Raw genomic sequence first — 44,371 nt, 5'->3', positions numbered from 1 at the left:
CTGGGGACTCGATCCCCCTGAAGGGTCGTTCTAGACCAGGACGTTGATAGGCTGGGTGTGGAAGCGCAGTAATGCGTTAAGCTAACCAGTACTAATTGCCCGTGAGGCTTGACCCTATAACTTTGCATGACAAGCAGCGCTTGATCCGCAACGTTGTTCGGTGCAACTCACAACTCTCTTGCGTGTACCCGCACGCAAATCAAGCCGATCGTCACCCACGATCGCTCCGCCTGCCCCAAAACGCAGGCGGCCCAGACAGCAAGACTGTCTCGATAGCTTCTCTCCGAATTGGCACTCGCGTGGCCCCGGGCAACCGGACCACGAGAGCGCAACCAGCCATGCCTGATGACCATAGCGCGGTGGAACCACCCCTTCCCATCCCGAACAGGACCGTGAAACGCCGCAGCGCCGATGATAGTGAGCACCTCGCTCGTGAAAGTAGGACATCGTCAGGCACTCTCAACGCAAAAAAGCCACCCCTCGGGGTGGCTTTTTTGTTTCAACAGCGCGATCGCGCGAACGGCCCTCGCTCGCGCGACTCGGGTCCGGGGCCGGCGGATGGCGCCGGAGACGCGGGCTACTTCGATCTCTTCGCCGGCTTTGACGTCTCGACGCGCCGTGCGACCGTGGAGGCCGGTTCGTCGCCGGCATCGGTCCCGGGCTTGACTGCTGCATAGGGGGGCGTCGTGCCGCGCGCCGCGGCGCGTCGGACGGTTTCGCGCAGCCAGGCATGCCCGGGGCGGGTGGCTCGGCGCCCATGCCAGATGCTGTCGACGTTGACCTTCGGGAGCTGGAAGGGCATCGGCCGAGTCTCGAAGGCGTAGCCCATGCCGGTGGATGCCAGGAAATGTGCGGGCAACACGGTGAGGAGGTTGGAGTTGGCCACCACCATGCCGGCGGTGAAGAACTGATTGACGGTCAGCAGCACGCGCCGACGGCGATTGAGTGCGGCGAGCGCCTCGTCGATGAAACCGAAGGGCCGGCCGGAGAAGCTGACCAGCAGGTGATGGGCGCCGCAATAGGCGTCGAGCGTGAGCTCGCCGGCGGCCAAAGGGTGGTTGCGCCGCATCACGCAGATGTAGTCGCTGCTGTACAGCTGCTCGTTGCCGAACAACCCGACCGTGTCCTCGTGCTCCTCGGCGGCGCCGATCGCGGCGATCGCGGCGGGAAAGTAGCCAATGGCCAGATCGATGTCCTGGGTTTCGAGCAGTTGGCGCGGGTCGCGTGTCGTGAGCGGGAGCACACGCAGGGAGACGCCGGCCGCCTCGCTCTCGATGATGGAGACCATCGACGGCACGAGCAGGGCGGCGGTGGCGTCTGCCATCGCAATGGTGAAGCTGGCGCGGGACTCCGCCGGCACGAACTCGCCGGGGGCGAAGGTGCTTCGCAATTGCGCCAGGGCGTCTCGCACCGCGGGCCACCACTGGCGCGCCGCCGGCGTGGGCTCGACGCCGTGTCCGGCGCGGACCACCAGCTCGTCGTCCAGGGCGTCGCGCAGGCGGCGCAAGGCGTTGCTGACCGCGGGCTGGGTCATCGAGAGCTTGTGGGCGGCGCGGGTCAGGTTGCGCTCCGCCATGATCTCGTCGAAGACCCGGAGCAGGTTCAGGTCGAGCGTTCGGAAGTTCATCGTAATTCCAGCAGGATATTCACAGTGTCAATGAATATCATGCAAAACATCAATTGGAAATATGGCGCCAGATGTCGATAATAGCGTCATACCGCAGCGCAGCATTTCGATCCCCGAAGCGGCCAGACCCACGGACCGATCGAAGCGCAGCCCAGGAATTCGAACGGCGGCCGAGCCGACGTTCACCCAGTGTCTCCTCCTCCACCTCCTTGGTGGATTAAGCCCGGACCCCTCAAACGGTTCGGGCTTTCTTTTTGTGCGCCCGGAATCGGCGCGAGTCGCCTGGTCCGGTCGGCCATGTCCGGTCCGATCGGCTCTTTCCTGTCCGGTCGGCTATAGTCTGCGCTTTCACCGAGGCCAGCAGTCCGAAGGAGACATTCGCGATGACCGCACCCGCGGCGATGAGCCCGCCGGCGCCGCTGTGGCGGCCCACGGCCGACCGGATCGACAAGGCCGGCATCACCCGTTACCTGAAGTGGCTGAAGATCGAGCGTGGACTCGAGTTTCCCGATTACGAGTCGCTGTGGCGCTGGTCGGTCACCGAGATCGAGGCCTTTTGGGACTCGATCCGCGAATTTAGCGGGATGATCCTGCACAGTCCGGCGCGCTGCGTGCTGGCCGAGCGCAGGATGCCCGGCGCGGACTGGTTCCCGGGCGCCACGCTGAACTATGCCGAGCATGCGCTGCTCACCGCCCGCAGCCCCGATGCCGCCGAGCGCGTGGCGATCGTCTTCGAGTCGGAGCTGCGACCGCGCACCGAGATCACCTGGGCGCGACTGGCGGGCGAAGTCGGCGCGCTGACCGAAGCCCTGCGCGAACTCGGGATCCGGCCCGGAGAGCGCTGCGTGGCCTATCTGCCGAACATTCCGCAGGCTGCGGTGGCGGCGCTCGCCACGATCAGCCTGGGCGGCGTCTGGTCGAGTTCCTCGCCCGAGATGGGTCCGGTCAGCGTGCTCGACCGTTTCCGCCAGATCGCGCCAAGGGTGCTCTTCGCGGTCGATGGTTATCGTTACGGCGGCAAGGACTTCGACCGCCGCGACATCGTCCGCGAGCTGGTGGCGCAGCTTCCCAGCGTCGAAGCGGTAGTCTTCGTGCCCTACCTTGATCCCGAGGCACAACTCGATCTCGGGCCGCTTGCCGCCGAAGATGGCGCTCCGCGCACGTTGAGCCTGCGCCGCTACGACGACATCGTGGCCGAGCCGCGCGAGCCGCACTTCGAAGCGGTGCCCTTCTCGCATCCGCTGTGGATCGTCTACTCCTCGGGCACCACCGGCATGCCGAAGCCGATCGTGCACGGGCATGGCGGCACGGTCATCGAATCGCTGAAGGCGGCCGCGCTTCACACCGACATTGGCCCCGACGACCGCTTCTTCTGGTTCACGTCGACGAACTGGATCATGTGGAACTTCTGGTTGTCCACGTTGATGACCGGCGCCACGATGCTGCAGTTCGACGGCAACCCCGGCTATCCGGACCCCACCACGCTGTGGCGGCTCGCGTCGCGCGAGAAGCTGAGCTTCATGGGGATCAGCCCGGCCTTCATCGGCCTGTGCATGAAGGCAGGGCTGAAGCCGCGCGAGCAGTTCGACCTGTCGGCCTTGCGCACGATCGGTTCCACCGGCTCGCCGCTGACCGAGGACGCTTATCGCTGGCTCTACCGGAACGTGGGCGACGACCTGCTGATCGCGTCGATCTCGGGCGGCACCGATCCGGGCACGGCCTTCCTGACCGCCTGCCCGACGCTGCCGATCTATGCCGGCGAGATGCAGTGCCGCTGCCTGGGCTCGGCCGTCTACGCCTGGAGCGACGACGGCAAGCCGCTGCTGGGAGAGGTGGGCGAGCTGGTCTGCACCGAGCCGATGCCCTCGATGCCGCTGTTCTTCTGGGGCGACGATGACGGCCGCCGCTATTTCGAGAGCTACTTCGACACCTTCCCCGGGCCGCCCAACGTCTGGCGGCACGGCGACTGGCTGAAGCTGCTCGAGCGGCCCGAGTCGGTCACCGGTGTGATCTTCGGCCGCTCCGACTCCACGATCAACCGCCACGGCATCCGGATGGGCACCAGCGAGCTGTACCGGGTGGTCGAGGAGTTCGACGAGGTCGCGGACTCGATCGTCATCGACCTCGAGTACCTCGGGCGCGAGTCCTTCCTGGCACTGTTCGTGGTGCTGCGCGAACCCGGCAGCGGCGTGGCCGGGCCCGGTTCGAAGGGGCCGGCGCCGGACGGCGCCACCGCTGCCAGCCGCGATACTGGCGTCTCGGCCGATCTGCGCAAGCGCCTGCTCGACGCGATCCGGACCAAGCTCTCCGCCCGGCACGTGCCCAACGAGGTCTACGCGATTCCCGAGGTGCCGCGCACGATGTCGGGCAAGAAGCTCGAGGTGCCGGTCAAGAAGATCCTGCTCGGCCAGCCGGTGGAGAGGTCGGTCAACAGGGATTCGATGGCGAATCCAGGATCGATCGACTGGTTCGTCGCATTCGGGCAGGCCCGCGCCGGCTGATGGCTGGTTCCGCGGCGGCTCGCGCTTCGCACGCGAGCGTCGGTCATCGCCCGCTCAATGCGCGGGCCGCGGGCGCAGTGCCGGGCCCGCGGCTTCGTGCGATCCGCGGCCGTAGCGCTCGGGTCCCAGCCCCTCCGGGCTGATCTCCGGCCGCTTGCCGGCGATCTGGTCGGCCAGCAGGCTGCCCGAGCCGCAGGCCATGGTCCAGCCCAGGGTGCCGTGGCCGGTGTTCAGCCACAGGTTGCGCTGGGGCGCCCGGCCGACGATCGGCGTGCCGTCGGGCGTCATCGGGCGCAGGCCGGTCCAGAAGCTGGCGGCGGGCAGGTCGCCGGCGCCTGCGAACAGGTCGCCGACCACCATCTCGAGCGTGGCGCGCCGCTTCGGGTTGAGGCCCAGGTCGTAGCCGGCGACCTCGGCCATGCCGCCCACGCGGATCCGGTCGTCGAAGCGGGTGATCGCGATCTTGTAGGTCTCGTCCATCACGGTGGACACCGGCGCGCGGGCGGCGTCGACGATGGGCACGGTCAGCGAGTAGCCCTTGAGCGGATACACCGGCAGCGACAGCCCCAGGCCGAGCGCGAGCCTGCGCGAGAAACTGCCCAGCGCCAGCACGTACTGATCGGCCCGGCGCAGCGCGCCGTCCACGACCACGCCCTCGAGCCGGTCGCCGGCGCCGACCAGCGATTCGACGTTCCGGCCGTACTCGAAGCGCACGCCGGCCGCCTCGCACATCTCGGCCAGCCGCGTGGTGAAGAGCTGGCAGTCGCCGGTCTCGTCGCCGGGCAGGCGCAGCGCGCCGGCCAGCTTGCCGCGCACCCGACCGAGCGCGGGCTCGACGCGGGCGATGCCGTCGGCGTCGAGCAGCTCGAAGGGCACGCCCACTTCCTTCAGCACCTCGATGTCGCGCTGCGCGGCCGCGAGCTGCGAGGCCTTGCGAAACACCTGCAGCGTGCCCTGCTGCCGGCCTTCGTAGGCGATGCCGGTTTCCGCGCGCAGCGCGCGCAGGCAGTCGCGGCTGTACTCGGCCACCCGCAGCATGCGTTCCTTGTTCACCGCGTAGCGCTCGGCGCTGCAGTTGGCCAGCATCTGCGCGAGCCACTGCAGCTGGAACAGCGAGCCGTCGGGCCGCAGCGCCAGGGGCGCGTGCTTCTCGAAAAGCCAGCGCAGGGCTTTCGCGGGAATGCCGGGCGCGGCCCAGGGGGTCGAGTAGCCGGGCGAGATCTGGCCGGCGTTGGCGAAGCTGGTCTCCAGCGCGGCCGCGGGCTGCCGGTCGACGACGGTCACCTGCATCCCGGCCTTGGCCAGGTACCAGGCGGTGGTCACGCCGATCACGCCGCTGCCGAGGATCATCACCTGCATTGCCGACTCCGTGGGTTCGAGCTGCCTGCGCGGGCCCGCCGGGCAAGTCGGGGAGGGCGCCGCATCAACGAAGATTCTGCGGTCGACGCAGCAGGATTTGTTCGCGTATTTCTGGAGCGCACTAGAATTTCTCTGGTCGACAGATTTCAGGCAGGAGATTTTCATGCGTACCCGGATGCAAGCCGTGCGCGACCTCGATCGGATCGATCGCAACATCCTTCGCCATCTGCAGGCCGACGGCCGGATGTCGATGACCGAGCTCGCGGACAGGGTCGGGCTGTCGGTCACGCCCTGCAGCGAGCGCGTGCGGCGGCTGGAGCGCGACGGCTTCATCACCGGCTATCACGCCCGGCTCGATCCGCACGCGCTGGGCCAGCAGTTGCTGGTCTTCGTCGAGATCCGGCTGGCGGCCAAGTCGGGCGCCATCTTCGACGAGTTCCGGCGCGAGGTGCGCAAGCTGCCCTGGGTGCTCGAATGCCACCTGGTGTCGGGTGATTTCGACTACCTGATCAAGGCGCGCATCCCCGGCATGGAGGCCTACCGTAAACTGCTGGGCGACATGCTGCTCGGCCTGCCCGGGGCGCGCGAATCCCGAAGCTACATCGTGATGGAAGAGATCAAGGAAAGCCTGGAGCTGCACCTGCCGGAGCCGGGGGCGAACTCGTGAGCGCCCCCCGCATCGACGTGATCGCGCCCTCCGGCGCGCTGTTGTCGGCGGCGGGCTTCGGGGCGGGCGTCGCGCGGCTCGAGGCGCTGGGCTGCCGGGTGCGCAGCAGGGTGCCGGGCAGCCCCTGGCTGCGCTTCGCGGGTTCCGACGATGCCCGGCTCGCGCAGGTCCACGACGCTGCCCGCGCCGACGACGTGGACCTGGTGATGATCGCGCGCGGCGGCTACGGGCTCTCGCGCCTGCTCGACCGGATCGACTGGCCGCTGGTGGCCCGCTCGGTGGCCCGCGGCGTGCGCTGGGTCGGCTTCAGCGACTTCACCGTGTTCCAGTTGGCGCTGCTGGCCGGAACCGGCGCCGCGAGCTGGGCCGGGCCGGCGGTGTGCGGCGACTTCGGCGCGGGCGAGCCGGAGCCGTACATGCTGGCGCAGTTCGCCGAGCTGCTGCAGGGCCGGGCGCCGGTGGTCGAGTGGGCGGCCGACCCGCGCGCCGGGGACGGCGGCGACGGAGCCGGTGACGGCCTCGGCGCAGCGGGGCCCGGCGCGGCAGGCCTCGTTCTGCCCGCGATGCCTGCCGCGATCGAGGGCACGCTCTGGGGCGGCAACCTGGCGATGCTCGCGAGCCTCGCCGGCACGCCCTGGATGCCTGCCGTCGACGGCGGCATCCTGTTCGTCGAGGACGTTGCCGAGCACCCCTATCGCGTGGAGCGGATGCTGCTGCAGCTGCTGCACGCCGGGGTGCTGGGCCGCCAGAAGGCAATCCTGCTCGGTGCCTTCACCGAGTGGAGACCCGCCCCCCACGACAATGGCTTCGACTTGTCCACGGTGCGCGCGCACCTGGCCGATCGGCTGGGCATCCCGGTGGTCCCGGGCCTGCCCTTCGGGCATGTCCGGCGCCGCGCGGTGCTCGGGGTGGGGCTGCGTTACCGGCTCGAGCGCATGTCGGGGGACGTGGGCGCGGCCGCGTTCAGGCTGTCGGCCGCCTGAGCGGCGCCACGGCGCGAGCGTCTCAGATCCGCCCTTCCTCCACCGCATGGCAGGCCGCCTGGCCGCCGTCGGGGGTGGCGCGCAGCAGCGGCTGCTCGCTGCGGCAGCGCGCGTTCGCATGCGGACAGCGCGGATGGAAGGTGCAGCCCGGCGGCGGACTCAGCGGATTGGGCACCTCGCCGGCCACCGGCGTGCGGGCGCGGCCGGTCATGCCGATGTCGGGGATCGCGTCGAGCAGCATCCGGGTGTAGGGATGCCGCGGCGCCTCGAACAGCGTGCGCTTGGGCGCGAGCTCCACGATGCGGCCCAGGTACATCACGCCGACCCGGTCGGCCACGTGGTGCACCACTGCCAGGTTGTGCGAGATGAAGAGGTACGTGAGCTGGTCCTGCCGCTGCAGCTCGCGCATCAGGTTGAGCACCTGCGCCTGCACCGACACGTCGAGCGCCGAGGTTGGCTCGTCGCAGACCAGGAACTCGGGCTGCGAGGCCAGCGCCCGGGCGATGGAGATGCGCTGCCGTTGCCCGCCCGAGAACTGGTGCGGAAAGCGCGCGGCGTCGGTCGGCGACAGGCCGACGTGCCGAAGCAGCTCGCCGACCCGGGCGTCGATCGCGGCCTCGTCGTCGAGCAGCCGGTGCACGCGGATGGGTTCGGCGATGATCTCCGACACCTTCCAGCGCGGATTCAGGCTGGCGTAGGGATCCTGGAAGATCATCTGGATACGCCGGCGCAGGGCCTGCCCGGAGGGGCCCGACAACTCCGACAGGTCGTGGCCGTCGATCTTCACGCTGCCGCGCGAGGGCTTGTAGAGCCCGACCAGCATCCGGGCCACGGTGGACTTGCCGCAACCGGACTCGCCGACCAGCGCCAGGGTCTCGCCGCGCCGGATCGTGAAGGACACGCCGTCCACCGCGTGCAGCAAGAGCCTGGGCTTGCGTTCGAGCACCCGGTTCAGCCACGGCGCCGACACGTCGAAGACCTTGGCGATGCCGTCGACCTCGACCAGCGGGCGCTCTACGAGCGACTCGGGCGCGCGGGCAGGTTCCTGGCCGGACGGCGTGGCGCCGGCTGCCGCCCGGCTCCGCTCCGCAAGTTTCTCGATCGTGTTCATCGTGCCGTGCTCATGACGGTGGCCTCGTGCAGCCAGCACGCCGCGCGCGAGCTGCCGGTGTCGATCAGCTCGGGCCGCCGCTCTCGGCAGACCGGCATGACCCGCTCGCAGCGCGGATTGAAGGCGCAGCCCGGCGGAATCGCGTTCAGTCGCGGCATCGCGCCGTCGATCTGCGCGAGCCGCGCCTTGTCCTCGCCGATCGACGGGATCGAGCCCATCAGGCCGATCGTGTAGGGATGCTTCGGCCGATGGATCACGTCGGCCACCGGGCCGATCTCGGCGATCCGGCCGGCGTACATGACCGCCACCCGGTCCGCGGTCTCGGCGATCACGCCCATGTCGTGGGTGACCAGCATCACCGCGGTGCCGTGCTCGCGGCACAGCGACTTGAGCAGCGTGATGATCTGAGCCTGGATCGACACATCGAGCGCGGTGGTCGGCTCGTCGGCCACCACCAGCTTGGGCTCGGCGGCCAGCGCCAGCGCGATTACCACCCGCTGGCGCATGCCGCCCGAGAACTGGTGCGGATAGTGGTCGATCCGCGCTTCGGCCGCCGGAATGCCGGTGGACTTCAGCAGGTCGATGGCGCGGGCGCGCGCCTGGGCGGCGGTGAGCGGCAGATGGGTCTGGATCGTCTCGACCAGCTGCCGGCCCACCGTGTAGAGCGGGTTCAGCGAGGTGAGCGGATCCTGGAAGATGGCGCCGATCTCGCGGCCCCGCACCTTGCGCATCTCGGCCGGAGAAAGATTGTCGATGCGGCGCCCCGACAGCAGGACCTCGCCGCCGGCGATGCGGCCGGGCGGCTCCAGCAGGCCGATGATCGCTGCGCCGGTCAGCGACTTGCCGGCCCCCGACTCGCCGACCACGCCCAGGACCTCGCCGGGCGCGATCGAGAACGAGATGTCGTCGAGCGCGAGCAGGGTGCCGCGACGGGTGGGGAACTCCACGCGCAGCTTGCGGACGTCGAGAAGAGCCGTCATCGCAGCTTCGGGTTCAGGGCGTCGCGCAGCCAGTCGCCGAGCAGGTTGACCGACATGCACAGCAGCACCAGCGCCAGGCCGGGGAACATCACCAGCCACCACTCGCCGGAGAAGAGGAAGTTGTTGCCGTTGTTGATCATCGTGCCCAGCGAGGGCGATGTCGGCGGCACGCCCACGCCCAGGAAGGACAGCGTGGCCTCGGTGATGATCGCCTGCGCGACGTTGATCGTGGCGATGACCAGCACCGGCCCGAGCACGTTGGGCAGCACGTGGCGGATCATGATCCGCCAGGGCTTCACGCCGATGACCCGCGCGGCCTGCACGTATTCCTTGCCCTGCTCGACCAGCGTGGAGCCGCGCACCGTGCGCGCGTACTGCACCCAGTTGGCCAGGCCGATCGAGCCGACCAGCACGCCGATCGCGAGCCAGTCGCTGTGCGCGTCGCGTGGCAGCAGCGCGCGGGCCGAGCCGTCGATCAGCAGCGCGATCAGGATGGCCGGAAAAGACAGCTGCACGTCGGCGACCCGCATGATGAAGGCGTCGACCCGGCCGCCCACGTAGCCGGAGAGCAGCCCCAGGCCCACGCCCAGCACCATGGCCACCGCCACCGAAGCCAGGCCCACCAGCAGCGAAATGCGCGAGCCGTACAGGATGGTGGAAAGCACGTCGCGGCCCTGGTCGTCGGTGCCGAGGAAGTAGCGCAGCTGCCCCGCCTCCAGCCAGGCCGGGGGCAGCAGCGAGTCCATCAGCGACAGCGACGCCAGGTCGAAAGGCTGGTGCGGCGCCAGCCACGGCGCGAACAGCGCCCCGACGATCATGATCGCCGCGACGATCGCCGCCCCGACCGCGACCGGGCTGGTACGGAAGCTGTACCAGAGGTCGCCGTCGAGGAAGCGGCGCAGCGCCGAAGGCGCCGCTGCCGTCACTTGATGACGACCCACTTGAACATGTTGAAGTTGTCGGGCAGCTGGACCACCGACACGTTCTTGCGGGCGGCCCAGGCCAGCGCCTGCTGGTGCAGCGGCAGGTGGCCGACATCGTCCGAATGGATCTTGAAGGCCTCGGCGATCATCGCGTTGCGCTTGGCCTCGTCGGTCTCGGACGCGATCTTCGCGGTCAGCTCATCGAGCTTCGGGTTGCTGTAGCTGCCCAGGTTGAACTGGCCCTGGCCGCCTTCGCCCGGCGTGGCCATCAGCGCGTTCAGCGCGTTGTGCGAGTCGTAGGTGCCCGGCGTCCAGCCGAGCATGTAGAACGAGGTGTTGCGCGACAGGATCTTCGGGAAGTAGGTGCCCTTGGTCTCGGCCTCGAGGTTCACCTTCACGTTGATGCGGGCCAGCATGCCGGCCACCGCCTGGCAGATCTCGCTGTCGTTCACGTAGCGGTCGTTCGGGCAGTTCATCTTGACTTCGAAGCCATTGGCGTAGCCGGCGTCGGCCATCAGCTTCCTGGCGGCGTCCACGCTGTAGGGCAGGCGCTTGTTCAGCGCCGGGTCGAAGCCCTTGATGCCGGGCGCCACCATCAGCGCGGTGGGCGTGGCGGCGCCGCGCATGATGCGGGTCTTGATCGCCTCGATGTCGATGGCCTGGTAGAAGGCCTGGCGCACCCGCTGGTCCTTGAACGGGTTCTTGCCCTTCACGTTGGAGAACAGCAGCTCGTCGCGCTTCTGGTCCATGCCCAGGAAGATCGTGCGCAGCTCGGGGCCCTGCATCACGTTCAGGTTCGGGTCGCGCGTCAGGCGGGCGATGTCCTGCACCGGCACCGGCTGCATCATGTCGATCTCGCCCGAGATCAGCGCGGCCACCCGGGTGGCGTCGCTGCCGATGGGGGTGAAGACCACCTCGTCGACGTTGGTCTCGACCTTGTCCCAGTAGTTCAGGTTGCGCACCAGCACCGTGCGCACGCCGGGGTCGCGCGAGCGCAGGCGGAAGGGGCCGGTGCCGTTGGCCTTGAACGAGGCGGCGTTCTCCACCCCCTTGCGCTTGTCGACCGGGCGTTCGGCCTTGTTCTCCTCCGCCCACTTCTTGCTCATGATGTACACGAGCGAGATCACGTCCGGAATGATGGGGAAGGGCGTCTTGGTGATGATGTCGATCGTGTGGCTGTCGATCTTCTTCACCTCGGCGATCGTGTTCGTGTACGAGCGCATGTCCGAGCCTTCGCCGGCGGCACGCGCGAAGGTGAAGACCACGTCGTCGGCGGTGAAGGGCGTGCCGTCGTGGAACTGCACGCCCTTGCGCAGCTCGAAGCGCCAGGTGGTCGGGTTCACCTGCTGCCACTTGGTGGCCAGCGCCGGCACGAGTCCGAGCTTCTTGTCGCGGCCGACCAGCGGCTCGTAGATGTTGCCGGTGAACGAGAGCTGCAGCGACTCGTTCAGCGAATGCGGATCCATCGACAGGGCGTCGCCCTGGTCGGCGATCCGGAAGGTCTTGGCGCCGGCCGCGCCTGCCAGCGCCATCGTGATCGCGAAGGCCAGCGCGCTCTTGCGCAGCATCGATTGTTTCTTGGGCATGGTCGTCTCCTCTCTCTTTCCAGGGTGGTTTGGCGCGCGCTTGGCTCGCCGGTCAGCGATTCGCTCCGATCGGCATCGAGCGCTCGGCCAGCCGCGCGAACAGCGCGGCGCCCAGCGGCAGGATCTCGTCGTTGAAGTCGTATCGGGTATTGTGCAGCAGCCGGCCCGCTTCGGCGCCCCCCTGGCCGATACGGAAATAGGCGCCCGGCCGCACGCGCAGCATGAAGGAAAAGTCCTCGGCGCCCATGCTCGGCTCCAGGTCGGTGACCACGTGGTCCGTGCCGACCAGTTCCTCGGCCACCTGCTGGCCGAACAGTGCCTCGGCGCGGCTGTTGATCGTGGCCGGGTAGATCCGCTCGTAGTCCAGCCGCGCCTGCGCGCCGAAGCCGGCGGCCACCGACGCGGCGAGCGCCGACAGGCGGGCCTCGATCATGTCCTGGGTCTCGGGCTTGAAGGTGCGCACCGTGCCGACGATCTTCGCGGTGCTCGGCATCACGCTCATCGCGCCCAGGTGGCCGGCCTCGATCGCGCACAGGCTGACCACCGCCGAGTCGAGCGGCTTCACGTTGCGCGACACGATGGACTGCGCCGCGGTGATGATGTGCGCGGCCACCAGGACCGGGTCGATGGTCTGGTAGGGGTGCGCGCCGTGGCCGCCACGGCCCTCCACGGTGATCGTGATCCGGTCGGCGGCGGCCATCATCGGGCCGGGCCGCACCGCGATGGTGCCGGGGGGCAGCCCCGGCCAGTTGTGCATCGCGTAGACCGTGTCGCAGGGAAAACGCTCGAACAGTCCGTCGTCGATCATGACCTGCGCGCCGCCGAAGCCCTCTTCGCCCGGCTGGAAGATCAGGTGCACGGTGCCGTCGAAGTCGCGGGTCTTGGCGAGATAGCGGGCCGCGCCCAGCAGCATCGTGGCGTGGCCGTCGTGGCCGCAGCCGTGCATGCAGCCGGTCTTGCGCGAGCGGTGCGCGAAGTCGTTGTCCTCGTGCATCGGCAGCGCGTCGATGTCGGCCCGCAGGCCCACGGTGCGCGCGCTGTGCGTGTCGCGACCGCGGATCACGCCGACCACCCCGGTGCGGCCGATGCCGCGGTGGACCTCGTCCACGCCCCAGCGCGCCAGTTGCCGCGCGATCACCTCGGACGTGAAGTGCTCCTCGAAGCCCAGTTCCGGATTGGCGTGCAGCTCGCGCCGGATGACGGTCAGCTCCCGCTGCCAGGCGCGGATGGCGGCCACCGCGGGGTGGTTGCCCAGCCAGCTTCCCTGGGCTCCGGGCCCGCCGGCGGGCGGGGCGAGGGTCTCTCGGACGTTCATCGGTGCGCGCGCGGCCTCAGTGCGCCGCCGCGGCGCGGTCCATCCGCAGCCGCGGGTCGACGGCGAAATAGAGCAGGTCGACGATCAGGTTGATGATCACGAAGACCAGTGCGATCAGGCACAGGTAGGCGGCCATCACCGGGATGTCGGCCGACTGCACCGCCTGGATGAACAGCAGGCCCATGCCCGGCCACTGGAACACGGTCTCGGTGACGATCGCGAAGGCGATGATCGAGCCCAGCTGCAGGCCGGTGATGGTGATGACCGGCACCAGCGTGTTCTTCAGCGCGTGGCCGAAGTGCACCGCGCGATCGGACAGTCCGCGCGCCCGCGCGAACTTGATGTAGTCGGTGCGCAGCACCTCGAGCATCTCGGCGCGCACCAGCCGCATGATCAGCGTGAGCTGGAACAGGCACAGCGTGATCGCCGGCAGGATCAGGTGCTGCAGGCCCTTGGCGGTGAAGAAGCCCGAGGACCACCAGCCGATCATCACCGTGTCGCCGCGACCGTAGGAGGGGAGCCAGCCCAGGATCACCGCGAAGAGCAGGATCAGGAAGATGCCGATCAGGAAGGTGGGCAGCGACACACCGATCAGCGACACCGCCAGGAACAGGTTGGACAGGAAGCCCTTTCGTCGCAGCGCGGTGTACACGCCCAGCGGGATGCCCACCAGCAGCGCCAGCAGGCCGGCGGCCAGCGACAGCTCCAGCGTGGCCGGGAAGCGCTCCACGATCAGCGTGGAGACCTTGCGGCCCTGCCGGTAGGACAGCCCGAACTCGCCCTGCACCGCATTGCCCAGGAAATGCCCGAACTGCACGTAGAAGGGCTGGTCGAGCCCGAGCGAGCTGCGCAGCTGCTCGCGCTCCGCGGGGGTGGCGTCCTGGCCGACCATGGACAGTACCGGGTCGCCCACGTACTGGAACAGCGAGAAGGCGATGAACGAGACCACCAGCATGACCACGACGGCCTGGAGCAGCCGCCGGACGACGAAGGCGAGCATCGGGTGCGGGATCCCTCTTCGGTGAGTGCGCCGTCCAGCCTGCCGCGGCGGCTCAGCGGGCGGCCAGCCAGCGCTCGGCCAGCCTGACCCAGTAGCTGGCGCCGATGGGGATCAGGTCGTCGTTGAAGTCGTAGTTGGGGTTGTGCAGCACGCAGGGCCCCATGCCGTGGCCGGCCTCGCGGTGGCCGCCTTCGCCGTTGCCGATCACCACGTAGCAGCCGGGCTTCTCGAGCAGGAAGTAGGCGAAGTCCTCGGAGCCCATCGTGGGCTCGAACTCGAGCACGTTGTCGGCGCCGACCACGTCGATCATGACCTCGCGGCAGAAATCGGTCTCCGCCGGGTGGTTGATGGTGGGCGGGTAGTTGCGCACGAACTCGAACTCGACCGTGCAGTCGAAGGCGGCCGCGGTGTGCTCGGCGATGGCCTGCATGCGGCGCTCGACCAGGTCGATGGCCTCGACGGTGAAGGTGCGCAGCGTGCCCTGGATCTCGGCGAAATCGGGCACCACGTTGGTGGCCTCGCCGGCGTGGATCATGGTGACCGACAGCACCGCCGCCTCGACCGGGCGCTTGTTCCGGGTGATGATGGTCTGGAAGCCCTGCACCATCTGGCAGGCCACCGGCACCGGGTCCACGCCGGTGTGCGGCATGGCCGCGTGCGCGCCCTTGCCGTGGATGCGGATGCGGAACTCGTTGGACGAGCCCATGACCGGGCCCGATTTCAACGCGAACTGGCCGGCCTTCAGGCCCGGCCAGTTGTGCATGCCGAACACTGCCTCCATGGGGAACTTCTCGAAGATGCCGTCCTTGATCATCTCGCGGGCGCCGCCGCCGCCTTCCTCGGCCGGCTGGAAGATCAGGTAGACGGTGCCGTCGAAGTTGCGGTGCTTCGAGAAGTGCCGGGCCGCGGCCAGGAGCATGGCGGTGTGGCCGTCGTGGCCGCAGGCGTGCATCTTGCCTTCGTTGCGCGAGGCGTGCGGGAACTTGTTGAACTCGGTCATCGGCAGCGCGTCCATGTCGGCGCGCAGGCCGATGGCCCGGCCCGAGCTGCCGGCCTTGACGATGCCGACCACGCCGGTGCCGCCGAGGCCCCGCACGCAGGGAATGCCCCATTCCTCGAGCCTGGCCGCGACCAGGTCGGCGGTGCGGAACTCCTCGAACTTGAGTTCGGGGTGGGCATGGATGTCGCGCCGCAGGGCGCGGATCTCGGCGTGTTGGGCGATGATCTCTTCGACGAGCTGCATGGCTAGGGTGAAATCCCCGGTCGGCGACCGAAATATGACTGAAAAATGCGTTTTGCTAGCTTAGCATTGAGATTTAGCCGATCGGGCGCCGGCCGGGCGCCTTCTGCGGGAATCGAATGGATACTTCATCGACCGAGACCATCGTCCGCGGCGCCTGCCCGCACGACTGCCCCGACACCTGCGCGCTGCTGGTCACCGTGCGCGACGGCAAGGCGGTGAAGGTGGCCGGCGATCCCGACCACCCCAGCACGCACGGCGCCCTGTGCGCCAAGGTGTCCCGCTATCCCGAGCGCACCTACTCGCCGGACCGCATCCTGACCCCGATGCGGCGGGTCGGCCGCAAGGGCGAGGGGCGCTTCGAGCCCGCCACCTGGGACGAGGCCCTGGCCGACATCACCGCCCGGCTGAAGGCGATCGCCGCCCGCGACCCGCAGCGCATCCTGCCCTACAGCTACGCCGGCACCATGGGCTGGGTGCAGGGCGAGGGCATGGCCAGCCGCTTCTTCCACCGGCTGGGCGCCTCGCAGCTGGACCGGACCATCTGCTCGTCGCCCGGCATGACCGGACTGCAGTACACGCTGGGCGGTGCGGTCGGCATGGACGTCGAGCGCTTCGCCGATTCGGGCCTGATCCTGATCTGGGGGTCGAACTCGATCACCTCGAACCTGCATTTCTGGACCTTCGCGCAGCAGGCCAAGCGTCGCGGCGCCAAGCTGGTGGCGATCGACCCCTACCGCAGCGACACCGCGCTGAAGTGCCACCAGCACGTCGCGTTGATGCCCGGCACCGACGCGGCGCTGGCGCTTGGCATGATGAACGTGCTGATCGCCGAGGATCGGCTCGACCGGGATTACATCGAGCGCTGCACGCTGGGCTTCGAGGCGCTGGCCGAGCGGGCCGCGCAGTACCCGCCGGAGCGGGTCGCGCAGATCTGCGGCATCACCGCCGACGAGGTGATCGGCCTGGCGCGCGACTACGCCACCCTGCGGCCGGCCGCCATCCGCCTGAACTACGGGATGCAGCGCACCCACGGCGGCGCCAACGGGGTGCGCGCGATCGCCTCGCTGCCGGCGCTCACCGGCGCCTGGCGCGACCCGGCCGGCGGCATGCTGCTGAGCGCCAGCCACATGGTGCCGGTCACGCCGTCGAAGCAGGTGCGGCCCGAGCTGATGCCCGGCTGGCCCGGCAAGCCGCCGCGCACCATCAACATGGTGCAGATCGGCGACGCGCTGCTCGAGGCCGACCCGCCCGTCGAGGCGGTGATCGTCTACAACTCCAACCCGGTGGCGGTGGCGCCCGAGTCCGACAAGGTGATCGCCGGCTTCGCGCGCGAGGATCTGTTCACCGTGGTGCTCGAGCACTTCCAGACCGACACCGCCGACTACGCCGACTGGCTGCTGCCGGCCACCACCCAGCTCGAGCACTTCGACGTCCACAAGACCTACGGCCACTGGTACGTGCTGGCCAACAATCCGGCGATCGCGCCGCTCGGGCAGGCGCGACCCAACGCCGACGTGTTCCGCGAGCTGGCCGCGCGAATGGGCTTCGACGAGCCGGCGCTGCGCGCCAGCGACGAGGACATCGTGCGCGACGCCATGGACTGGGACGCGCCGCAGGCCGGCGGCGTTTCGCTCGAGCAGCTCCGGCGCGAGGGCTGGGCCAAGATGCGCCACGCCGACGCGCCCTTCGCGCAAGGCGGTTTCCCCTCGCCGTCGGGGCGTTGCGAGTTCTACAGCCAGCGGCTGGCCGACCAGGGGCTCGACCCGCTGCCCGACTGGGTGCCGCCCTGGGAGTCGGCGATCTCCAACCCCGGGCTGGCCGCGCGCTACCCGCTGGCGCTGATCTCGCCGCCGGCGCGCACCTTCCTGAACTCGACCTTCGTCAACATCCCCGGGCTGCAGGCCCAGGCGAAGGAGCCGGCCGTCGAGATCCACCCCGACGACGCCGCCGCGCGCGGCGTGACCCACGGCGACATGGTCGAGGTGTTCAACGATCGCGGTCGTTTCCTGGCACGGGCCAGTGTCAGCGACCGCGCGCGCCCCGGCGTGCCGGTGGCCTGGGGCATCTGGTGGCACAAGCTCACCCAGGGCGGGCGCAACGTGAACGCGGTCACCAGCCAGGCGCTCACCGACCTGGGGCGCGGCCCGACCTTCTACGACTGCCTGGTCGAGCTGCGCCCGGCGCCGTGATGCGAGCGGGCCTGACGCTGGCGGCCGCGCTGGGCCTTGCGTCGCTTTCCGGCTGCGCCGCCTGGACCGATGGCCCGGCCTACTGGTGGCAGTCCGCTGCCGGCCACCTCGACCTGATCCGGCGGGCCGAGCCGGTCTCGGCCCTGATCGCCGATCCGGCCACCGAGCCGCAGTTGCGCGAGCGGTTGCAACGCGCGCTCGAGATCCGCGACTTCGCCTCGCGCGAGCTGGCCCTGCCCGACAACGACAGCTACACCCGCTACACGGCCATCGACCGGCCCTTCGTGGTCTGGAACGTGTTCGCCGCGCCTCCGTTGTCGCTGAAGTTGCGCCAGTCCTGCTTCCCGGTGGCCGGTTGCGTGGGTTACCGGGGATACTTCTCGCGCGACGACGCCGAGCGCTTCGCCCAGCGCATGCGCGACGAGGGCTTCGAGGCCTTCGTGTCGGGCGTGCCCGCCTATTCCACGCTGGGCTGGTTCGCCGATCCGCTGCTCAGCACCATCGTGAACCGGCACGAGGTCGAGCTGGCGCGGCTGGTCTTCCACGAGCTCGCCCACCAGCGGGTCTACCTCAAGGGCGACTCCACGTTCAACGAGTCCTATGCCACCGCGGTCGAGCGCGCCGGCCTGGAGCGCTGGCTGGACGCGCGCATCGCGAGCGGCGGCGACCCGCGGCTGCGGGATGCCTGGCGCGAGCATTCCGCGCGCCGCGCCGACTTCCTCTCCCTGCTGCGGCGCCATCGCGAGTCGCTCGAGCGCCTGTTCGCGAGCGAGCTTGCCGACGCCGGGAAGCTCGCGGGCCGCGATGCGATCTTTGCCGCGCTGCAGGCCGACTACGCAGTGCTGCGCGAGCGCTGGGGCGGCTTCGCCGGCTATGACCGCTGGTTCGGCCAGCGACTCACTACCGCGCACCTGGCCTCGGTGGCCGCCTACAACGACCTCGTGCCGGCTTTCGAGGCGCTGCTCGCGCGCGAGGCCGGCGACCTGGGCCGCTTCCACCAGGCCGCCGAGGCGCTCGCGCGGCTGCCGGCGGCCGAGCGCATGGAGACGCTCGCGGGGCTGGCCGGGCAGGAGGGCCCCGGGCCCGGTAAGATTGCCTCGAGAACCCCGACCCGATCGGCAAGATGAGAATGGAGACGAAGACAGAGATGGACACCAGGATCGAGCGTTTCTGGCTGAAGAGCTACCCCAGCGCGGTGCCGCACGACGTCGACTGGACCCAGTACTCCTCGCTGGTCCACCTGATCGAGGAAGCCTTCACCAAGTACCGCGACCGCAAGGCCTACGTGGGCCTCGGCAAGGAGATCAGCTTCGGCGAAGTCGACGAGAAGTCGAAGGCGCTCGCGGCCTTCCTGCAGTCCAAGGGCCTGCAGAAGGGCGACCGGGTCGCGATCATGATGCCCAACGTGCTGCAGTACCCGGTGGCGATCGCCGGGGTCCTGCGCGCCGGGCTGGTGGTGGTCAACGTGAACCCGCTGTACACGCCGCGCGAGCTCGAGCACCAGCTCGAGGACTCCGGCGCCAAGGCGATCATCATCCTCGAGAATTTCGCGCACACGCTGCAGCAGATCGTCTCCCACACGCAGGTCAAGGAGGTGGTGCTGGCCTCCATGGGCGACCTGCTCGGCTTCCCCAAGGGCGGGGTGGTCAACTTCGTGGTGCGGCACGTCAAGAAGATGGTGCCGTCCTTCGAGCTCGCGAACGTCACCCGCTTCAACGAGGCGCTCTCCGAGGGGGCGCGCCAGACGCTGCGGCCGGTCCAGATCGGCCAGGAAGACCCGGCCTTCCTGCAGTACACCGGCGGCACCACCGGGGTGTCCAAGGGCGCCACGCTGGTCCACCGCAACGTGATCGCCAACGTGCTGCAGTCCGAGGCCTGGATGCAGCCGGCGGTGCACGACCCGAAGAAGCCCGCGCCGCCCGAGCAGCTGATCACCGTCTGCGCGCTGCCGCTGTATCACATCTTCGCGCTCACGGTCTGCTGCCTGCTGGGCATGCGCACCGGCGGGCTGAACATCCTGATCGTGAATCCGCGCGACCTGCCGGCGCTGATCAAGGAGCTCCGGCCCTACAAGATCAACATGTTCCCGGCGGTCAACACGCTGTACAACGCGCTGGCCCACAACGAGGAGTTCGCCAAGCTCGACTTCTCGGGCCTGCGCGTGTCCAACGGCGGCGGCATGGCGGTGCAGAAGGCGGTGGCCGACCGCTGGCTGCAGGTCACCGGCTGCCCGATCTGCGAGGGCTACGGCCTGTCCGAGACCTCGCCGTCGGCAATCTGCAACCCCACCGACACTGCCGAGTACAGCGGCACCATCGGCCTGCCGCTGCCCTCGACCGAGATCGCCATCCTCGACGACGACGGCAACCTGGTCCCGCTCGGCGAGCGCGGCGAGATCGCGATCCGCGGCCCGCAGGTCATGGCCGGCTACTGGAACCGCCCTGAGGAAACCGCCAAGGTCATGACCGCGGACGGCTTCTTCAAGTCCGGCGACATCGGGGTGATGGACGAGCGCGGCTACGTGAAGATCGTCGACCGCAAGAAGGACATGATCCTGGTCTCGGGCTTCAACGTGTACCCGAACGAGGTCGAAGAGGTGGTGGCCACCCACCCGGGCGTGCTCGAGGTGGCGGCCGTCGGCGTCCCCGACGAGCACTCCGGCGAGGCGGTCAAGATCTTCGTGGTCCGCAAGGACCCGGGGCTCACCGAGCGCGATCTGCTCGGGTTCTGCGCCGAGAACCTCACCGGCTACAAGCGACCCAGGCACGTCGAGTTCCGGGCCGAGCTGCCGAAGACCAATGTGGGCAAGATCCTGCGGCGGGAGCTGCGCGACGAGGCGCTGAAGAAGGCGGCCTGAGCGGGTGGAACGCGGCCTGAGCGGGCGCGAGCGCTGGTCGGTTGGGCGCCCTGGTCGAGAGGCCGGGTGCCCGCCGTTCAGGGGCTGGTTTCGCACTTGGCGCCGAGCGTGAAGCCCAGCGCGTCCATTGCGTTGACGATGTCGGTGCGGGAGAAGTCACCGCCCTGGAACAGCAGGGGCAGGTTCAGGTCGGCCGCCAACGCGTAGGCGAAGAGGTCGCCATAGTTCAGCCTGGCGGGATGGCCAGTTCCCTTGCCGTACCGGATGAATCCATCGCGGAAATGCGTCCGGACGCTGGCTTCATCGACCGGGACGACCTCGATTGCGAAATTCGCAAGGAAGTCGTCGAGCGCCGAGGCACCGTCGGGTCCCGCCCTGGCGATCATGAGAATGGACAGTTCGGCCAGGGTTCCCGCGCTCAGCAAGAGGCGGTCGCAACGCTCCAGGGCATCGAGAAAGGCCGGTCCCGAGGCTTCCTGCTCGAAGATGCAGAAGATCGCCGAGGTGTCCACGACTGCCGCCGGCAGGCGCGTGACGGGCGTCATTTCGGTAGCCCGGACTCGTCGTATTCGATGATGTCGTCGGCGCTTCGCGGGCTCTCGCGGGTGGCTGCAGCGTAGCGCGCGAGAATGTCCCGAACTTCATGGCGTTGCCCTCTTGCCGCCATGGCGCGCTGAGCCAGCGCTTCCTCCAGCAGCACGATCGCCTCCTGGTTCACCGAGCGCCGATGGTTGCGCGCCTCGCGCCCGATCAACTCCTTGATCTCGCGAGGAATCTTCTTGATGAAGAGCTCGGTTTCCATGGTTCGAGGCCCGGGTGGCAGGAATCGGGGGTAGAAACGCCGTGTTGGAGCCGGGGGTTACCGTTATGGTAGACGAATTCAACCGTCCTGCAAGCCCTTGCCCTTTGCTAATTCCCCCGCCGCCTCCACGAACCCGCGCACCCGCTGCCCATAGGTCTCGCCGCCGGCGCGGCTCACGCCCGAGTGCGAGGCGCCCTCGATCTTCAGCAGTTCCCTGAGCCCGCCGCGCACGCCGCTCGCTGCGGCGTGCAGCCGGTCGCTCATTTCGTGCGGCACCACCCGGTCGGCGGTGCCGTGGATGAAAAGCAGCGGCTCGTCCACCGTCTCGATGCGGGCCAGCGAGTCGAAGCGCTGCGTGACCAGCCAGCGCAGGCCAGGCAGCCAGCCCCATCGGGTGCCTGCGGCCAGGTCGACGATGCTGGTGAAGCTCGACTCCACGACCACGCCGGCCAGCGCGTGCTCCGCCTCGATCTCGGCGGCCAGCCGGATCGCCAGCGCCCCGCCCAGGCTGTGACCGTAGACGAAGCGCTTCGCGGGGTCGGGTTGCCGGCGCTTCAATTCCTCGAAGGCGGCCAGCACGTCTTCGAAGGCGCTGTCTTCGGAGGGGAGCATCGGCGTGCTGTCGCCGAAGCCGCGGTAGTCGATCGCCAGCATGTTGAAGCCGAGCTCGTGCCAGCGGCGCAGGCGGAACACGCTGTTGTGCAGGTTCCAGCGCGAGCCGTGCAGGTAGAGCGCGGTCGGCGCCTCGTTCGGCGCCGAATGCGGGGTCGCAGGAGCCGGCAGGTACCAGGCGTGCACGCGGTCGCCGTTGGCCAGCACGATATCGAAGCGCTCGGTGCCCTCCGGCGCCTCGCTGTACCAGCGGGTCTGCGCCTGCCCCACCTGGAAGATGGTCTCCCGCTGCCAGGTGTCGAGGGTGGCGCAGCCGCCGGCGCTTGCCAGCAGCATGAGCGCCGCGCTCAGTGCGCGTGGTGTCATGGCGCGAGATCGAGCCGCGCAGCACATTTGTTCACGCGTCGTCAGTCGACCTTGGCGCCCGAGGCTTTCACGACCTTGGCCCACTTGGCGATCTCGGCCTGGATGTACTTGGCGAACTCCTCGGGCATGTTGCCCACCGGGTTCGCGCCCTGGCCGAGCAGCTTCTCGCGCACGTCGGGCTGGGCCAACGACTTCGCGATCTGCTGCTGCAGCTTGTCCACGATGGGCCTGGGCGTGCCGGCCGGCGCCACGATGCCGAACCAGGAGCTGGCCTCGTAGCCCGGCACGCCGGCCTCGGCGATCGTGGGCACGTCGGGCAGCGCGGGCGCGCGCTTGGCGCTGGTCACCGCCAGGGCGCGCAGCTTGCCCGAGCGGATGTGAGGCATGGCCGAGGGCAGGTTGTCGAACATCAGCTCGACCTGGCCGGCCAGCAGGTCCGCCACCGCAGGCGCGCTGCCGCGATAGGGGATGTGGGTCATGAAGGTGCCGGTCATCGACTTGAACAGCTCCGCCGATAGGTGGATCGAGGTGCCGTTGCCCGACGAGGCGTAGTTCATCTTGCCCGGGTTGGCCTTGAGCAGCGCGATCAGTTCCTTGATGGTGTTCGCCTTCACCGACGGGTGGACCACGACCACGTTGGGCACCTCGGCGGCCAGCGTTACCGGCGCGAAGTCCTTCACCGGATCGAAGGACATCTTGCTGTACAGCGAAGTGTTGATGCCGTGCGTGCCCACGGTGCACACCAGCAGCGTGTAGCCGTCCGGCGCCGCCTTGGCGACCAGTTCCGAGCCGATGTTGCCGCCTGCGCCCGCGCGGTTGTCGACCACCGCCGGAACGTTCCAGGCCTTGTTCAGCTCGGCGGCCACCACGCGGCCCACGATGTCGGTGGTGCCGCCGGCCGGGAAGGGCACGACGAAGCGGATCGCCTTGTTGGGATAGTCCTGCTGGGCGAAGGCGGGCAGCGGCGCCGGCAGTACTGCGGCGCCGGTCGCGGCGGCGGCGCCCAGCGTGAAGCGGCGACGGGAAATGGACGAGGTCATTCGAGGGCTTCCTTTTTGGTATGGAGGAGAACCTTCGATTTTCTCAGAATCGGACAGGCGAAAAAAAAGCGCCGGGTTTCCCCGGCGCTCCTGTCCTGCGTCGACCACCGCCCGGAGGCGGTGGCAACCGGCCGAAGCCGGCTTCGACTTAGAACATGTGGCGGATACCGACCGCGAAGGCCTTCGGATCGGCGTCCGCGCCGGCAGCCGGGACCACCGACTGCGAGTAGCGCAGACCGAACGCGCCGCCGTCTTCGTTCTTCAGCTGGCCATAGGTGGCGTACAGGTTGGTACGCTTGGACAGCGGGTGAACGTAGGCCAGACCGATCGACTTGGCGGACGGATCGGCACCGCCGGCAACGTCCAGATCCTGCTGGATGTACTGAGCCAGGATCTCGCCCGAACCGACCTTCATGCCCGCGCCGATCGCCCAGCCGGTGTGGTCGGGCTGGTTGTCGATTTCGGCGGCGCCGTAGTTCAGGCCGACACGGAACATGCCGAAGTTGTACTGACCGCCGATGCCGTACTGCTGGCCGTCGCCGGCCGGGCCGAAGTCGGTCTGCTGCCAGTAGGCGGCAACGCTCAGCGGGCCGGCGGCGTAGACGCCCGACAGGCCGTACATGTCGCCGACGTTGTTGCCGGTGTAGTCCTCGCCCGCCGCGTACATTGCGCGGACCGTCACGCCACCGAACGAGCCGGTGTAGTGCAGGCCGTTGCTGGCACGGGTGGTGATACCGTAGCCGCCAGCCTGGGCGGTGAAGGTCAGCCAGTTGCCGAACAGGCCATAGCCCATCACGTCACCGACACCACCCGCAAGGAAGCCCGGGGTGTAGTCGCGGCCGAGGCGGACTTCACCCCAGCTGCTGGCCAGACCCACGACAGCGCGACGCTGCCAGAACACGCCGTCGGCGGCACCGGTGTCCCAGTTCACGCCGGCTTCGATGTTGAACGTGGCCTTCAGGCCGCCGCCCAGGTCCTCCGAACCACGCACGCCGAAGCGGCTGGTCGACTGGACGCCCGAGAACACGGTGACCGCGGAATCGGTCGGCGCGTCGGAATCTTGCATACCGATACCGGCGTCGGCGATACCGTACAGCGTGACGTTGGTCTGCGCAGCGGCAGCACCGGCAAATGCGCCCAGCACGGCCAGCGCAAGCAGGGATTTCTTCATTGATCAATCTCCTAGGTTTCTGGAAATCGACGGCCTCCACGCCGCCGCACCCCCCCGGACAGGCCAAAGGCCAACCCCGGACAGAAGTTGGAATCTATTCTCGCCAAATTCCCCGGGCAGGCAAAGAAACCGGGGCCGCGGGCGGCAGGATTCGTGCGAATCCGTTGCGGGGGTGCAACAAAAGCCGGGGCCCCGGTCGGGTGGTGCGGTGGAGACGTGGCGTGGGGCCGGCCGATCAGAACCGGTGCCGGATGCCGACCGCGAAGGCCTGCGAGTCGGTATTCGCCGCGCCGCCCACGCCGAAGCCGGCTGCGCGCAACGCGAAGTCGGCGCCGTTCTCGTTCTTCATCTGGCCGTAGGTGGCGTACAGGTTGGTGCGCCTGGACAGCGGGTGCACGTAGGCGATGCCGAAGGACTTGGCCTCGGGGCTCCCGGCCAGGTCGACTTCCTGCTGGATGTAGTTGAACAGCACCTCGCCCTCGCCGAGCTTCATGCCCAGGCCCAGGCCGAGGGCCTCGTGCTCGATGCTGCCGCCGGCCGGCACCTCGGCGTCGGCCATCCCGTAGTTGAGCGCCACGCGGAAGGCCCCGAACCGGTACTGCGCGCCGATGCCGTATTCGTCGGCGTTGGCGGTGCCGCCGGCGCCGTTGTCGAACTCGCTGGTCTGGTAGTAGGCCTGCACGGTCAGCGGGCCGCCCGAGTAGACGCCGGACAGGCCGACCATGTCGCCGTCGCCCTTGGGCGCGGCCACGCCGTCGGCCTCGCCGGACGCGTACATCGCGCGCAGCGTGAAGCCGCCCCAGTTCGGGCTGGTGTAGTGCAGGCCGTTGCTGGCGCGGCTGGTGATGCCGCCGTTGCTGCCGAAGTCGAGCCAGTTGCCGAACAGGCCCAGGCCCATCACGTCGGTGGTGCCGATCGCCGAATAGCCCGGCGTGTAGTCGCGGCCCAGGCGCACTTCGCCGAAGCCGCCGGCCAGGCCCACGACCGCGCGGCGGCCCCAGAACTGCGAGTTGCTGCTGGCGGCGCCGGTGTCCCAGTTCACGCCGGTCTCGATGTTGAAGGTGGCCTTCAGGCCGCCGCCCAGGTCTTCGGAGCCGCGCACGCCGAAGCGGCTGCTCGACTGCACGCCGGAGAACACGTTCACCGTGTTGTCGGAGCCCGGCTGGTCGATGTCGGCCATGCCGATGCCGACATCGGCGATGCCGTACAAGGTCACGTTGGTCTGCGCCGAAACGGTGCCGGCGAAAGCGCCGAGGACGGCCAGCGCGAGGAGGGATTTCTTCATCTGGAGCTCCTGGAGGAAAGGAAACGAGACCCGGCAATCGATGGCCAAGTCGGAGCTCCAACTTATGTTCGGCACATTTCAATCCGGTGACCGAGTCCTTCCGTTCGATGCGCCGCCTGGGCGGTCGGCGGTATGATGTCGCTACTGCGCAACACATCGGGGCTGTCATGACCGCGAACGCATCGACCGGCTTTCGCCGCGAATCCGCGCTGGACCGCTCGCTCGCCGGGCTGGGGCGGGCCCTGGCCACGCTGGCCGACGCGATTCCCGCCACCCGGCCGAACCCGGCTTCGGCCATCGCCGACGACGGCCCGGCCGATCCGGCCGACCGCCGCCTTTCCGCGGCCTTGATGCGGGTGGACCATGTGGGCGAGGTGTGCGCGCAGGCGCTCTACGAAGGGCAGGCAGCCACCGCCCGCGATCCCCAATTGGTGCGGCAGTTCCGCCAGGCCGCGGGCGAGGAGGGCGACCACCTCGCCTGGACCCGCCAGCGGCTCGACGAACTCGGGGCGCGTCCTTCCTTGCTGAATCCTTTCTGGTACGCGGGCGCTTTCGCGCTGGGCGCGCTGGCCGGCCGCGCCGGCGATCGGATCAGCCTGGGTTTCATGGCCGAGACCGAAAGGCAGGTCGAGGAGCACCTGGCCGGTCACATGGATCGGCTGCCGGCCGACGACAAACGTTCGCGGGCGATCGTCGACCAGATGAAGGAAGACGAGGTGCGCCACGCCGAAGAGGCGATGCGGCTGGGCGGCGCCGGGTTGCCCGTCCCGGTCCGGGGCGCGATGCGCTTGGCGGCGAAGGTGATGACCGGCACCGCGCACTACATATAAGCGATGGGCAGCCGGCGGTGCGACGCCCCGGCTGGCAGGCTCGATCAGTCCTCGACGATTTCCCAGTCGATCGTGATCTCCGCGGTCCTGGCGATCATGGCGGTGGCCGAGCAGTACTTGTCGTGCGAAAGCTTGATGGCCCGCTCGACCAGGTTGGGCTTCAGGTTGCGGCCGCGCACCACGAAGTGGAAGTGGATCCGGGTGAACACCTTGGGGTCGGTGTCGGCGCGCTCCGAGCGCAACTGCACGTCGCAGCCCCGGATGTCCTGGCCGCTCTTGCGCAGGATCAGCACCACGTCGTAGGCGGTGCAGCCGCCGGTGCCCGCCAGCACCAGCTCCATCGGGCGCGGCCCGAGGTTGCGGCCGCCGCCCTCGGGCGCGCCGTCGATCACCACTGCGTGGCCGCTGCCGGTCTCGGCAACGAAGGTCATGCCGCTCGGGCCGGTCCATCTGACCGTGCAATCCATGCTCAGGGCTCCTGGTGGGCGGGTTCGCGGAGCTGGGATTCTAAGGCCGGGGAGGGCGGTGTTCCGATTTTGCTGTGCAACATCCGCGGCGGATTTCGTTTTCCATGAGCGAATCGAACTGTCGTATTGTGGAAAATGCGTATCGAATTCGGTGTATGGCCTGAATCCGCTCGTTCAAGCTATTGATTTTTCTGGATATTTTTCAAGTGCTTGCTTTGTCCTGCTCTCTGGGCTGAATTGCGGCAATGCAACATTTTCTCTTGCGTTGCAGCATCGGCTGCTCTATAGTTCACTCATCGGTCGCCCACGGCGACCCCCGATGTCTCCTCCACCCTCCTCCTTTGGTGGATTAAGCCCGAGCCGAGCGTTCGGGCTTTTTTTTGCCGGTCGCGGGCGCGCAAGCGGGTGTCGCGAAGCGTCGCCGAACGCGGCGCACGCAGCCCTTTGACGTGCTGGCAGGTTCGCCGCTATAATTTAAAGCTTTCCGCCGTCTGGGCGGCTGAATTCGATTCGCAGGGCGAATGTGTTGGTGGCGTCGAGCTTGTGGCGTCATGGTCGTCCGGCGGGTTCCCCGAGAGAGAAGTCATGAAGACGTTTTCCGCCAAGCCGCATGAAGTGAAGCGCGACTGGTTCGTCATCGACGCCAGCGACAAGGTGCTCGGCCGTCTGGCCGCCGAGATCGCGCTGCGCCTTCGCGGCAAGCACAAGCCCGAGTACACGCCGCACGTGGACACCGGCGACTTCATCGTCGTCGTGAACGCCGGCAAGCTGCGCGTCACCGGCGCCAAGAACGAAGACAAGAAGTACTACCGCCACAGCGGCTACCCCGGCGGTATTTCCGAAACCACGTTCGGCAAGATGCAGTCGCGTTTCCCGGGCCGCGCGCTCGAGAAGGCGGTCAAGGGCATGCTGCCGAAGGGCCCGCTCGGCTACGCGATGATCAAGAAGCTCAAGGTCTACGCCGAGCCCACGCATCCGCATACGGCTCAGCAGCCGAAGGTTCTGGAGGTTTGACGCGATGATCGGCGATTACTACTACGGCACCGGCCGCCGCAAGACCTCGGTCGCGCGGGTGTTCATCAAGAAGGGTTCGGGCAAGTTCGTCGTCAACGGCAAGCCGCTCGACGAATACTTCGCCCGCGAGACCGGCCGCATGGTCGTGCGCCAGCCGCTCGAGCTGACCGCCAATCTCGAGGCCTTCGACATCAAGGTCAACGTGCACGGCGGCGGCGAGTCCGGCCAGGCCGGCGCGGTGCGCCACGGTGTCACCCGCGCGCTGATCGACTACGACGAGACCCTCAAGCCTGCGCTGTCGGCGGCCGGTCTGGTCACGCGCGACGCGCGCGAGGTCGAGCGCAAGAAGGTCGGTCTGCACAAGGCGCGACGCCGCAAGCAGTTCTCGAAGCGCTGATCGGAGACTACGGTCTCCGCGGGTCCGGGCGCTTCGTGTTGCGGAAGCGGCCGGCGCCCGGATGGAAAGCCGCCTTGCTTCCGCAGGCGGCTTTTTTCGTTTCCCGGGTGTTTCGTTTGTCGTTCGTTCGTTTCGGGGCGTGGGCAAGGCGCCGGGACTTCGCGGACAATGTTCGGCAAGGCACCGGCGCGCGGTCGGCAACGGTTGAGCCAGAGGATTCAGGGAGTCGGCGATGATCAAGGTCGGAATCGTAGGCGGTACCGGGTACACCGGCGTGGAGCTGCTGCGGCTGCTCGCCCAGCACCCGCAGGTGAAGCTGATGGCCATCACCTCGCGCAAGGAGACCGGCATGCCGGTCGCCGAGATGTACCCGTCGCTGCGCGGCCGCGTGGATCTCGCCTTCACCGACCCGGCCAGCGCGCCGCTCGCCGAGTGCGACCTGGTCTTCTTCGCCACGCCGCACGGGGTGGCCATGGCCCAGGCGCCCGAGCTGCTCGCCGCCGGCGTCAAGATCATCGACCTGGCCGCCGACTTCCGGCTGAAGGACACGGCCGAGTTCGAGCGCTGGTACAAGATGCCGCACAGCTGCCCGCACATCCTGGCCGAGGCGGTCTACGGCCTGCCCGAAGTCAATCGCGACGCGATCCGCAAGGCGCGGGTGATCGGCCTGCCGGGCTGCTACCCCACCTCGGTGCAGCTGGGCTGGCTGCCGGTGCTCGACCCGAAGGCGGTGGCCGCCGCGGGCGGCGACCTCGTCGAGCGCACCACGCTGATTGCCGACTGCAAGTCGGGCGTGTCGGGCGCGGGCCGCAAGGCCGAGGTGCACACGCTGCTGGCCGAGGCCTCGGACAACTTCAAGGCCTATGGCGTGACCGGCCACCGCCATGCGCCGGAGATCGCGCAGGGCCTGGGCGCGATCGCCGGCAAGCCGGTGAGCCTTCAGTTCACGCCCCACCTGGTGCCGATGATCCGGGGCATCCACGCCACGCTCTACGCGCGGCTCACGCCGGCCGGGGCCAGGGTCGACTTCCAGAAGCTCTACGAGGAGCGCTTTGCCGGCGAACCCTTCGTCGACGTGATGCCGGCCGGTTCCACGCCCGAGACCCGCTCGGTGCGGGCCTCCAACATGGTGCGGATCGCGGTGCATCGGCCGGCTGGCAGCGACCTGCTGATCGTGCTGGTGGTCGAGGACAACCTGGTCAAGGGTGCATCGGGGCAGGGCGTGCAGGTGATGAACCTGATGTTCGGCCTGCCGGAAGACATGGGGCTGACCCAGCTGCCGGTGCTGCCCTGACAGGCCGTGTTGCTGCACTGATCCGCGTCGATGACGGGGTTATCCCGTCGTCACCGCAGGGCGTCGCCTCTACAATCCTCGTAATTCACGGAGATCACCGAATGAACGCTGTCGCCGAAATGCCGGCTCCTCTCCTGTTCACCGACAGCGCGGCCGACAAGGTCCGCCAGCTGATCGAGGAAGAGGGCAACGACAACCTGAAGCTGCGCGTGTTCGTGCAGGGCGGCGGCTGCTCGGGCTTCCAGTACGGCTTCACCTTCGACGAAGACACGAACGAAGACGACACCGTCATGCAGAAGAACGGGGTCACCTTGCTGATCGACGCCATGAGCTACCAGTACCTGGTCGGCGCCGAGATCGACTACAAGGAAGACCTCGAAGGCGCCCAGTTCGTGATCAAGAACCCCAACGCCGCCACCACCTGCGGCTGCGGCTCCTCGTTCAGCGCCTGATTTCCTTCGGCATCTGATTCACTTCATCGGCTGACCCGCCCGGTGCCGCTTTCCGCGGCGCCGGCCGGCCACAGCGCGCCCAGCACCCGCGGGCCGCTGGCGCCGGTCACCGACGGCAAGTTGCCCGCCAGGCCAGCCAGGTGCCGGTGGGCCTGCCAGGCGAAGGCCGTGGCTTCCACTGCCTGAGGGTCGATTCCCATGTCGCTGGTGTCCGAGACCATGACGCCCGGCATCCGGGCCGCCAGCCGCCCCATCAGGTCCGCATTGCGCGAGCCGCCCCCGCACACCAGGATTTCCCGGGCGTCGAAAGCCAGGCAGGGCTCGGCCACGGTGACGGCCGTCAGCTCGGCCAGCGTGGCCTGGACGTCCCGCGGGTCGGCGCTCGTGGCGCCCGCCTGGGCGAGCCCGCGGGCCAGCCAGCCCGCCTCGAACAGGTCGCGCCCGGTGCTCTTGGGCGGCGCCGCGCGGAAGTAGGGCTCGCTCAGCAGGCAGGCGAGCAGGGGCGGCAGCACCCGGCCGCCTGCGGCCCAGGCGCCGTCGCGGTCGTAGGGCTGGCCGGTGTGACGCTCGCACCAGAGGTCGAGAAGCGTGTTCGCCGGGCCGGTGTCGAATCCCGCGACCGGCCGGGCCTCGAGGTTTCGGTCCGTCCGGCCCGCACCCGCCTCCAGCAGGCTCACGTTCGCGATGCCGCCCAGGTTGACGACCGCCCGCCTGAGCGTCGGATGGGCGAACACGGTGGCATGGAAGCCCGGTGCCAGCGGGGCGCCTTGGCCGCCGGCCGCGACGTCGGCGCTGCGCAGGTCGGCCACGACGGGGATGCCGGCCAGCTCGGCGAGTCGGGCCGGGTTGAGCAGTTGGATCGTGTAGCCCAGCTCGGGTCGGTGGCGCACCGTCTGGCCGTGGGCGCCGATCGCGGCAACCCGCGCGGGCTCGAGGCCCGCCGCCGCCAGGAGGTCCGCGCTCACCTCGGCGTACAGGCTGGCCAGCGCGTTGGCCGCGAGGGCCGCGCGGGCCAGCTCGTCGGGGCCGGGTTGCTGCAGCGACTGGAGCTGCCCGCGCAAGGCCGGGGGGATCGGCCGCGAGCAGAAGGCCAGGGTGCGCGGCGCGGCGCGGCTCGCGGCCCCGGACCCGTCGGGGGACTCGATCGGGAACTCGACCAGCGCCCCGTCGACGGCGTCGACGCTGGTTCCGGACATCAGTCCGGCGCAGAGCCGGACCGTGGGGCTCACTCGAAGCGGGCAGCCAGCCGGAGCGGGTCGAGCTGCGCCAACTGCACCGAGGTCTGCTCGGCGTGCGCGGCAAAGCGCGCGCGCTCGGCCGGCGACAGCGGCTCGGAGTCGGGCATCGCGACCTTCATCGGGTCCATCTGCTGGCCGTTCACCATGAACTCGTAGTGCAGGTGCGGGCCGGTGGCCCAGCCGGTGGCGCCCACGTAGCCGATGATCTCGCCCTGGTCGACCTTGTCGCCCTTCTTCAGGCCCGAGGCGAAGCCGCGCAGATGCGCGTAGAGCGTCTGCACGCCGTTGCGGTGCTCGAGGATGACCACGTTGCCGTAGCCGCGTTGCTGGCCGGCGAAATCGACCACGCCATTGCCCGATGCGCGCACCGGCGTACCCGAGGGGGCGGCGAAGTCGGTGCCCTTGTGGGCCCGCACGTCGCCGAACACCGGATGCTGGCGGGCATTGGAGAAGCCCGAGCTGACCCGGCTGAACTCGATCGGGCTGCGCAGGAAGCTGCGCTTCATGCTGCGGCCGTCGAAGCCGAAGAACTCGCCCTTGCCGTCGTTTCCGCGCTCGAACCAGAGCGCGTCGTGGCGCTTGCCGTCGTTGATCAGCTGCACCGCCAGCACGCGGGCGCCGACCGGCCCTTCGAGGCTGTCCGCCTCGCGAACGGTTTCGTAGACCACGCGCAGCTCTGCGCCGCGCCGCAGGTCGCGGCGGAAGTCGATCTCGCTGTCGAGGATGTCGGCCACCTTGGAGGCGATCGCATCCGGAACGCCCGCGGCGTCGGTGGCGGCGAACAGCGAGGAATTGATGGTCACCGCCGCCATGGCGGTGTGCCGGTCCAGCGGCACCGGCTCGTCGACCGCCACGAAGGCATCGCCCTGGCGGCGGATCGTCAGGCGGGTCGCGTTCTCCTTGCCGTCGATGACCAGGCTGCCGTAGCGGTACTGCAGCGACTGCACCCGGCCCATGCCGTCGACCTCGGCGGTGACCGAGCGGCCGGCGTAGAGCTGCAGCATGCGGCGGGCCACCGGGTCGCTGGCGGCGAACTTCAGGAACTCGGCGTCGGCCGCGCCCAGCCGCTCGAGCAGCGAGGCAACGGTCTCGCCCCGGCGGATGCGCTCCGTCTGGACGAAGCGGTCGCCAACCTCGGCCACTTCGGGCTCGAGCGAGACCGATTCGACGATGGTTTCGGGGGTGGGGAGCTGGGCTTCGCCGAGGGGCGCGACACCGAAGGCGGTGACGGCTGCGAAGGTGAGCGTGACGGCCACCGCGATGGCGACCTTGTTGAAGCGGGGATCGGTAACTCGGGTCATCTCGTCTGTTCGTTAGAATCCGAACCTCGGTCCGTCGACACAAAACGGCACGTGCGATCCCCGCACCGCTGCCCGGACTCGGCAAAGCGGGAATATTACCGGAATCGATTCGAATTATGGGCGACAAGACCGAGAAAATGGCTCCAGACAGGCAACGCCTGACGACGGACGGCGGCGGGAGCCCGACCGGCAGCACCGGGGCGGCCGGCCACGCCGAGCCCAGCCAGGGCGTGCGCGAGGCACTGGCCGTCACCAGGCGCGGCTGCGACGAGCTCCTGGTCGAGTCCGAATGGGTGGCCAAGCTGGCCCGCAGCGAGGCCGACGGCCGGCCGCTGCGGATCAAGCTGGGTCTCGACCCCACGGCGCCCGACCTGCACCTTGGCCACACGGTCGTGCTGAACAAGATGCGCCAGCTGCAGGACCTCGGCCACACCGTGATCTTCCTGATCGGCGACTTCACCGCGATGATCGGCGACCCGTCCGGTCGCAACGCCACCCGGCCGCCGCTCACCCGCGAGCAGATCGAGCAGAACGCGAAGACCTACTTCGAGCAGGCCGCGCTGGTGCTCGACCGCGACAAGACCGAGATCCGCTACAACTCCGAGTGGTCCGATCCGCTGGGCGCACGCGGGATGATCCAGCTGGCCGCGAAGTACACGGTGGCCCGCATGCTCGAGCGCGACGACTTCACCAAGCGCTTCCGCTCGGGCGTGCCGATCTCGGTCCACGAGCTGCTCTATCCGCTGATGCAGGGTTACGACTCGGTCGCGCTGAAGTCCGACATCGAGCTCGGCGGCACCGACCAGAAGTTCAACCTGCTGGTGGGCCGCGAGCTGCAGCGCGAGTACGGCCAGGAGCCGCAGTGCATCCTGACCATGCCGCTGCTCGAGGGGCTGGACGGCGTCGAGAAGATGTCCAAGTCCAAGGGCAATTACGTCGGGATCACCGAGGCGCCGGCCGAGATGTTCGGCAAGCTGATGTCGATCTCCGACGAGCTGATGTGGAAGTACTTCGAGCTGCTGTCCTTCCGGCCGATGAGCGAGATCGCGGCGCTGCGGACCGAGTGCGGGGCGGGCCGCAACCCGCGCGACGCGAAGGTCATGCTCGGGCAGGAGATCGTCGCGCGCTTCCACTCCAGGGCCGCGGCCGAGCAGGCGCTGGCCGACTTCGAGGCGCGCTTCCGCCAGGGCGCGCTGCCCGAGGACATGCCCGAGGTGAGCCTGTCCGGCGCGCCGCTGGGCGTCGCGCAGCTCCTCAAGCAGGCCGGGCTGGTGTCGTCGACCTCCGACGCGATGCGCAACCTGGAGCAGGGCGGCGTGCGCATCGACGGTCAGCGCATCGAGGACAAGGGGCTGAAGCTCGCGGCCGGAAGCTACGTGGTGCAGGTCGGCAAGCGGCGCTTCGCGCGGGTGACGCTCGCCTGATGCTCGCGCTGATCCAGCGCGTGACCGAGGCCGCGGTGCGGATCGACGGCGTCACCGTCGGGGCGATCGGCCCCGGCCTGCTGGTCTTCTTCTGCGCCGAGCGCGGCGACGCCGAGGCCGATCTCGACCGCTTCGCGCAGCGCCTGCTCAGGCTGCGCTGCTTCGGCGACGAGGCCGGACGGATGAACCGCAGCGTGCAGGACCTCGCCGGCGGCCTGCTGGTGGTCTCGCAGTTCACGCTGGCTGCCGACACCGCCTCGGGAAACCGCCCGGGATTCACCGGCGCGGCAGCGCCCGACGAGGGGAGCAGGCTCTACGAGGCCTTCGTGGCCCGATTGCGCGGCCTGCACCCGGTGGTCGAGACCGGCCGCTTTGGCGCCGACATGAAGGTCTCGCTGGTGAACGACGGTCCGGTCACGCTGTGGCTTCGCAGCCCGGCGCGCGAGGACCGCGCCGACCGAAACCCCTCGCCTTGACTGCCGGGAAGGCCTCGGCCTAGTCTCGGCATCGACTCTTCCCTCCCCCGGAGCATCCCGATGAAACTGGTCAGTGAGTCCTTCGCCGACGGGTCGCCCATCCCCGAGGAATTCGCCTTCTGCAAGATCGACCCGAAGTCCCGCGTCGCGCTGTCGGCCAACCGCAACCCGCACCTGGCCTGGAGCGAGGCGCCGGTGGGCACGCGTTCCTTCGCGATCGTCTGCCACGATCGCGACGTGCCGAGCAGCCCGGAGGATGTCAACCAGGAAGACCGCGAGATCCCGTCCACGCTCAAGCGTGTGGACTTCTTCCACTGGGTGCTGGTCGACCTGCCGGTCACGGTCACCTCGATCGGCGCGGGCGAGTTCTCCGACAAGGTCACGCCCAAGGGCAAGATGGGCCCGGCCGCCCGCCTCGGCGCGCGCCAGGGCATCAACGACTACACCGCCTGGTTCGACAGCGACCCCGACATGTCGGGCGACTACTTCGGCTACGACGGCCCCTGCCCGCCGTGGAACGACTCGCTGGTCCACCACTACGTGTTCACCGTCTACGCGCTCGACGTGGCGCGCCTGCCGCTGATGGGCCGCTTCGGCGGTGCCGACGCGCGCAAGGTGATCGGGCACCACAAGCTCGGCCAGGCGTCCATCACCGGCACCTACACGCTGAACCCGCGGCTGGCCGGCCAATGACGGCGGGCCTCACCACGATCGTCCTGGTTCGCCACGGCGTCACCGACTGGAACCGAGACCGCCGCTTCCAGGGCCAGATCGACATCCCGCTGAACGACGAGGGCCGGCGCCAGGCCGAGCTGACCGGCCGGCGGCTCGCTTCGGACCCCGATCGCGGGCGGATCGCCGCAATCCACACCAGCGACCTGTCGCGGGCCGCGCAGACCGCGGCGCCGATCGCGCGCGCGCTCGGCCTGCCGCTGCATACCGAGCCCCTGCTGCGCGAGCGCAACTACGGCGCCTTCGAGGGACGCACCCACGACGAGCTGGCGCAACAAGAGGCCGAGGCCTGGTCCCGCTGGCGCGCCCGCGAGCCGGATTTCGAGCTGCCGGGCGGCGGCGAGTCGCTGCGCGCTTTCCACGCCCGGGTCGAGCGGACACTGCTCGGGCTGGCCGGGCGCTATCCTTCGGCCACGGTCGTGGCGGTCGCACACGGCGGCGTGCTCGACTGCGCCTTCCGGATCGCGGCCGGGTTGCCGCTCGACTCGCCACGCGGCCACGACCTGCTCAACGCCAGCCTGAACCGGATCGCCTTCGACGGCGAGCGCTTCCACCTGCTCGGCTGGGCCGACGTGGCCCACCTCGAGGACGCGCTCGACGACGTCGAGGCCCGGGGCTGAAGCGGCGGCATCGCCCAGGGCGCGGCCGAGGCCGATCGCGTAAAATCCACCGTTTTGCGTCCTTCCGGACGCTGCATCCGAGGATTTCACGTCATGTTCGACCGCAAGCACGGCATCGCGCAAACCGACCCCGAACTCTGGAACGCGATCCGGCTCGAGGACCAGCGCCAGGAGGCGCACATCGAGCTGATCGCCTCCGAGAACTACGCGAGCCCGGCGGTCATGGCGGCCCAGGGGTCGCAGCTCACCAACAAGTACGCCGAGGGCTACCCCGGCAAGCGCTATTACGGCGGTTGCGAGTTCGTCGACGTCGCCGAGCAGCTGGCCATCGACCGGATCAAGCAACTGTTCGGCGCCGAGTGCGCCAACGTGCAGCCGCACTCGGGCGCGCAGGCCAACGAGGCCGTGTTCCTCGCCTTCCTGAAGCCCGGCGACACCATCATGGGGATGAGCCTGGCCGAAGGCGGCCACCTGACCCACGGCATGGCGCTGAACATGTCGGGCAAGTGGTTCAACGTGGTGTCCTACGGACTCGACGAGAGCGAGGCGATCGACTACGACGCCATGGAGCGCAAGGCGCACGAGCACAAGCCGAAGCTCATCATCGCCGGCGCCTCGGCCTACAGCCTGCGCATCGACTGGGCGCGCTTCGCCAAGGTCGCGAAGGACGTCGGCGCGCTGCTGATGGTCGACATGGCGCACTACTCGGGCCTGATCGCCGGCGGCGTCTACCCGAACCCGGTGCCGCACGCCGACATCGTCACCTCCACCACGCACAAGAGCCTGCGCGGGCCGCGCGGCGGCTTCATCCTGATGCCGCAGCAGCACGAGAAGCCGATCAACTCGGCGATCTTCCCGGGCCTGCAGGGCGGCCCGCTGATGCACGTGATCGCCGCCAAGGCGGTGGCTTTCCGCGAGGCGCTGCAGCCGTCCTTCCGCGACTACGCGAAGCAGGTGGTCGCCAACGCCAACGTGCTGGCGCAGACGCTGACCGAGCGCGGCCTGCGGATCGTGTCCGGCCGCACCGAGTCGCACCTGATGCTGGTCGACCTGCGCGCCAAGAAGATCACCGGCAAGGAAGCCGAGAAGGTGCTGGGCGAGGCCCACATCACCTGCAACAAGAACGCGATCCCCAACGACCCGGAAAAGCCGATGGTCACCAGCGGGATCCGGCTCGGCACGCCGGCGATGACCACCCGCGGCTTCCGCGAGGACGAGGTCGCGCAGGTGGGTCACCTGATCGCCGACGTGCTGGACAATCCGCAGGACGCCGGCAAGCTCGCGCAGATCCGCGAGCAGGTCGGCCAGTTGACCGCCAGGTTCCCGGTCTACGGCGGCTGATGCCCGGCGGCGATGCGCTGCCCGTTCTGCGATCATCCTGACACGCAGGTCATCGAGACCCGCGAGTCCGACGAAGGCGACAGCATCCGCCGTCGCCGGCGCTGCCTGAACTGCGAGAAGCGCTTCACCACCTACGAACGCATCGAGCTGGCCCTGCCGGCGGTGGTCAAGCGCAATGGCACCCGAACCGAGTTCGACCGGCGCAAGCTGCGCGGCTCGATGTCGCTGGCCTTGCGCAAGCGCCCGGTCAGCGCCGAGGCGGTCGACGCCGCGATCCACCGCATCGAGGAAAAGCTGCTGAGCCTGGGCCTGCGCGAAGTGGGCAGCGAGCAGATCGGCGAGCTGGTCATGCGCGAGCTCAAGAAGCTCGACAAGATCGCCTACGTGCGCTTCGCGTCGGTCTACCGGAAGTTCGAGGACGTGGACGAGTTCGCCGAAGCGGTGCTCGAGGTCAGGGCGCGGCGCAAGCGGGGCGAGTGAGTCGCATCCGGCGGGATCAATCCCGCCGGCTGAAACGCGCGGGAATTTCGTCGGCACCCATCATGTCGAAATCGTCCGGGACCTCGATCTCGCCGGCCAGGAAGCCGATTCGCCGAGCCTTGGCAGGCGCCGGCGTATCCAGCGGCACGACCTTCACCAGCGGCTTTCCCGCCTTGGCGATGACGAACGACTCCCCTTCGCGGCCTCGTCGACGAGCCGCGAAAGACGTGCCTTCGCTTCGCGCATATTGAAGGTGCGGGTCAATTCGAGTGGGGGCTCGATTCGTGGCGGTTGCACGTGGCACTGCCGCCGACTACGGGCAAACCAATTCCAGTTGCGGATAGTGGATCCGATAACGCCTGGTGTCCCGCGTCAGTACCGCCATGCCCTCGACGGCAGCGTGGGCGCCGATGTAGAAATCCGGAAGCGGTGAGGTGCGGCTGCCACTGGCACGGCGGTACTGGAGGAACGCCTTGCCGGCGAGGAAGGCAGCGTCCCAGGGCAACTCGAGGCGTGCGAAGGTGTCAGGCGGCAGGGCTTCGTCGATCTGCTCGATGCGCTCGAAGCCGATCGAGACTTCGGCGTAGATGATCGGGTTGATGCACAACGCCGCCTGCGCCGAGCAGGCATCGAGTTGCGCTGCCGACCATTCGTACCAGTGCGGATCGTCGGTGAGTACGTCCAGCAGGACGTTGGCGTCCACCAGCACGCGATTCACGCGCCGCGCGTCAGTTGCATGATTTCGTCCGTGCTCATGCGCGCCGTGGCTCGACCGCGAAGGCGAGCGGCAAGGCTGCCCGTCCGCGCCTTGGGCGAGTGGGTGATGGTGGCCTCCGCTTCACGCAGTGCGGCCTCCCGCACGAAGGCCGCCTCCGGCCCGCCCCGCCATTACCGCTTCGCGCTCCGGATCGCCTCCAGCGTCAGGTTCGGCGTGATCGCCTGCGGGTCCACCTTCAGCTCGATGATCGCCGGGCGCCTGTTCTCGCGCGCGTAGTCGAGCGCCGCCTTGAGCGCCGGCTCGAACTCCTCGGTGCGCGCCACGTGGGCGCCGAAGCCGCCGAAGGCCTCGCCGTACTTCGCGAAATCCGGGTTGGCCAGCGCGGTGCCCAGCACGCGCGCCGGGTACTCGCGCTCCTGGTGCATCCGGATCGTCCCGTACATGCCGTTGTTGAACACGATCACCACCAGCGCGCCATCGTACTGTGCGGCGGTGGCCAGCTCCTGGCCGTTCATCAGGAAATCGCCGTCGCCGGCGAAGCAGACCACGGTGCGATCGGGCGCGGCGATCGCTGCGGCCACCGCCGCCGGCACGCCATAGCCCATCGCGCCCGAAGTGGTCGACAGTTGGGTGCGCAGCCCCGCGTAGCGCCAGAAGCGGTGGGCCCAGGTGGCGAAGTTGCCGGCGCCGTTGGTGATGATCGTGTCGGCAGGGGCCACCCGCTCGAGCGTCTGCACCATCTCCCACAGGTTCAGCGCGGGCGCCTCGGCGGCCTTGTCGCCGGCGGGCGTGTAAATGGGCGGCTGGCGCTGCCAGGCTTCGTACTGCGCACGCGCATCGCCCACGCTGGCCGCCCAGGCGGTGGACTCCACCTTCATTTCGCGCAGCGCGGCGGCGATCTCGGGCATGCCGGAGGCGATCATCAGGTCGGCCTGGTACACCGTGCCCAGCTCGTCGACCCCTGCGTGCACGTGGACCAGCTTCTGCACCGGCCGCGGCACCGCCAGCAGCGTATAGCCCGAGGTGGTCATCTCGCCCAGGCGCGGACCGATGGCGATGACCAGGTCCGATTCCTTCACCCGCGCGGCGAGCTTCGGATTGATGCCGATGCCGACGTCGCCCACGTAGTTGGGATGCCGGTTGTCGAACAGGTCCTGGTAACGGAACGCGCAGGTGACCGGCAGGCGATTGGTCTCGGCGAAGGCGCGGATGTCGTCGCAGGCCTGTCGGGTCCAGCCGGTCCCGCCCAGCATCAGCAGGGGGCGCTGCGCCGCGGCCAGCATGCCCCGGAACGACCCGAGCTGCGCGGGGCCGGGCGATGCGCGCACCGGCGAGTGCGGGCGCGCATCGGCCACCGTGGCCTGCTGCACCAGCATGTCCTCGGGCAGCGCCAGCACCACCGGGCCCATGCGCCCGCTGGTGGCCGCCTGGAAGGCGTGGGCCACGTATTCGGGAATCCGGTCGGCGCGGTCGATCTGCGCGACCCACTTGGCCATCTGGCCGAACATGCGCCGGTAGTCCACCTCCTGGAAGGCCTCGCGGTCCATGAAGTCGGTGCCTACCTGGCCCACGAACACGACCATGGGCACCGAGTCCTGGAAGGCCGCGTGGATGCCGATCGACGCATTGGTGGCGCCCGGGCCGCGGGTCACCATCAGCACGCCGGGCTTGCCGGTGAGCTTCGCGTAGGCGTCGGCCATGAAGGCGGCGCCTCCCTCCTGCCGGCAGATCACGAAGCGGATGCTGTCGCGATGCGGATAGAGGCCGTCGAGCACGGCCAGGTAGCTCTCGCCGGGCACGCCGAACACGGTGTCCACGCCGTGCACGGCAAGGGCGTCGGCAAGGATCTGGCCGCCGGGGCGGGCGATGAGGGCGGGCGTCGCGGTCACTGGGGCTCCTGTGCGCAGCCGGCGCTGCGGTCGATTCGTTGGGGTGTGGCGCGATTCTAGCCCCGGCCGCGAGCGGCGATAATCGGGGACCGACCACGATCCAGGCAGGTCCCCCGCCCCATGTTCACCGAAGCCGATCACCAGCACATGTCGCGCGCGCTCGAGCTGGCGGCGCTCGGCATGTGGACCACGACTCCGAATCCGCGGGTGGGGTGCGTCATCGTCCGCGACCGGCAGGTGGTGGGCGAGGGCTGGCATCGCCGCGCCGGCGAACCGCATGCCGAGGTGCTGGCGCTGGCGCAGGCCAACGGCGCGGCGCGCGGCGCCACCGTGTACCTCACGCTCGAGCCCTGCAGCCACCACGGGCGCACGCCGCCCTGTGTCGACGCGCTGCTCGAGGCCCGCGTCGGGCGCGTGGTCGTGGCCATGGAGGATCCCAATCCGCTGGTCAGCGGCCGCGGCCTTGCCCGACTGCGCGAGGCCGGCGTCGACGTGCGCTGCGGCCTGCTCGAGCAGGAAGCGCGCGAGCTGAACATCGGCTTCGTGTCGCGGATGACCCGCCGGCGCCCCTGGGTCCGGATGAAGATCGCGGCGAGCCTCGACGGCCGCACCGCGCTGCCCGATGGCAGCAGCCAGTGGATCACCGGGGACGCCGCCCGCGACGACGGACACGCCTGGCGGGCGCGGGCCTGCGCGATCCTGACCGGCATCGGCACGGTCAAGGACGACGACCCGCGGCTCACCGTGCGGGCGGTCGACACGCCGCGCCAGCCCCTGCGGGTGCTGGTCGACTCGCGGCTCGAGGTCGATCTGGACGCGAACATCGTGCGCGGCGGCAATCTGCTGGTGGCCTGCGCCCGCGCGATGCCCGGAAAGGCCGGCGAGCTGCGCGACCGGGGCTGCGAAGTGCTGGAGCTGCCCAACGCGCAGGGCAAGGTCGACCTGCCGGCGTTGCTGGCCGAACTGGCCGGGCGCGACATCAACGAACTGCACGTCGAGGCCGGCTATCGCCTGAACGGTTCGCTGCTGCGCGAGGGCTGCGTCGACGAGCTGCTCGTCTACCTCGCGCCCACCTTGCTCGGCAATGCGACCGGGATGGCCGACCTGCTGCCGCCGGACACGCTGGCCGCCGCCCCGCGGCTGTGGCTGCAGGCGGTGGACCGGGTCGGCGACGACGTCCGCCTGCTCGCGCGCCTGCCCGACCGGCTGCCGGTGCGGCCCACGGCGGGCGCGTCCGAGCTGCACCCGGAGTCGCGCGCCGGCGCCGAATGAGCCGGGCGTCGGGGTCGGTTGCCCGGGCGCCTTCGTAACGAAGCATCTCCGCAAGAGGAGGAAACCAGACGTGTTCACCGGAATCGTGGCGGCGGTCGGCCGCATCGAAAGCATCGAGTCGCTGGCCGGCGGCGCCGGGGCGGGCGTGCGGCTCACCGTGCACGCGGGCGCGCTCGACCTGTCCGACGTGGCGATCGGCGACTCCATCGCCATCCAGGGCGCCTGCATGACCGCGGTGCGCATCGACGGTCCGCGCTTCGCGGTGGACGTGTCGCGCGAGAGCCTGTCGAAGACCGTGGGCCTGGATGCCCCCGGCGAGGTCAACCTGGAGAAGGCGCTTCGGCTGGCCGATCGGCTCGGCGGGCACCTGGTCTCGGGCCACGTCGACGGGCTGGGCGAGGTCGCGTGCTTCGAGCCGGTCGGCGAGTCCTGGCTGCTCGCGGTGCGGGCGCCGCGCGAGCTCGGCAAGTACCTCGCCTACAAGGGCTCGATCACCGTCAACGGGGCGAGCCTGACGGTGAACCGGGTGGTGGACGAAGACGGCGAAGCCGGGGGCGCCCTCTTCGAGATCAACCTGATTCCGCATACGATCGAGGCCACCACGCTGAAGTCGCTGAAACCGGGGGCGCGGGTCAATCTCGAGGTCGACCTGATCGCCCGCTACGTCGAACGGATGCTCTCGCAGGATCGACGATGAAGACGCTGACCGATCATCTCGCGCAGTACGCCGACTACCACCGCGACCGGCGCAACGTCGCCACCCACTTCGTGGGCGTGCCGATGATCTTCGTCGCGGTCGCCATCCTGCTGTCGCGGCCTGCGTGGCTGCCGACCGGCTGGCCGCTCGAAGGCCTGCCGCTGTCGCCGGCGGTGGCGGCCACCGCGGCGGCGCTGCTGTTCTGGTTCCGGCTCGATCGCCCGCTGGGCCTGGCCATGCTGGCGGTGTCGCTCGTCTCGCTGTGGATCGGCGCGCAGGCGGCTGCGACGCCCACCGCGGCCTGGCTCGGCTGGGGCGCGGGCCTGTTCGCGATCGGCTGGATCGTCCAGTTCGTCGGCCACTACTGGGAGGGGCGCAAGCCCGCCTTCGTGGACGACCTGGTCGGCCTGCTGGTGGGCCCGCTGTTCCTGGTGGCCGAGGCCGCTTTCGCGCTGGGCCTGCGTCACCCGTTGCGCGACGCGATCGCCGCGCGGCTGGCCGCCGTTCAGAGGCCGGTCACGTTGGCCGACAAGCCCGGCAGGGCGCCGTCGAGCAGCTCGGCAAGCAGCTTGGCGGCGGCCGCCACCTCGCCCTCGTCGAAGTCCACGAACACGCGCGACTGACCGAAGCCAGGGCGGCGCAGCACCACCTTGTCGTCGATCACCACGAAGCCGCGGTCGTAGGCCCGCACCGACGGATCGGTCGGCGAGATCCGCAGCCGCGGCCCATAGAGGCCGAGCAGCGTCATCAGCTGCGGGCAGTGCCGTTCCACGAACCCGGTGTCGTGCGCCACGATGGCCACCGAGGCCTCGCGGCTGCGATCCAGCAGCGCCTTGACCGCGTCGGCGAATGCCTTGCGGTCAAGGCCCCAGAATTCGCCCGAATCGTCGAACAGCTTCAGCGAGCGGCGGCCGCGCGCCAGGCAGCGGTCGAACGCCTCGCGGGCCTCGCGGCGGGTCTCGAGGCGGCGATAGCCCTCGAGGTCGATCGGGTCGATGTCCATCGTGCGGCCAGTATCGAGGCGCCGCCCGGCCCCTTTCCCGTGCGCCCGCCGGACGGCGTCTGCGGCGGCCGGACGGCGTAAAATGCCGCAATGCCACTTGCCACCACCCCCGAGATCATCGCCGAGCTGAAAGCCGGCCGCATGGTCATCCTGGTCGACGAGGAAGATCGCGAGAACGAGGGCGACCTCGTCCTGGCCGCCGACTTCGTCACGCCCGAAGCCATCAACTTCATGGCCCGCTACGGCCGGGGACTGATCTGCCTCACGCTCACCGAGGACCGCTGCCGGCAGCTCAGGCTGCCGCTGATGGTCTCGGCCAACGGCACGGTCCACGGCACCAATTTCACCGTCTCGATCGAGGCGGCCGAGGGCGTCACCACCGGCATCTCGGCGGCCGACCGGTCGCGCACCGTGCAGATGGCGGTCGCGCGCGACGCCAGGCCCGACGACATCGTGCAGCCCGGCCACATCTTCCCGCTCAAGGCCCAGCCCGGCGGCGTGCTGATGCGCGCGGGCCACACCGAGGCGGGTTGCGACCTGGCCCAGCTGGCCGGGCTCACGCCGGCCTCGGTGATCTGCGAGATCCTGAAGGACGACGGCACGATGGCGCGCCTGCCCGACCTGATCGAGTTCGGGCGCGAGCACGGCCTGAAGATCGGCACGATCGCCGACCTGATCCAGTACCGCAACGCCAACGAGAGCCTGGTCGAGCAGCTGTCGCGGCGGCCCATCGACACCCCCTGGGGCGCCTTCGAGCTGGCCGTCTACCGCGACAAGCCGGCCGGCGCGCCGCACCTGGCGCTGGTGCGCGGCCAGATCGCCCCCGACCGCGAGACCCTGGTGCGCGTCCACGAGCCGCTCACCGTCCTCGACCTGATCGACGCCGGCGCCAGCGGGCACTCGTGGCCGCTGGTGCGGGCCATGCGCCGGATCGCCGACGAAGGGGCCGGCGTGATCGTCCTGCTCAATTGTGCCCAGCCGGCCGACGTGCTGTTCGCCGAGCTCGCGGCGGCCGATCCGGCCCCCCGGGATGCCGACGCCGCGTCGCCGAAGCGTCGCGCCGGCAAGGTCGATCTCAGAACCTACGGCATCGGCGCCCAGATCCTCAA

Annotated in this window: 43 protein-coding genes, 2 rRNA genes and 1 pseudogene (1 of these 46 only partly in view); 23 read left to right on the top strand and 23 right to left on the bottom strand. The window is 69.3% G+C overall.

Annotation, left to right across the window (positions count from 1 at the left end):
- A 23S ribosomal RNA gene (locus tag FHP08_RS10260) occupies positions 1-116 on the top strand; the annotation flags it as partial.
- A 225-nt stretch (positions 117-341) separates the two neighbouring features.
- A 5S ribosomal RNA gene (gene rrf / locus FHP08_RS10255) occupies positions 342-455 on the top strand.
- 122 nt (positions 456-577) lie between these two features.
- On the opposite strand, the gene FHP08_RS10250 is transcribed toward rrf, so the two are convergent.
- Complete coding sequence (locus FHP08_RS10250) at positions 578-1,627, bottom strand: LysR family transcriptional regulator (protein WP_147704338.1); 1,050 nt, start codon at positions 1,625-1,627, stop codon at positions 578-580.
- 27 nt (positions 1,628-1,654) lie between these two features.
- Positions 1,655-1,813 (bottom strand): hypothetical protein, encoded by a 159-nt coding sequence (locus tag FHP08_RS18435; protein WP_187272245.1) that lies wholly within the window; start codon positions 1,811-1,813, stop codon positions 1,655-1,657.
- Positions 1,814-2,010: 197 nt separating this feature from the next.
- Between FHP08_RS18435 and FHP08_RS10245 the strand changes: the two genes are divergently transcribed.
- Entirely contained in the window at positions 2,011-4,128 is a 2,118-nt protein-coding gene (locus FHP08_RS10245) for an acetoacetate--CoA ligase (protein ID WP_147704337.1), read from the top strand.
- A 54-nt stretch (positions 4,129-4,182) separates the two neighbouring features.
- On the opposite strand, the gene FHP08_RS10240 is transcribed toward FHP08_RS10245, so the two are convergent.
- Complete coding sequence (locus tag FHP08_RS10240) at positions 4,183-5,487, bottom strand: D-amino acid dehydrogenase (RefSeq protein ID WP_147704336.1); 1,305 nt, start codon at positions 5,485-5,487, stop codon at positions 4,183-4,185.
- Positions 5,488-5,650: 163 nt separating this feature from the next.
- On the opposite strand from FHP08_RS10240, the gene FHP08_RS10235 reads away from it, so the two are divergent.
- Positions 5,651-6,154, top strand: a complete 504-nt coding sequence (locus FHP08_RS10235) for a winged helix-turn-helix transcriptional regulator (RefSeq protein WP_147704335.1) — start codon at positions 5,651-5,653, stop codon at positions 6,152-6,154.
- Positions 6,151-7,137, top strand: a complete 987-nt coding sequence (locus FHP08_RS10230) for an LD-carboxypeptidase (protein ID WP_147704334.1) — start codon at positions 6,151-6,153, stop codon at positions 7,135-7,137. The genes FHP08_RS10235 and FHP08_RS10230 overlap by 4 nt, the downstream gene beginning before the upstream one ends.
- A 22-nt stretch (positions 7,138-7,159) precedes the next feature.
- On the opposite strand, the gene FHP08_RS10225 is transcribed toward FHP08_RS10230, so the two are convergent.
- Genes FHP08_RS10225 through FHP08_RS10195 form a run of 7 tightly spaced genes read right to left on the bottom strand, consistent with a single transcriptional unit; the run spans position 7,160 to position 15,295 of the window.
- On the bottom strand, positions 7,160-8,248 hold the full coding sequence (locus FHP08_RS10225; RefSeq protein WP_147704333.1) for an ABC transporter ATP-binding protein: 1,089 nt from the start codon (positions 8,246-8,248) through the stop codon (positions 7,160-7,162).
- Positions 8,245-9,228 (bottom strand): ABC transporter ATP-binding protein, encoded by a 984-nt coding sequence (locus FHP08_RS10220; RefSeq protein WP_147704332.1) that lies wholly within the window; start codon positions 9,226-9,228, stop codon positions 8,245-8,247. The genes FHP08_RS10225 and FHP08_RS10220 overlap by 4 nt, the downstream gene beginning before the upstream one ends.
- A complete protein-coding gene (locus tag FHP08_RS10215) occupies positions 9,225-10,154 on the bottom strand; it encodes an ABC transporter permease (protein ID WP_147704378.1) in 930 nt (309 codons plus the stop codon). The genes FHP08_RS10220 and FHP08_RS10215 overlap by 4 nt, the downstream gene beginning before the upstream one ends.
- The gene (locus FHP08_RS10210; RefSeq protein ID WP_147704331.1) at positions 10,151-11,737 is read right to left on the bottom strand and encodes an ABC transporter substrate-binding protein; all 1,587 of its coding nucleotides are present in this window, start codon (positions 11,735-11,737) and stop codon (positions 10,151-10,153) included. The genes FHP08_RS10215 and FHP08_RS10210 overlap by 4 nt, the downstream gene beginning before the upstream one ends.
- Positions 11,738-11,789: 52 nt before the next feature.
- A complete protein-coding gene (locus FHP08_RS10205) occupies positions 11,790-13,052 on the bottom strand; it encodes a M20 aminoacylase family protein (protein ID WP_147704330.1) in 1,263 nt (420 codons plus the stop codon).
- 16 nt (positions 13,053-13,068) lie between these two features.
- Positions 13,069-14,052, bottom strand: a complete 984-nt coding sequence (locus tag FHP08_RS10200; protein WP_147704329.1) for an ABC transporter permease — start codon at positions 14,050-14,052, stop codon at positions 13,069-13,071.
- Positions 14,053-14,104: 52 nt separating this feature from the next.
- Complete coding sequence (locus FHP08_RS10195; protein WP_147704328.1) at positions 14,105-15,295, bottom strand: M20 aminoacylase family protein; 1,191 nt, start codon at positions 15,293-15,295, stop codon at positions 14,105-14,107.
- 116 nt (positions 15,296-15,411) lie between these two features.
- On the opposite strand from FHP08_RS10195, the gene FHP08_RS10190 reads away from it, so the two are divergent.
- From FHP08_RS10190 to FHP08_RS10180, 3 genes are read left to right on the top strand one after another with little or no spacing between them, the layout of a single operon-like run.
- Positions 15,412-17,484 carry a molybdopterin-containing oxidoreductase family protein gene (locus FHP08_RS10190; RefSeq protein ID WP_147704327.1) on the top strand — a complete coding sequence of 691 codons (2,073 nt, stop codon included), beginning with the start codon at positions 15,412-15,414 and terminating at the stop codon, positions 17,482-17,484.
- Entirely contained in the window at positions 17,484-18,611 is a 1,128-nt protein-coding gene (locus tag FHP08_RS10185; protein WP_147704326.1) for an aminopeptidase, read from the top strand. Before FHP08_RS10190 ends, FHP08_RS10185 begins: the two co-directional genes overlap by 1 nt.
- A 32-nt stretch (positions 18,612-18,643) precedes the next feature.
- On the top strand, positions 18,644-20,341 hold the full coding sequence (locus FHP08_RS10180) for a long-chain fatty acid--CoA ligase (protein WP_147704377.1): 1,698 nt from the start codon (positions 18,644-18,646) through the stop codon (positions 20,339-20,341).
- Positions 20,342-20,418: 77 nt separating this feature from the next.
- Here the strand turns inward: FHP08_RS10180 and FHP08_RS10175 are convergent, their stop codons facing one another.
- The 6 genes from FHP08_RS10175 to FHP08_RS10150 form a co-directional block, all read right to left on the bottom strand.
- Positions 20,419-20,853 (bottom strand): type II toxin-antitoxin system VapC family toxin, encoded by a 435-nt coding sequence (locus FHP08_RS10175; protein ID WP_187272244.1) that lies wholly within the window; start codon positions 20,851-20,853, stop codon positions 20,419-20,421.
- A gap of 29 nt (positions 20,854-20,882) precedes the next feature.
- Positions 20,883-21,143, bottom strand: a complete 261-nt coding sequence (locus tag FHP08_RS10170) for an Arc family DNA-binding protein (protein ID WP_147704324.1) — start codon at positions 21,141-21,143, stop codon at positions 20,883-20,885.
- A 78-nt stretch (positions 21,144-21,221) separates the two neighbouring features.
- The gene (locus tag FHP08_RS10165) at positions 21,222-22,121 is read right to left on the bottom strand and encodes an alpha/beta hydrolase (protein ID WP_147704323.1); all 900 of its coding nucleotides are present in this window, start codon (positions 22,119-22,121) and stop codon (positions 21,222-21,224) included.
- A gap of 41 nt (positions 22,122-22,162) precedes the next feature.
- Entirely contained in the window at positions 22,163-23,161 is a 999-nt protein-coding gene (locus tag FHP08_RS10160) for a Bug family tripartite tricarboxylate transporter substrate binding protein (RefSeq protein ID WP_147704322.1), read from the bottom strand.
- Positions 23,162-23,309: 148 nt separating this feature from the next.
- A complete protein-coding gene (locus tag FHP08_RS10155) occupies positions 23,310-24,332 on the bottom strand; it encodes a porin (RefSeq protein WP_147704321.1) in 1,023 nt (340 codons plus the stop codon).
- 235 nt (positions 24,333-24,567) lie between these two features.
- On the bottom strand, positions 24,568-25,617 hold the full coding sequence (locus FHP08_RS10150; protein WP_147704320.1) for a porin: 1,050 nt from the start codon (positions 25,615-25,617) through the stop codon (positions 24,568-24,570).
- Between the two features lie 167 nt (positions 25,618-25,784).
- On the opposite strand from FHP08_RS10150, the gene coq7 reads away from it, so the two are divergent.
- Positions 25,785-26,447 carry a 2-polyprenyl-3-methyl-6-methoxy-1,4-benzoquinone monooxygenase gene (gene coq7, locus FHP08_RS10145; RefSeq protein ID WP_147704319.1) on the top strand — a complete coding sequence of 221 codons (663 nt, stop codon included), beginning with the start codon at positions 25,785-25,787 and terminating at the stop codon, positions 26,445-26,447.
- A 44-nt stretch (positions 26,448-26,491) separates the two neighbouring features.
- Here the strand turns inward: coq7 and FHP08_RS10140 are convergent, their stop codons facing one another.
- Positions 26,492-26,914 (bottom strand): OsmC family protein, encoded by a 423-nt coding sequence (locus FHP08_RS10140; RefSeq protein ID WP_147704318.1) that lies wholly within the window; start codon positions 26,912-26,914, stop codon positions 26,492-26,494.
- A gap of 585 nt (positions 26,915-27,499) precedes the next feature.
- On the opposite strand from FHP08_RS10140, the gene rplM reads away from it, so the two are divergent.
- From rplM to erpA, 4 genes are all read left to right on the top strand, one after another.
- Positions 27,500-27,928 (top strand): 50S ribosomal protein L13, encoded by a 429-nt coding sequence (gene rplM, locus FHP08_RS10135; protein WP_147704317.1) that lies wholly within the window; start codon positions 27,500-27,502, stop codon positions 27,926-27,928.
- Between the two features lie 4 nt (positions 27,929-27,932).
- Positions 27,933-28,325: a 30S ribosomal protein S9 gene (rpsI, locus tag FHP08_RS10130; RefSeq protein ID WP_147704316.1), complete on the top strand. Its 393-nt coding sequence runs from the start codon at positions 27,933-27,935 to the stop codon at positions 28,323-28,325.
- 232 nt (positions 28,326-28,557) lie between these two features.
- Complete coding sequence (gene argC, locus FHP08_RS10125) at positions 28,558-29,619, top strand: N-acetyl-gamma-glutamyl-phosphate reductase (protein ID WP_147704315.1); 1,062 nt, start codon at positions 28,558-28,560, stop codon at positions 29,617-29,619.
- 101 nt (positions 29,620-29,720) lie between these two features.
- Positions 29,721-30,071: an iron-sulfur cluster insertion protein ErpA gene (erpA, locus tag FHP08_RS10120; RefSeq protein ID WP_147704314.1), complete on the top strand. Its 351-nt coding sequence runs from the start codon at positions 29,721-29,723 to the stop codon at positions 30,069-30,071.
- A gap of 23 nt (positions 30,072-30,094) precedes the next feature.
- On the opposite strand, the gene FHP08_RS10115 is transcribed toward erpA, so the two are convergent.
- Together FHP08_RS10115 and FHP08_RS10110 are read right to left on the bottom strand one after the other, a co-directional pair.
- Complete coding sequence (locus FHP08_RS10115) at positions 30,095-31,267, bottom strand: anhydro-N-acetylmuramic acid kinase (protein WP_147704313.1); 1,173 nt, start codon at positions 31,265-31,267, stop codon at positions 30,095-30,097.
- A gap of 29 nt (positions 31,268-31,296) precedes the next feature.
- Positions 31,297-32,610, bottom strand: coding sequence for a peptidoglycan DD-metalloendopeptidase family protein (locus tag FHP08_RS10110; protein ID WP_147704312.1), 1,314 nt, complete (start codon positions 32,608-32,610; stop codon positions 31,297-31,299).
- 137 nt (positions 32,611-32,747) lie between these two features.
- Between FHP08_RS10110 and tyrS the strand changes: the two genes are divergently transcribed.
- The 6 genes from tyrS to nrdR all read left to right on the top strand — a co-directional run bounded on the left by tyrS (position 32,748) and on the right by nrdR (position 37,683).
- Positions 32,748-34,034 (top strand): tyrosine--tRNA ligase, encoded by a 1,287-nt coding sequence (gene tyrS / locus FHP08_RS10105; protein ID WP_147704311.1) that lies wholly within the window; start codon positions 32,748-32,750, stop codon positions 34,032-34,034.
- A complete protein-coding gene (dtd, locus tag FHP08_RS10100; protein ID WP_147704310.1) occupies positions 34,034-34,510 on the top strand; it encodes a D-aminoacyl-tRNA deacylase in 477 nt (158 codons plus the stop codon). Before tyrS ends, dtd begins: the two co-directional genes overlap by 1 nt.
- A gap of 60 nt (positions 34,511-34,570) precedes the next feature.
- Complete coding sequence (locus FHP08_RS10095; RefSeq protein WP_147704309.1) at positions 34,571-35,203, top strand: YbhB/YbcL family Raf kinase inhibitor-like protein; 633 nt, start codon at positions 34,571-34,573, stop codon at positions 35,201-35,203.
- Positions 35,200-35,862 carry a histidine phosphatase family protein gene (locus FHP08_RS10090; protein WP_147704308.1) on the top strand — a complete coding sequence of 221 codons (663 nt, stop codon included), beginning with the start codon at positions 35,200-35,202 and terminating at the stop codon, positions 35,860-35,862. The genes FHP08_RS10095 and FHP08_RS10090 overlap by 4 nt, the downstream gene beginning before the upstream one ends.
- A gap of 93 nt (positions 35,863-35,955) precedes the next feature.
- On the top strand, positions 35,956-37,203 hold the full coding sequence (glyA, locus tag FHP08_RS10085; protein WP_147704307.1) for a serine hydroxymethyltransferase: 1,248 nt from the start codon (positions 35,956-35,958) through the stop codon (positions 37,201-37,203).
- A 12-nt stretch (positions 37,204-37,215) separates the two neighbouring features.
- Positions 37,216-37,683 carry a transcriptional regulator NrdR gene (gene nrdR, locus FHP08_RS10080; RefSeq protein ID WP_147704306.1) on the top strand — a complete coding sequence of 156 codons (468 nt, stop codon included), beginning with the start codon at positions 37,216-37,218 and terminating at the stop codon, positions 37,681-37,683.
- A 16-nt stretch (positions 37,684-37,699) separates the two neighbouring features.
- On the opposite strand, the pseudogene FHP08_RS10075 reads toward nrdR, so the two are convergent.
- The 3 genes and pseudogenes from FHP08_RS10075 to FHP08_RS10065 form a co-directional block, all read right to left on the bottom strand.
- Positions 37,700-37,929, bottom strand: a pseudogene (locus FHP08_RS10075) (type II toxin-antitoxin system Phd/YefM family antitoxin).
- Between the two features lie 67 nt (positions 37,930-37,996).
- Complete coding sequence (locus tag FHP08_RS10070) at positions 37,997-38,401, bottom strand: type II toxin-antitoxin system VapC family toxin (protein ID WP_147704305.1); 405 nt, start codon at positions 38,399-38,401, stop codon at positions 37,997-37,999.
- A gap of 170 nt (positions 38,402-38,571) precedes the next feature.
- Positions 38,572-40,290, bottom strand: coding sequence for a thiamine pyrophosphate-binding protein (locus tag FHP08_RS10065; RefSeq protein ID WP_225879088.1), 1,719 nt, complete (start codon positions 40,288-40,290; stop codon positions 38,572-38,574).
- Positions 40,291-40,410: 120 nt separating this feature from the next.
- Here FHP08_RS10065 and ribD point away from each other — a divergent pair, with 120 nt between their 5' ends.
- The 3 genes from ribD to FHP08_RS10050 all read left to right on the top strand — a co-directional run bounded on the left by ribD (position 40,411) and on the right by FHP08_RS10050 (position 42,882).
- Complete coding sequence (ribD, locus tag FHP08_RS10060; RefSeq protein ID WP_147704304.1) at positions 40,411-41,562, top strand: bifunctional diaminohydroxyphosphoribosylaminopyrimidine deaminase/5-amino-6-(5-phosphoribosylamino)uracil reductase RibD; 1,152 nt, start codon at positions 40,411-40,413, stop codon at positions 41,560-41,562.
- Between the two features lie 70 nt (positions 41,563-41,632).
- Complete coding sequence (locus FHP08_RS10055; RefSeq protein WP_147704303.1) at positions 41,633-42,259, top strand: riboflavin synthase; 627 nt, start codon at positions 41,633-41,635, stop codon at positions 42,257-42,259.
- The gene (locus FHP08_RS10050; RefSeq protein ID WP_147704302.1) at positions 42,256-42,882 is read left to right on the top strand and encodes an Mpo1 family 2-hydroxy fatty acid dioxygenase; all 627 of its coding nucleotides are present in this window, start codon (positions 42,256-42,258) and stop codon (positions 42,880-42,882) included. The genes FHP08_RS10055 and FHP08_RS10050 overlap by 4 nt, the downstream gene beginning before the upstream one ends.
- Here the strand turns inward: FHP08_RS10050 and FHP08_RS10045 are convergent.
- Positions 42,765-43,262 (bottom strand): DUF7931 domain-containing protein, encoded by a 498-nt coding sequence (locus FHP08_RS10045; protein ID WP_147704301.1) that lies wholly within the window; start codon positions 43,260-43,262, stop codon positions 42,765-42,767. The genes FHP08_RS10050 and FHP08_RS10045 overlap by 118 nt on opposite strands.
- 90 nt (positions 43,263-43,352) lie before the next feature.
- Between FHP08_RS10045 and ribBA the strand changes: the two genes are divergently transcribed.
- Positions 43,353-44,371, top strand: the 5' portion of a protein-coding gene (gene ribBA / locus FHP08_RS10040; RefSeq protein ID WP_147704300.1) for a bifunctional 3,4-dihydroxy-2-butanone-4-phosphate synthase/GTP cyclohydrolase II. The gene runs 112 nt beyond the window's last position; 1,019 of the gene's 1,131 nt are visible here — the first part of the coding sequence; it begins with the start codon at positions 43,353-43,355; the stop codon falls past the right edge of the window.

This window comes from Zeimonas arvi, assembly GCF_008039575.1.
In the GTDB taxonomy this organism is placed as follows: Bacteria; Pseudomonadota; Gammaproteobacteria; order Burkholderiales; family Burkholderiaceae_E; genus Zeimonas; species Zeimonas arvi.
The sequence above is the reverse complement of the archived record's forward strand: the minus strand, read 5'-3'. Positions and strand labels throughout refer to the sequence as shown.

Coding starts and splice junctions, on each gene's coding strand:
- nrdR (WP_147704306.1), top strand. CDS start 37,216: ATGCGCTGCCCGTTCTGCGATCATCCTGACACGCAGGTCATCGAGACC.
- FHP08_RS10185 (WP_147704326.1), top strand. CDS start 17,484: ATGCGAGCGGGCCTGACGCTGGCGGCCGCGCTGGGCCTTGCGTCGCTT.
- FHP08_RS10090 (WP_147704308.1), top strand. CDS start 35,200: ATGACGGCGGGCCTCACCACGATCGTCCTGGTTCGCCACGGCGTCACC.
- FHP08_RS10200 (WP_147704329.1), bottom strand. CDS start 14,052: ATGCTCGCCTTCGTCGTCCGGCGGCTGCTCCAGGCCGTCGTGGTCATG.
- FHP08_RS10115 (WP_147704313.1), bottom strand. CDS start 31,267: ATGTCCGGAACCAGCGTCGACGCCGTCGACGGGGCGCTGGTCGAGTTC.
- FHP08_RS10250 (WP_147704338.1), bottom strand. CDS start 1,627: ATGAACTTCCGAACGCTCGACCTGAACCTGCTCCGGGTCTTCGACGAG.
- FHP08_RS10150 (WP_147704320.1), bottom strand. CDS start 25,617: ATGAAGAAATCCCTCCTCGCGCTGGCCGTCCTCGGCGCTTTCGCCGGC.
- argC (WP_147704315.1), top strand. CDS start 28,558: ATGATCAAGGTCGGAATCGTAGGCGGTACCGGGTACACCGGCGTGGAG.
- FHP08_RS10155 (WP_147704321.1), bottom strand. CDS start 24,332: ATGAAGAAATCCCTGCTTGCGCTGGCCGTGCTGGGCGCATTTGCCGGT.
- FHP08_RS10140 (WP_147704318.1), bottom strand. CDS start 26,914: ATGGATTGCACGGTCAGATGGACCGGCCCGAGCGGCATGACCTTCGTT.
- FHP08_RS10210 (WP_147704331.1), bottom strand. CDS start 11,737: ATGCCCAAGAAACAATCGATGCTGCGCAAGAGCGCGCTGGCCTTCGCG.
- FHP08_RS10205 (WP_147704330.1), bottom strand. CDS start 13,052: ATGAACGTCCGAGAGACCCTCGCCCCGCCCGCCGGCGGGCCCGGAGCC.
- FHP08_RS10095 (WP_147704309.1), top strand. CDS start 34,571: ATGAAACTGGTCAGTGAGTCCTTCGCCGACGGGTCGCCCATCCCCGAG.
- FHP08_RS10190 (WP_147704327.1), top strand. CDS start 15,412: ATGGATACTTCATCGACCGAGACCATCGTCCGCGGCGCCTGCCCGCAC.
- tyrS (WP_147704311.1), top strand. CDS start 32,748: ATGGCTCCAGACAGGCAACGCCTGACGACGGACGGCGGCGGGAGCCCG.
- coq7 (WP_147704319.1), top strand. CDS start 25,785: ATGACCGCGAACGCATCGACCGGCTTTCGCCGCGAATCCGCGCTGGAC.
- glyA (WP_147704307.1), top strand. CDS start 35,956: ATGTTCGACCGCAAGCACGGCATCGCGCAAACCGACCCCGAACTCTGG.
- FHP08_RS10160 (WP_147704322.1), bottom strand. CDS start 23,161: ATGACCTCGTCCATTTCCCGTCGCCGCTTCACGCTGGGCGCCGCCGCC.
- FHP08_RS10220 (WP_147704332.1), bottom strand. CDS start 9,228: ATGACGGCTCTTCTCGACGTCCGCAAGCTGCGCGTGGAGTTCCCCACC.
- FHP08_RS10235 (WP_147704335.1), top strand. CDS start 5,651: ATGCGTACCCGGATGCAAGCCGTGCGCGACCTCGATCGGATCGATCGC.
- FHP08_RS10245 (WP_147704337.1), top strand. CDS start 2,011: ATGACCGCACCCGCGGCGATGAGCCCGCCGGCGCCGCTGTGGCGGCCC.
- FHP08_RS10110 (WP_147704312.1), bottom strand. CDS start 32,610: ATGACCCGAGTTACCGATCCCCGCTTCAACAAGGTCGCCATCGCGGTG.
- FHP08_RS10240 (WP_147704336.1), bottom strand. CDS start 5,487: ATGCAGGTGATGATCCTCGGCAGCGGCGTGATCGGCGTGACCACCGCC.
- rpsI (WP_147704316.1), top strand. CDS start 27,933: ATGATCGGCGATTACTACTACGGCACCGGCCGCCGCAAGACCTCGGTC.
- FHP08_RS10050 (WP_147704302.1), top strand. CDS start 42,256: ATGAAGACGCTGACCGATCATCTCGCGCAGTACGCCGACTACCACCGC.
- FHP08_RS10170 (WP_147704324.1), bottom strand. CDS start 21,143: ATGGAAACCGAGCTCTTCATCAAGAAGATTCCTCGCGAGATCAAGGAG.
- FHP08_RS10225 (WP_147704333.1), bottom strand. CDS start 8,248: ATGAACACGATCGAGAAACTTGCGGAGCGGAGCCGGGCGGCAGCCGGC.
- FHP08_RS10045 (WP_147704301.1), bottom strand. CDS start 43,262: ATGGACATCGACCCGATCGACCTCGAGGGCTATCGCCGCCTCGAGACC.
- FHP08_RS10165 (WP_147704323.1), bottom strand. CDS start 22,121: ATGACACCACGCGCACTGAGCGCGGCGCTCATGCTGCTGGCAAGCGCC.
- dtd (WP_147704310.1), top strand. CDS start 34,034: ATGCTCGCGCTGATCCAGCGCGTGACCGAGGCCGCGGTGCGGATCGAC.
- ribD (WP_147704304.1), top strand. CDS start 40,411: ATGTTCACCGAAGCCGATCACCAGCACATGTCGCGCGCGCTCGAGCTG.
- erpA (WP_147704314.1), top strand. CDS start 29,721: ATGAACGCTGTCGCCGAAATGCCGGCTCCTCTCCTGTTCACCGACAGC.
- rplM (WP_147704317.1), top strand. CDS start 27,500: ATGAAGACGTTTTCCGCCAAGCCGCATGAAGTGAAGCGCGACTGGTTC.
- FHP08_RS10195 (WP_147704328.1), bottom strand. CDS start 15,295: ATGCAGCTCGTCGAAGAGATCATCGCCCAACACGCCGAGATCCGCGCC.